General features: G+C 62.9%; 49 protein-coding genes (1 of these 49 running past the window's edge). 31 read left to right on the top strand and 18 right to left on the bottom strand.

Features of this window, described 5'->3' with window-relative positions; all coding sequences use genetic code 11:
- Both RG2_RS30150 and RG2_RS30145 read right to left on the bottom strand, forming a co-directional pair.
- Positions 1 to 2,227, bottom strand: the 5' portion of a protein-coding gene (locus RG2_RS30150) for an ABC transporter permease (protein WP_033236734.1). It extends 308 nt beyond the left edge of the window; the window shows 2,227 of its 2,535 coding nt (coding positions 1-2,227); its start codon is at positions 2,225 to 2,227; its stop codon lies beyond the left edge, outside the window.
- A gap of 4 nt (positions 2,228 to 2,231) precedes the next feature.
- Entirely contained in the window at positions 2,232 to 3,005 is a 774-nt protein-coding gene (locus RG2_RS30145) for an ABC transporter ATP-binding protein (RefSeq protein WP_033236733.1), read from the bottom strand.
- A gap of 257 nt (positions 3,006 to 3,262) precedes the next feature.
- On the opposite strand from RG2_RS30145, the gene RG2_RS30140 reads away from it, so the two are divergent.
- The 4 genes from RG2_RS30140 to RG2_RS30125 all read left to right on the top strand — a co-directional run bounded on the left by RG2_RS30140 (position 3,263) and on the right by RG2_RS30125 (position 7,880).
- Positions 3,263 to 4,825: a long-chain-fatty-acid--CoA ligase gene (locus tag RG2_RS30140; RefSeq protein WP_033236732.1), complete on the top strand. Its 1,563-nt coding sequence runs from the start codon at positions 3,263 to 3,265 to the stop codon at positions 4,823 to 4,825.
- Positions 4,826 to 4,847: 22 nt separating this feature from the next.
- The gene (locus tag RG2_RS30135; protein WP_033236749.1) at positions 4,848 to 5,249 is read left to right on the top strand and encodes a YchJ family protein; all 402 of its coding nucleotides are present in this window, start codon (positions 4,848 to 4,850) and stop codon (positions 5,247 to 5,249) included.
- A gap of 55 nt (positions 5,250 to 5,304) precedes the next feature.
- Positions 5,305 to 5,892 (top strand): AMIN-like domain-containing (lipo)protein, encoded by a 588-nt coding sequence (locus RG2_RS30130; RefSeq protein ID WP_033236731.1) that lies wholly within the window; start codon positions 5,305 to 5,307, stop codon positions 5,890 to 5,892.
- Positions 5,893 to 5,981: 89 nt separating this feature from the next.
- Positions 5,982 to 7,880 (top strand): ABC transporter ATP-binding protein, encoded by a 1,899-nt coding sequence (locus RG2_RS30125; RefSeq protein WP_033236730.1) that lies wholly within the window; start codon positions 5,982 to 5,984, stop codon positions 7,878 to 7,880.
- A 77-nt stretch (positions 7,881 to 7,957) separates the two neighbouring features.
- On the opposite strand, the gene RG2_RS30120 is transcribed toward RG2_RS30125, so the two are convergent.
- Positions 7,958 to 9,721, bottom strand: coding sequence for a DEAD/DEAH box helicase (locus RG2_RS30120; protein WP_033236729.1), 1,764 nt, complete (start codon positions 9,719 to 9,721; stop codon positions 7,958 to 7,960).
- Positions 9,722 to 9,823: 102 nt separating this feature from the next.
- On the opposite strand from RG2_RS30120, the gene RG2_RS30115 reads away from it, so the two are divergent.
- The 4 genes from RG2_RS30115 to RG2_RS30100 all read left to right on the top strand — a co-directional run bounded on the left by RG2_RS30115 (position 9,824) and on the right by RG2_RS30100 (position 14,081).
- A complete protein-coding gene (locus tag RG2_RS30115; RefSeq protein ID WP_033236728.1) occupies positions 9,824 to 10,651 on the top strand; it encodes a carbon-nitrogen hydrolase family protein in 828 nt (275 codons plus the stop codon).
- A gap of 55 nt (positions 10,652 to 10,706) precedes the next feature.
- Positions 10,707 to 11,348, top strand: a complete 642-nt coding sequence (locus RG2_RS30110; protein WP_033236727.1) for a phosphoribosyltransferase — start codon at positions 10,707 to 10,709, stop codon at positions 11,346 to 11,348.
- 108 nt (positions 11,349 to 11,456) lie between these two features.
- Positions 11,457 to 12,155, top strand: coding sequence for a DUF8548 family protein (locus RG2_RS30105; protein WP_033236748.1), 699 nt, complete (start codon positions 11,457 to 11,459; stop codon positions 12,153 to 12,155).
- A 138-nt stretch (positions 12,156 to 12,293) separates the two neighbouring features.
- A complete protein-coding gene (locus RG2_RS30100; protein WP_033236726.1) occupies positions 12,294 to 14,081 on the top strand; it encodes an AMP-dependent synthetase/ligase in 1,788 nt (595 codons plus the stop codon).
- Between the two features lie 75 nt (positions 14,082 to 14,156).
- On the opposite strand, the gene RG2_RS30095 is transcribed toward RG2_RS30100, so the two are convergent.
- Complete coding sequence (locus tag RG2_RS30095; RefSeq protein ID WP_033236725.1) at positions 14,157 to 15,527, bottom strand: FAD-binding oxidoreductase; 1,371 nt, start codon at positions 15,525 to 15,527, stop codon at positions 14,157 to 14,159.
- Complete coding sequence (locus RG2_RS30090; protein ID WP_033236724.1) at positions 15,524 to 16,225, bottom strand: FadR/GntR family transcriptional regulator; 702 nt, start codon at positions 16,223 to 16,225, stop codon at positions 15,524 to 15,526. Before RG2_RS30090 ends, RG2_RS30095 begins: the two co-directional genes overlap by 4 nt.
- Before the next feature lie 82 nt (positions 16,226 to 16,307).
- Here RG2_RS30090 and RG2_RS30085 point away from each other — a divergent pair, with 82 nt between their 5' ends.
- Positions 16,308 to 16,925, top strand: a complete 618-nt coding sequence (locus tag RG2_RS30085) for a cysteine hydrolase family protein (protein ID WP_033236723.1) — start codon at positions 16,308 to 16,310, stop codon at positions 16,923 to 16,925.
- Between the two features lies 1 nt (position 16,926).
- Here RG2_RS30085 and RG2_RS30080 read toward each other — a convergent pair whose 3' ends face one another.
- On the bottom strand, positions 16,927 to 17,568 hold the full coding sequence (locus tag RG2_RS30080) for an alpha/beta hydrolase (RefSeq protein ID WP_033236722.1): 642 nt from the start codon (positions 17,566 to 17,568) through the stop codon (positions 16,927 to 16,929).
- A gap of 82 nt (positions 17,569 to 17,650) precedes the next feature.
- On the opposite strand from RG2_RS30080, the gene RG2_RS30075 reads away from it, so the two are divergent.
- On the top strand, positions 17,651 to 21,094 hold the full coding sequence (locus RG2_RS30075; RefSeq protein WP_033236747.1) for a TM0106 family RecB-like putative nuclease: 3,444 nt from the start codon (positions 17,651 to 17,653) through the stop codon (positions 21,092 to 21,094).
- On the opposite strand, the gene RG2_RS30070 is transcribed toward RG2_RS30075, so the two are convergent.
- Both RG2_RS30070 and RG2_RS30065 read right to left on the bottom strand, forming a co-directional pair.
- The gene (locus RG2_RS30070) at positions 21,091 to 22,266 is read right to left on the bottom strand and encodes an amino acid deaminase/aldolase (RefSeq protein ID WP_033236721.1); all 1,176 of its coding nucleotides are present in this window, start codon (positions 22,264 to 22,266) and stop codon (positions 21,091 to 21,093) included. The two genes, RG2_RS30075 and RG2_RS30070, sit on opposite strands and share 4 nt — an antisense overlap.
- A 67-nt stretch (positions 22,267 to 22,333) precedes the next feature.
- Entirely contained in the window at positions 22,334 to 22,981 is a 648-nt protein-coding gene (locus tag RG2_RS30065) for a TetR/AcrR family transcriptional regulator (protein WP_033236720.1), read from the bottom strand.
- 78 nt (positions 22,982 to 23,059) lie between these two features.
- On the opposite strand from RG2_RS30065, the gene RG2_RS30060 reads away from it, so the two are divergent.
- Positions 23,060 to 24,373 carry a D-arabinono-1,4-lactone oxidase gene (locus RG2_RS30060; RefSeq protein ID WP_033236719.1) on the top strand — a complete coding sequence of 438 codons (1,314 nt, stop codon included), beginning with the start codon at positions 23,060 to 23,062 and terminating at the stop codon, positions 24,371 to 24,373.
- A 10-nt stretch (positions 24,374 to 24,383) separates the two neighbouring features.
- Here RG2_RS30060 and RG2_RS30055 read toward each other — a convergent pair whose 3' ends face one another.
- The 4 genes from RG2_RS30055 to RG2_RS30040 form a co-directional block, all read right to left on the bottom strand.
- Positions 24,384 to 25,346, bottom strand: coding sequence for an adenosine deaminase (locus tag RG2_RS30055; protein ID WP_033236718.1), 963 nt, complete (start codon positions 25,344 to 25,346; stop codon positions 24,384 to 24,386).
- Positions 25,347 to 25,352: 6 nt separating this feature from the next.
- Positions 25,353 to 26,114, bottom strand: coding sequence for a crotonase/enoyl-CoA hydratase family protein (locus tag RG2_RS30050; protein WP_033236717.1), 762 nt, complete (start codon positions 26,112 to 26,114; stop codon positions 25,353 to 25,355).
- Positions 26,115 to 26,151: 37 nt separating this feature from the next.
- Positions 26,152 to 27,345 (bottom strand): class I adenylate-forming enzyme family protein, encoded by a 1,194-nt coding sequence (locus tag RG2_RS30045; protein ID WP_033236716.1) that lies wholly within the window; start codon positions 27,343 to 27,345, stop codon positions 26,152 to 26,154.
- Positions 27,346 to 27,441: 96 nt separating this feature from the next.
- Positions 27,442 to 28,242, bottom strand: a complete 801-nt coding sequence (locus RG2_RS30040; RefSeq protein ID WP_033236715.1) for an enoyl-CoA hydratase/isomerase family protein — start codon at positions 28,240 to 28,242, stop codon at positions 27,442 to 27,444.
- Between the two features lie 42 nt (positions 28,243 to 28,284).
- On the opposite strand from RG2_RS30040, the gene RG2_RS30035 reads away from it, so the two are divergent.
- The gene (locus RG2_RS30035) at positions 28,285 to 29,643 is read left to right on the top strand and encodes an FAD-binding oxidoreductase (RefSeq protein ID WP_033236746.1); all 1,359 of its coding nucleotides are present in this window, start codon (positions 28,285 to 28,287) and stop codon (positions 29,641 to 29,643) included.
- 164 nt (positions 29,644 to 29,807) lie between these two features.
- Here the strand turns inward: RG2_RS30035 and RG2_RS30030 are convergent, their stop codons facing one another.
- The gene (locus RG2_RS30030) at positions 29,808 to 30,611 is read right to left on the bottom strand and encodes a DUF8832 domain-containing protein (protein ID WP_033236714.1); all 804 of its coding nucleotides are present in this window, start codon (positions 30,609 to 30,611) and stop codon (positions 29,808 to 29,810) included.
- A gap of 95 nt (positions 30,612 to 30,706) precedes the next feature.
- Here RG2_RS30030 and RG2_RS31985 point away from each other — a divergent pair, with 95 nt between their 5' ends.
- The 5 genes from RG2_RS31985 to RG2_RS30010 all read left to right on the top strand — a co-directional run bounded on the left by RG2_RS31985 (position 30,707) and on the right by RG2_RS30010 (position 34,056).
- Positions 30,707 to 30,853, top strand: coding sequence for a hypothetical protein (locus RG2_RS31985; protein ID WP_155276698.1), 147 nt, complete (start codon positions 30,707 to 30,709; stop codon positions 30,851 to 30,853).
- Between the two features lie 10 nt (positions 30,854 to 30,863).
- Entirely contained in the window at positions 30,864 to 32,294 is a 1,431-nt protein-coding gene (locus RG2_RS30020; protein WP_033236712.1) for an MFS transporter, read from the top strand.
- A gap of 73 nt (positions 32,295 to 32,367) precedes the next feature.
- On the top strand, positions 32,368 to 32,553 hold the full coding sequence (locus RG2_RS32550; protein WP_230590383.1) for a hypothetical protein: 186 nt from the start codon (positions 32,368 to 32,370) through the stop codon (positions 32,551 to 32,553).
- On the top strand, positions 32,550 to 32,738 hold the full coding sequence (locus RG2_RS32545) for a carboxymuconolactone decarboxylase family protein (RefSeq protein ID WP_230590381.1): 189 nt from the start codon (positions 32,550 to 32,552) through the stop codon (positions 32,736 to 32,738). The genes RG2_RS32550 and RG2_RS32545 overlap by 4 nt, the downstream gene beginning before the upstream one ends.
- Positions 32,722 to 34,056, top strand: a complete 1,335-nt coding sequence (locus tag RG2_RS30010; RefSeq protein WP_174557390.1) for an MFS transporter — start codon at positions 32,722 to 32,724, stop codon at positions 34,054 to 34,056. Before RG2_RS32545 ends, RG2_RS30010 begins: the two co-directional genes overlap by 17 nt.
- Before the next feature lie 15 nt (positions 34,057 to 34,071).
- Here the strand turns inward: RG2_RS30010 and RG2_RS30005 are convergent, their stop codons facing one another.
- Together RG2_RS30005 and RG2_RS30000 are read right to left on the bottom strand one after the other, a co-directional pair.
- Positions 34,072 to 35,556 (bottom strand): DHA2 family efflux MFS transporter permease subunit, encoded by a 1,485-nt coding sequence (locus RG2_RS30005; protein ID WP_033236711.1) that lies wholly within the window; start codon positions 35,554 to 35,556, stop codon positions 34,072 to 34,074.
- A 2-nt stretch (positions 35,557 to 35,558) separates the two neighbouring features.
- Positions 35,559 to 36,182, bottom strand: coding sequence for a PadR family transcriptional regulator (locus RG2_RS30000; protein WP_033236710.1), 624 nt, complete (start codon positions 36,180 to 36,182; stop codon positions 35,559 to 35,561).
- Positions 36,183 to 36,309: 127 nt separating this feature from the next.
- Between RG2_RS30000 and RG2_RS29995 the strand changes: the two genes are divergently transcribed.
- Positions 36,310 to 37,011, top strand: coding sequence for a GNAT family N-acetyltransferase (locus tag RG2_RS29995; RefSeq protein WP_033236709.1), 702 nt, complete (start codon positions 36,310 to 36,312; stop codon positions 37,009 to 37,011).
- A gap of 25 nt (positions 37,012 to 37,036) precedes the next feature.
- The gene (locus RG2_RS29990; RefSeq protein ID WP_033236708.1) at positions 37,037 to 38,062 is read left to right on the top strand and encodes a glutathione S-transferase family protein; all 1,026 of its coding nucleotides are present in this window, start codon (positions 37,037 to 37,039) and stop codon (positions 38,060 to 38,062) included.
- Between the two features lie 19 nt (positions 38,063 to 38,081).
- Here RG2_RS29990 and RG2_RS29985 read toward each other — a convergent pair whose 3' ends face one another.
- On the bottom strand, positions 38,082 to 38,450 hold the full coding sequence (locus RG2_RS29985) for a VOC family protein (protein WP_033236744.1): 369 nt from the start codon (positions 38,448 to 38,450) through the stop codon (positions 38,082 to 38,084).
- A 176-nt stretch (positions 38,451 to 38,626) separates the two neighbouring features.
- On the opposite strand from RG2_RS29985, the gene RG2_RS29980 reads away from it, so the two are divergent.
- From RG2_RS29980 to RG2_RS29960, 5 genes are all read left to right on the top strand, one after another.
- On the top strand, positions 38,627 to 39,385 hold the full coding sequence (locus RG2_RS29980; protein ID WP_033236707.1) for a hypothetical protein: 759 nt from the start codon (positions 38,627 to 38,629) through the stop codon (positions 39,383 to 39,385).
- Between the two features lie 54 nt (positions 39,386 to 39,439).
- On the top strand, positions 39,440 to 40,480 hold the full coding sequence (locus RG2_RS29975; protein WP_033236706.1) for an ABC transporter ATP-binding protein: 1,041 nt from the start codon (positions 39,440 to 39,442) through the stop codon (positions 40,478 to 40,480).
- Positions 40,477 to 41,250, top strand: a complete 774-nt coding sequence (locus RG2_RS29970; RefSeq protein ID WP_033236705.1) for an ABC transporter permease — start codon at positions 40,477 to 40,479, stop codon at positions 41,248 to 41,250. Before RG2_RS29975 ends, RG2_RS29970 begins: the two co-directional genes overlap by 4 nt.
- 41 nt (positions 41,251 to 41,291) lie before the next feature.
- Positions 41,292 to 45,041 carry an ABC transporter ATP-binding protein gene (locus RG2_RS29965; RefSeq protein ID WP_033236704.1) on the top strand — a complete coding sequence of 1,250 codons (3,750 nt, stop codon included), beginning with the start codon at positions 41,292 to 41,294 and terminating at the stop codon, positions 45,039 to 45,041.
- Between the two features lie 169 nt (positions 45,042 to 45,210).
- The gene (locus tag RG2_RS29960; RefSeq protein WP_033236703.1) at positions 45,211 to 48,963 is read left to right on the top strand and encodes a multifunctional oxoglutarate decarboxylase/oxoglutarate dehydrogenase thiamine pyrophosphate-binding subunit/dihydrolipoyllysine-residue succinyltransferase subunit; all 3,753 of its coding nucleotides are present in this window, start codon (positions 45,211 to 45,213) and stop codon (positions 48,961 to 48,963) included.
- A 73-nt stretch (positions 48,964 to 49,036) separates the two neighbouring features.
- Here the strand turns inward: RG2_RS29960 and RG2_RS29955 are convergent, their stop codons facing one another.
- Positions 49,037 to 49,654 (bottom strand): TetR/AcrR family transcriptional regulator, encoded by a 618-nt coding sequence (locus RG2_RS29955; RefSeq protein WP_033236702.1) that lies wholly within the window; start codon positions 49,652 to 49,654, stop codon positions 49,037 to 49,039.
- Between the two features lie 71 nt (positions 49,655 to 49,725).
- On the opposite strand from RG2_RS29955, the gene RG2_RS29950 reads away from it, so the two are divergent.
- Genes RG2_RS29950 through RG2_RS29940 form a run of 3 tightly spaced genes read left to right on the top strand, consistent with a single transcriptional unit; the run spans position 49,726 to position 53,094 of the window.
- Positions 49,726 to 51,300 carry a flavin-containing monooxygenase gene (locus RG2_RS29950; RefSeq protein ID WP_033236701.1) on the top strand — a complete coding sequence of 525 codons (1,575 nt, stop codon included), beginning with the start codon at positions 49,726 to 49,728 and terminating at the stop codon, positions 51,298 to 51,300.
- Positions 51,297 to 52,127 (top strand): SDR family NAD(P)-dependent oxidoreductase, encoded by an 831-nt coding sequence (locus tag RG2_RS29945; protein ID WP_033236700.1) that lies wholly within the window; start codon positions 51,297 to 51,299, stop codon positions 52,125 to 52,127. Before RG2_RS29950 ends, RG2_RS29945 begins: the two co-directional genes overlap by 4 nt.
- Before the next feature lie 34 nt (positions 52,128 to 52,161).
- Positions 52,162 to 53,094 carry an alpha/beta hydrolase gene (locus tag RG2_RS29940; RefSeq protein ID WP_033236699.1) on the top strand — a complete coding sequence of 311 codons (933 nt, stop codon included), beginning with the start codon at positions 52,162 to 52,164 and terminating at the stop codon, positions 53,092 to 53,094.
- Here the strand turns inward: RG2_RS29940 and RG2_RS29935 are convergent.
- On the bottom strand, positions 53,088 to 53,984 hold the full coding sequence (locus RG2_RS29935) for a glycine betaine ABC transporter substrate-binding protein (RefSeq protein WP_033236743.1): 897 nt from the start codon (positions 53,982 to 53,984) through the stop codon (positions 53,088 to 53,090). The two genes, RG2_RS29940 and RG2_RS29935, sit on opposite strands and share 7 nt — an antisense overlap.
- A 153-nt stretch (positions 53,985 to 54,137) precedes the next feature.
- Here RG2_RS29935 and RG2_RS29930 point away from each other — a divergent pair, with 153 nt between their 5' ends.
- Genes RG2_RS29930 through RG2_RS29915 form a run of 4 tightly spaced genes read left to right on the top strand, consistent with a single transcriptional unit; the run spans position 54,138 to position 57,604 of the window.
- The gene (locus RG2_RS29930) at positions 54,138 to 55,079 is read left to right on the top strand and encodes an ABC transporter substrate-binding protein (RefSeq protein WP_033236698.1); all 942 of its coding nucleotides are present in this window, start codon (positions 54,138 to 54,140) and stop codon (positions 55,077 to 55,079) included.
- A 5-nt stretch (positions 55,080 to 55,084) separates the two neighbouring features.
- Positions 55,085 to 56,230, top strand: coding sequence for an ABC transporter ATP-binding protein (locus tag RG2_RS29925; RefSeq protein ID WP_033236697.1), 1,146 nt, complete (start codon positions 55,085 to 55,087; stop codon positions 56,228 to 56,230).
- 4 nt (positions 56,231 to 56,234) lie between these two features.
- Positions 56,235 to 56,918: an ABC transporter permease gene (locus RG2_RS29920; RefSeq protein WP_033236696.1), complete on the top strand. Its 684-nt coding sequence runs from the start codon at positions 56,235 to 56,237 to the stop codon at positions 56,916 to 56,918.
- Positions 56,915 to 57,604, top strand: coding sequence for an ABC transporter permease (locus RG2_RS29915; protein ID WP_033236695.1), 690 nt, complete (start codon positions 56,915 to 56,917; stop codon positions 57,602 to 57,604). Before RG2_RS29920 ends, RG2_RS29915 begins: the two co-directional genes overlap by 4 nt.
- The last annotated feature ends 67 nt before the right edge of the window (positions 57,605 to 57,671 follow it).

Raw genomic sequence — 57,671 nt, 5'->3', positions numbered from 1 at the left:
CCACAACCGAAAGAGCCAAGGTGTTGATGATGCCCAGAATCGCGATCACCACCGCCAGCGCCAGGAGTCCGTACAAAATCGCAAGCAACGTATTGATCTGCTGCCCTTGGGTTCCCTTGAACTCCTCACGATCCTGAACCTGGACAACCACGTACTTTTCCGTGGCCTGCTCGAGTTCGCCGCGCAAGGCCGTCACATCGGCACCCGGCTTCGCTTTCACGAGAACCGCAAAATCAGGCAGGCTGGTTACCGGCATCAAGGCCTGATACGCCTCGTCCGAGACGATCCACGAACCGATCAACTGGTTATCCTCGAACACTCCTGCAACAACAACCGGGTACTGGGTCCCGTCCGCGCCGACCAATGTCTGCGTCGATCCGACTGTCCAGCCGTTGTCGGTCGACGTGGTCTGCGAGACCATCATGTTGTTTCCGGACAGGTCGGCAGTTCCGTCGACGATGTTGTAGTCGAGCACCCCGTCGATCGGACCGTCCAACGACGCACCCTGCTCGTCCTGTCCGTTCACGGTCGCCCGAACCCCGTGCAGCGACGTTGCACTCTGCACATCCGGGAGCGCGCGCACTGCGTCGGCTGCGCCTCGCGGCACGCCCACCGCATTGGGACCCGTCAGGATGTAATCCGCGGTCACGCCAACGTCGATCAGCGCATTGATACTCGCCTTGGCCGAAGAACCGAACACCCCGATGACCGTCACCAGCATCAAGCCCAAGGTCAGGGCAAAGGCCGTGGCCGCGGTACGACGAGGATTGCGGACCGCATTGGTACGCGCCAGACGGCCCACCGAGCCGAACGGTTTCGCGAAGACAACACCGAGCGCACCCACGATGGGCTGCGACAGCGCAGGAGAACCGAGCAGAACTGCGATGATCAGCGCAAAGGCTCCGCCGCCGACGGTCAGCGCCGCACCCTGACCGGTGCCCCTCGAACCGACAACCACCAGGACGACGCCGAGAACACCGAGAATTGCGCCGATCAGCGTCCGGACACGGAGCGAGTCACCGGTAGAAGCGAACTCCTCGCGCATCGCGGCAACCGGCGGAACCTTGGACGCCCGCCGCGCAGGCGCATAGGCACTGAGCGTCGTCACGACAACGCCGACAACCAACGCGACAACAACCGTCCGTGGGCTGACCTGCAGCGAGCCCTCCGGCAATCCGACGTCGAAGGCATTGAGCAACCCGCGCAACCCGTAGGCCAGTCCGATACCGGCCAGCAATCCGATGACGCTGCCGATCAATCCGACGATCAGCGCTTCGGTGACGACGGATCGGCCGACCTGAGCCCGGCTCGCACCCACGGCACGCAACAGTGCCAATTCACGCAGCCGCTGCGCCACGATCATCGAGAAGGTGTTGTAGATGATGAACGTGCCGACCAAGAGAGCAATAGCGCCGAACGCCAGCAGGAAGTAGTTGATGAAGCTGAGCGCGGTATCGACCTCGGCCTTGGTCTCCTCACGGACCTCGTCTCCGGTCTGCACCTGCAAGTCCGGGAAGACCTGCTCCACCCGTTGCTGCATCTCGGTCTGCGACAGACCGGTACCGGCTACGTCGATGTAGTCGACATGCTTACCGTCCGTGAACAGGCTGCGTGCCTGCTCGTCGGTGAACAACGCTCCGATGAAACCTCCGGTGTCACTACCGGACCCCTCGTAGATACCTGTCACCGTGACATCGACGATTCCTCTTGCCGGCACCAGTATCCGAGCCTGGTCGCCGACCGACAAACCCGCCTTCTCCATCGCACTCGCATTCAATGCGATATCCCCGGCAGCCTCAGGTGGGCCACCTTCCGAGTACGGATCGGGCGGTGTGATCGCCCGCTCTGCCGGCAGGTACGACGTACCGATGCTCGGAGCGCCGCCTGTTTGCACGGCACCACCGTCTGCGTTGATCAGAACGATCTGTCCACTCACCGCAGGTGCCACGGCACGAACTCCGTCGATGGCTGCCAGCTTGTCGACATCCTCGATCGGAACGCCACTGGTGTTGCGATCCGGCATCGACACCCGGACGTCGACGCCCTGAGCAGTGTTCTCGAAAATCGAGTCGAACGTCTTCTGCAACGTATCCGTGAACACAAACGACCCGGCGACAAACGCCGTACCAAGCACCACCGACAACACGGTGAGCGCCAACCGCACCTTGTGCGCCGCCAGGTTACGCAACGACACCTTGCGCATCGGCGAATTGGTTATCGAAGCCATATCGTCAAGCTCCGGCTTCTACGTTGACCGGAACCTGCGGAGCATCCAGACGCTTCATCCGATCCAGAACGGAATCGGCCGTCGGCTCACGCAGTTCGTCGACGATCTTGCCGTCCGCCAGAAATACGACGCGATCCGCATACGCAGCAGCGCGCGGATCATGCGTCACGATCACCACGGTCTGACCGAACTCGTCCACCGCGGACCGCAGAATCGACAGAACCTCACCGGAGGAACGCGAATCGAGATTGCCCGTTGGCTCATCACCGAAAATGATCTCGGGCTGACCGGCCAGAGCCCGCGCACACGCAACACGCTGTTGCTGCCCACCCGACAACTCACCCGGCCGGTGATCCAGGCGGTCCTTCAAACCGAGCTTCGTCAGTACATTGTCCAACCACGCCGGATCGGCCTTGCGCCCCGCGATATCGAGCGGCAACGTGATGTTCTCGAGTGCCGTCAGCGTCGGCACCAGATTGAACGCCTGAAAAACGAATCCGATGCGGTCGCGTCGTAGCGCCGTCATCTGTTTGTCCGACAGTCCGGTCAATTCGGTGTCACCGATGAGCACCGAACCGGAACTCGCCGAATCCAGACCCGCCAGGCAATGCATCAGCGTCGACTTGCCCGAACCAGACGGGCCCATGATCGCCGTGAACTCACCCCGAGCAAAATCGGCGGATACAGCGCTGAGTGCATGCACCTGGGTATCCCCGGTGCCGTACGTCTTGGACAGGCCGACAGCGCGGGCCGCGACATCTTGGGCGTGCGAACTCATGATCGCCTTTCGTCTTCACTTCGGTGGGTCTTCGTCGGTGGAACTTCTTCGATGGAACTTCTTCGGTGGATCGAGCACCCCACAGCACGCGGGCGCCAACTGGCACTGCTCCATCCTGTCGTCTACTCGGCGCCACCGCTATCAGGGACCACCCTGATTTCCACAGGGACTCCCCTGAGTTGTCAACGGAAAACACACATGCGGACGCCAACCGCCCACTAGCCTTGTGACACACATCACTCGAGAAAGGTGGTCCGATGTCCGACGCCGCCACTGCAATCATCTTCGATCAACTCGAACACTGGGCGAGCGTCAAACCCGAAGAACCGGCCGTGACGTTCCAGGAAACCACCTATACGTGGGCCCAGTGGCACGGTCGCATCCTGCGCATCGCGGGCGCACTCGCCGAATCCGGGATCGGACCGGGAGACACCGTCGCCTTCCTGGACAAGAACCATCTCTCCTGTCTCGAAATCACTTATGCCGCTTCACTACTCGGGGCCGCAAATGCCATTCCGAACTGGCGGCTCGCCGGCGAGGAACTCGACTACATCCTTGGCGACTGCGGGGCACGCATCCTATTTGTCGGTAACGAACTCCTCCCTCAGGTCGTTGCCATGCGCGATCGCCTCACCGCCGTCGAACTGATCATCGCCGTCGGTAGCGAGAACGACGAATTCGAACCGTGGCTCGACGAAGCCCCGCCGTTGGCAGCTCGTCCCGTAGTCACCGCCGACAGCACAGCCCTGATCCTCTACAGCTCCGGAACGACCGGACGCCCCAAGGGAGTTCAACTCACCCACCGAAACCTGTTCGCGCACAGCAACAATGTCCTCGAACTCCTACCGAAACACGATGACGACATATTCCTGGTCGCCATGCCGATGTTCCACGTCGGAGGAACCTGCTACGCCATCATGGCAATTCACGCAGGCGGACACTGTTATTTCACCCGCGAAGCTGACGGACCGTCGATCTTCGCCGGCCTCGCCGCAGGCGCAAACATCGCATTCCTGGTGCCACCCGTGATCGCCGGTGTCCTGGCAGCAGGCGATCAGGCCGTCGCCGCCTTCCGCGCCTTCAAACGCATCACCTACGGCGCAGCCCCTATGCCTCTGCCTTTGCTGCGAGGAGCGCTGGCGGCCTGGCCGGACACCGAGTTCGTCCAGGTCTACGGCATGACCGAAATGGCCGGTGTTGTCACCGCTCTCATGCCCGACGTCCACCGCGACGAATCGCAAGTCGAACGCATGGCATCGGCGGGCACTGCCATTCCGGGGGTCGAGATGCGCATCGTCGATCCCGTCACTCTCGAGGACACCCCCGCCGGAACCGTCGGAGAACTCTGGTGGCGATCGGAGCAATGCACGCCGGGATATCTCAACAAGCCCGAAGCCACTGCTGAAACAATCACACCGGACGGTTGGCTGCGCAGCGGCGACATGGGCCGCGCCGATTCCGAGGGATTTGTCTTCATCGAAGATCGCCTCAAAGACATGATCATCACCGGCGGAGAGAACGTCTACTCACCCGAAATCGAACGAGTCCTTGTCGAGCACCCCGCCGTCGCCGAAGTCGCCGTAATCGGCGTACCGGACAACCGGTGGGGCGAAACCGTCAAAGCCGTGGTCGTCCTGCATGCCGACACCCAGATCGCCGAAGCCGAACTGATCACCTATACCCAGGGGCGTCTCGCAAAGTTCAAGTGCCCCACCAGTATCGATATTGTCGAGATACTCCCGAGGAATCCGACGGGCAAGATCCTCAAACGAGATCTTCGTAAGCCGTACTGGGACAACCACGAAAGCAAGCTGGTCTGAGCTCGCGTGCTGTAATGGGGTGGTGACCTCACGCCGCCCCATTACCGCCCAACTCTGCCCGTGTGGCACCGGCAATTCCGTCGCCGACTGCTGCGGCAAATATCTCGAGGGTGGTGCGTCCGCACCGACCGCTGAAACTCTCATGCGCTCGAGGTACACGGCATTTGCCCTCATGGACACCGACTATCTGAAACGGACCTGGCATCCCGATCACCGTCCCGCCACATTGGATCTGGACCCGCACCAGCGTTGGACCGGGCTCGAGATTCTTTCCACCGAGCGCGGAAGCCTGTTCGATTCCGACGGCACAGTCGAATTCCGCGCCCACTACTCCTACGGGACCGAACGCGGAAACCTCCACGAGCGCAGCAGATTTGCTCGAATCGACGGCCGCTGGCTCTACGTCGACGGCGATATCGGTTAGGTAACTCCGCGCACGCCGTCGCAGAGCCACGGACTGAGAGTCCTACGATCGAACCATGACAACGAACCGGACTAAATCAGTTGCCGCCATCGCTGCCATCATCGTGGGGGCCGGCCTGACCGCGTGCTCACAGACCGCAGAGACCACACCGACCGCCGTCACCACCTCGGTCTCCGCGACCACGAGCGCCGCAGCCGCAGAACCCGCGCCAACCGACAGCTCGGACAAAACCGCCGCAGCCGTCGCAGAATCGAAGCTGACCGTCACCGACGTCCGGATCGGCTCGCACGAGAACTTCGACCGCGTCGTGTACGAGATGGGTGGAACCGGAACCCCCGGATGGCGCGTCAAGTACGTCGACGCGGCTGTTCAAGAAGGCAGCGGCAAGCCCATGGAGATTGCCGGCGGCGCAATAATCCAGGTGCTGATCGACGGTTCCGCCTACCCGTTCGACAGCGGCGTGGAACAGTACTCCGGCCCGAACCCCGTCCCCGGAATCGCTGGTGGAGTTGTCACCGAAGTCAACGGGTCGTCGGTCTTCGAAGGTGTCACACAGTCGTTCGTCGGCGTAACGGAAAAGCAGCCATTCTCGGTGACGCTGCTGACGAACCCCACGCGTGTGGTGGTAGACGTAGCCAAGTAGTGGGCTTGACCTCAAGCACACTCGAGGTTTTACCTTCGTGTCGTACCGGCCGCGTAATCTTCGTGGCCGGCGACCGAAGGGCCTGACACATGAGTATGGAAGTCACCGCGTGGAACGCTATGTACAACGCGATGCACGCGCAAGACGACAAGCGGCCTTTTTCGAAGGCGACGCTGAAAAGAATCGCGACGTTCGCGATTCCGCAGAAACGCAACCTCAGCTGGTACCTCCTTCTGAGCGTGGTGACGGCGGCACTCGCCGTCGCAACACCGGTCCTGGCAGGCCGGGTGGTCAACGCGATAGTCGGCGGCGACGCCGTCAAGGTTGTGGTCATCCTGGCGGTGTTGATCGCGATTGTGGCGATTCTCGAAGCCGCACTCGGACTGCTGACGCGCTGGCTCTCCGCGAGTATCGGCGAAGACCTGATCTTGCTCCTGCGGACCACGGTGTTCGACCACGTCCAGAAAATGCCTATCGCGTTCTTCACCCGCACGCGCACGGGAGCTTTGGTCAGCCGCCTCAACAACGACGTCATCGGCGCCCAACGCGCGTTCAGTGACACCCTGTCCGGAGTGGTCAGCAATCTGGTCACGCTGGTGATCACGCTGATCGTCATGCTCGGGATCTCCTGGCAGATCACCGTCCTCGCACTACTGCTCCTGCCGATCTTCGTGATTCCGGCCAGGCGCATGGGTGCCCGGCTGGCGGCTCTCAATCGTGAAGCCGCCAACCATAATTCGGTGATGAGCACCCAGATGACCGAGCGTTTCTCGGCGCCGGGCGCAACGCTGGTCAAACTGTTCGGACGCCCGACACAAGAGTCGGTCGAGTTCGCGGTGCGTGCCCGACGCGTGCGCAACATCGGCGTGCGGACGGCCATGCTTCAGTCCGTTTTCGTCACGGCCCTGACGCTCGTCTCAGCCTTGGCTCTAGCCCTCGTCTACGGCCTCGGCGGCTACTACGCCTTGCGCGGGCAGTTGGACGCCGGTGCCGTTGTCTCGATGGCGTTGCTGCTGACTCGGCTGTACTCCCCGCTGACGGCTCTCGCGAGCGCCCGAATGGACGTCATGAGCGCCCTCGTCAGTTTCGAGCGAGTCTTCGAAATACTCGATCTCGCGCCGTTGATCACCGAGAAGCCCAACGCTGTCGCTGTACCGGACGGGCCCGTGTCCGTCGAGTTCAAGAACGTGAAGTTCGCATATCCGTCGGCGGACAAAGTGTCCCTCGCATCGCTCGAAGAAGTGGCGATTCTCGACAGCCGCGGCGGCGAGAACGTACTCCATGAACTGTCCTTCCGCACCGAAGCCGGCCAGATGGTTGCGCTCGTCGGAACATCCGGTGCCGGTAAATCCACCATCGCCCAAATGATTCCGCGCCTCTACGACGTGGATTCAGGTTCCGTCGAACTCGCCGGCGTCGACGTTCGCGACCTCAGCGCCGATTCCATTCGCGAAACTGTCGGTATGGTCACCCAGGACGGGCACCTGTTCCACGAGAGTCTCCGGTCCAACCTGCTACTCGCACGACCTGGTGCATCCGAGACCGAACTCCGCGAGGTCCTCGAGCGAGCGCGCCTCACCGCTCTGGTCGCGTCACTGCCGGAAGGACTCGACACGGTTGTCGGCGAGCGCGGCTACCGTCTCTCCGGCGGTGAGCGTCAACGCCTGACCATCGCGCGGTTGTTGCTCGCCCAACCTCGCGTTGTCATCCTCGACGAAGCCACCGCCCATCTGGATTCGACCTCCGAAGCTGCGGTTCAGGAAGCACTCGGTGAAGCTCTTGCCGGCCGGACAGCAGTCGTGATCGCGCACCGCCTGTCCACCATTCGCGCGGCCGATCTCATCCTGGTCGTCGAAGCGGGCCGCATCATCGAGCGCGGAACGCACACCGAACTGCTCGCTCACAGCGGTCGGTACGCCGAGCTGTACCGAACCCAATTCAACACCGGCAGTAAAGATTCCCACGATCTCGAGCCCAGCACCCTCTGATACAGAAACAGGCTACAAAAAACAGGCGCTGCTCCCCTTGAACGGGGAGCAGCGCCTGTTAGTTTTCGAGACGAAGATCAGCTGTCGTAGCGATCGCGTCCGCCACCCCGACTGTCGCGTCCACCACGGTCGTCACGACCACCGCGGCCGCTCGGGCGTCCCTGCGGCGGGCCGAAGTCAGGCTGCAACTGGATCAGGACGCCGGAGATACGCGTCCGTCGCAGAGCCTCGAGGGTCTCGTTGGACAGATCTGCCGGCAACTCCACGATGGAGTGATCGGGACGAATGCTGATGTGTCCGAAGTCGCTGCGACGCAAGCCGCCCTCGTTGGCGATGGCACCGACGATGGCACCCGGCACTACGCGATGACGCTTACCGACCGCGATGCGGTACGCCGCCAACTCCTGGCCCTCGGGTCCACGCGAACGCGGAGCCGGACCGTCGTCGAATCGGCGCGGCGGACGCGGTTCGCGCGGCTCACGCTCACGACGCGGCGGTGCCGGCGGCTCGGGAGCGAGCAGGAAGGCGTCGCCGTCACGCGACTGCACTGCCAAGGCGGCAGCGATGTCGATGAGCGGAACATCGTGTTCCTGGTCGTAGTCCTCGATCATCTTGCGGAACAGCGCCAGGTTCTCGGATGCCAGGCTCTCGGTGATGGAGTCACCGAACTTGGAAACACGCTGCGCGTTCACGTCGTCGACGCTGGGCAACTGCATCTCGGCCAGGGGCTGGCGGGTTGCCTTTTCGATGGACTTGAGCAGATGACGCTCACGCGGAGCGACGAACAGCAGAGCGTCACCCTGGCGTCCGGCGCGACCCGTACGGCCGATGCGGTGGACGTATGACTCGGTGTCGTGCGGGATGTCGTAGTTCACGACATGCGAGATGCGGTCGACATCCAGGCCACGCGCAGCGACGTCGGTGGCCACGAGGATGTCGAGTGCACCGTTCTTGAGCTGACCGATGGTCCGCTCACGCTGCGTCTGCACGATGTCACCGTTGATGGCGGCAGCGGAGTGCCCGCGAGCGCGCAGCTTTTCTGCCAGCTCTTCGGTGGCCTGCTTGGTGCGGACGAAGATGATCATCGCCTCGAAGGCCTCGACCTCGAGGACACGGGTCAACGCGTCGAGCTTGCGCTGGTGCGCGACCTGGATGTAGCGCTGCGTGATGTTCGACGCCGTCGAGGTCTTGGACTTGACCGTGATCTCGACCGGGTTGTTCAGGTACTGCTTCGAGATGCGGCGGATGGAACCGGGCATCGTCGCGGAGAACAGGGCAACCTGCTTCTCGCTGGGGGTGTCGCGGAGGATGCGCTCGACGTCCTCCTGGAAACCCATCTTCAGCATCTCGTCGGCCTCGTCGAGAACGAGGTACTTGAGGTTGGTCAGGTCCAGAGTGCCCTTTTCGAGGTGGTCGATGACACGACCGGGCGTACCGACCACAACGTGCGCGCCGCGCCGCAGGCCGGACAGCTGGACACCGTAGCTCTGGCCGCCGTAGATCGGCAGGACGTTAAGGCCGGGGATGTGCGCGGAGTACTTGCCGAATGCCTCGGCAACCTGCAACGCGAGCTCACGTGTCGGAGCCAGCACCAGTGCCTGCGTCTGCTTGATCGACGTGTCGATCCGCGACAGGACGGGAACCGCGAAGGCCGCGGTCTTACCGGTACCGGTCTGGGCAAGTCCGACGACGTCCTTGCCTTCGAGCAGCGGCGGAATGGTGGCAGCCTGGATCGGCGAGGGCGACTCGTAGCCCACGTCAGACAGTGCCTTCAGTACCCGATCATCGATGTCGAGGTCGGCAAATGTTGGGGGTTCGGGGTCACGCTCAATATCACTCATTTGACCAGCAGTTTAGCCGAAGGAGTATAGACACGAGAACCGACCTGCTGAACTATTCCGGTGCATCCGCGTTCACCGGGCGTTTCGCCTAGCGTAAGAAGCATGACTGAAGACGCCGCCAACAGCCCCTCTCGGACCGTCGTTGCCGTTGCCCAGTTCGCCCCCGACATGAACAAGGAGGCGAACCTGAAGTCACTGCGCACTCTGGCGTCCGATGCCGCTGGTCAGGGTGCAAAAGTGCTGGTCGCTCCCGAGTACTCGATGTTCACGCCGCCGCGCAGCGACGAGCGCCTGATCGAGTCCGCCGAGGACCTCGGCGGTGACTTCGGAACCGGGCTGTCCGCCATTGCCGCGGAGTTCGGGATCTTCGTCGTCGCCGGAATGAACGAACGTCTGCCCAACGTGAGCAGGATCTCCAACACGCTTGTCGCGATGGACCCGCGCGGCGAATTGGTTGCCACGTATCGCAAGCTTCACCTCTACGACGCGTTCGGCTACCTCGAATCGGCAGTGATCGCGCCTGGCCAGATCGAGGACCCACAGACCTTTCAGTGCGACGGCTTCACATTCGGGCTCCAGACCTGCTACGACCTCCGGTTCCCCGAAGTCACCCGCAGGATCGTCGACGCCGGTGCTGACGTCCTGCTCCTACCGGCGCAGTGGGTACCCGGGCCGTTGAAGGAAGACCACTGGACCACGCTGATCCGAGCGCGCGCGATCGAGAACACCATGTACATCGCCGCAGCGGATCAAAGCGCCCGCGGCGGCGCCGGTGCCAGCATGATCGTCGACCCCATGGGTGTGGTGCTGTGCTCTCTCGGCGAGCAGGTGGGTGTGGCGACCGCGCAGGTCAGCCGCAGGCGAATCGACGAGGTCCGCGAAAAGAATCCCGCCCTCTCACTGCGTCGGTTCACAGTTACCGAACGGTGACGGGAGAACCGAGTAGCGTCGGAAGTATCGAGGTCACACCTCAATCAGGACAGCTATGGCACAGTACCGAGACCGATTTGCCGCAGGCCGGGCCCTCGCTGCGATGTTCGCCCGGTCGCTGGACGCCGCGCGACTCCACGATCCCGTCGTTCTCGGACTGCCGCGCGGCGGCGTTCCTGTCGCGGTCGAGGTCGCGTCGGCGCTGGATGCACCGCTCGACATCCTCGTAGTACGCAAACTCGGCTCCCCCCGAAATCCCGAACTGGCTCTCGGTGCCATCGGCGAAGGTGACACCCGCGTACTCAACCACGACGTGATTGCCGCCGAGCGGGTATCACCGCAAGCGCTGGCGCGGGTCGAAGAGTCCGAGCGAGCAGAACTCGAGCGTCGGGCACACCTCCTCCGGGCCGGCCGCCCGGCAGTTCCGCTCAGCGGGCGAACGGCCGTCATCGTCGACGACGGAATGGCGACGGGAGCGAGTGCCGCTGTGGCGTCGGCATGTGCCAGGGCGCAGGGTGCAACGGGAGTGATCGTTGCCGTCCCCGTCGCATCACCGGAATCGATCCGCCTGCTTGCCGATTCGGCCGACCGCGTCATATGTCCCTTCGTTCCGGCGATACTCGGTGGGGTCGGCGCGGCCTTCGACGACTTCCATCAGCTGACCGACTCCGAGGTCGTTGACCTGCTCGAAGGATGAACTTCTCGACTTTTCAGAAAACTTGTGTGATGTGTGCAACATTTTGCGCCTCGGTGCCGATAGCCCGTGTGGAGCAGAAACGACACAGGCAGTTTTCTGGAGGACATCGTGAGCATCTCGACCGATACCGTCGACGTAGTCGCAGCAGCATGCCGCGACCGATTAGGCGACCCCTCTGCATGGGTGGCTTCCGACGCCTACCGCGCGAGCCTGGCCCTGTGCATCATCGAGTCCGTGCAGTCCAGTTGCGGCCACAGCGAAGTTGCCGTCGTCGACCGGTACCTCGCCTACCGGCAAGCTCGTGAATCCTTACCAGTGACCGACGGCGCACGTGAACTCCTCCGAACCTTCGAGGAAGCGGGCAGTTCCGACCAATGGGCCGGCAAGATCGGCTCGTACAAGCGTCGATACACCGCGACCGGCGTTCCGATCGAGGCACGACACATCCAGCAGGTCGCCGAGCGCTTGCATCACCTGCACATCAACTCTGTCGAAGATCTTCTCGCCGCCGCTGATTCCGATCACTCACTCGACGCCGTCCGGCAAGCGTGGACCGAAGCGTGCGGCGACGACGCGGAAGTCACCTGGGCACATCTGCTGATGCTGGCAGGTATCCCCCACACCGATCTGGGCACCGCCGCCGACACGTTCATCAGCACAACACTCGGCACGACGGAACCTCTGACGGACGCGGCCGAGATACTCGCAGCAACCGCGGAGCAACTGGGAGTGGATTCAGACAGATTGGACTACGCAATCAGGCGCTGGCTGTCGATCCACGGGCGGTCGTTGGAGCGCGCCGCATAAGTAACCCGCAACATCGAGTAACACTAATTCCCTGGTCGGGGCCCAACTGGATCTACCGAATAGTAACGACAGTGCAAAATAACGACTAATGTGATGCAATGCACATCGAAGTTATCGGTAGTCACTGGAGGGGTCAAAGTGCGTGAGTTTTCAGTTCCACAGACGTTCACAATTCCGGAGAACGCGTCAATGGCGGATTCGGTGTTCCGGCACGCCAGCGAAGACCCCACATTCGTGCCGTTCCAGCGACTCGTCAACGGCGCGTGGGTCGATGTCACAGCAGCCGAATTCGCCAAGCAGGTCTCGGCCGTAGCGAAGGGGCTGATCGCGTCCGGAGTCGAGCTCGGCGACCGCGTCGCTATCCTCTCGGCAACACGCTACGAGTGGGTTGTCACCGACTACGCGATCTGGACAGCCGGCGGCTGCACCGTCGCCATTTACGAAACCTCTTCCCCCGATCAGGCGCAGTGGATCCTCGAGGATTCGGCTACGTCTCTGCTGATCGTCGAGACTGCCGATCACGCCACGAACATCAAGGACGTCACCGAAGCCGCCGCGGCGCTTCGTGAGGTCCTCGTCATCGAATCAGGCGCTCTCGAAGACCTGACGAGTCGCGGTGCCGCAATCACCGACGAAGAACTCGAAACCCGTCGTCACCAGGTCACGGCCGCATCGCCGGCAACGTTGATCTACACCTCCGGCACCACTGGCCGCCCCAAGGGCGTCCAGCTGACACACGCCAACTTCTACGCAGAGTCCGCCGCGTGCCGCCTGGCCATGCCGGAATCCATGGTTCCCGGCAAGAAGACCCTGATGTTCCTGCCGCTCGCTCACGTCTTCGCGCGGGCAATCTCCTTCGGCGCCTTCGACTCCAAGGTCACCGTTGGCCACACGTCGGACCTCACGACACTCCTCGAGCAGTTTGCCGTGTTCAAGCCGACCTTCATTCTCTCGGTTCCGCGAGTATTCGAGAAGGTGTTCAACTCGGCACGCCAGAAGGCAGTCGACGGCGGCAAGGGCAGCATCTTCGACAAGGCAGCAGCAACGGCCATCGAGTACAGCGAAGCGCTCGAAAAGGGCGGCCCCGGCATCGCACTCAAGCTCAAGCACGCTGTGTTCGACAAGCTTGTGTACTCGAAGCTGCGTGCGGCCCTCGGCGGCGACTGCGAACGTGCGGTCTCCGGCGGCGCTGCACTCGGAGCCCGCCTGGGTCACTTCTTCCGTGGCGTCGGCATCCCGATCTACGAGGGCTACGGCCTCACCGAGACCAGCGCCGCCATCACGGTCAACACCTCCGCCGCGCAGCGCGTCGGAACCGTGGGCAAGCCGATCAACGGTCATGCCGCTCGCATCGCAGACGACGGTGAACTCCTGGTGCAGGGTCCGGTGGTCTTTGCCGGCTACTGGCACAACGAGAAGGCCACTGCAGAGTCGATCATCGACGGCTGGTTCCACACCGGTGACCTCGGATCGATCGACAACGAAGGCTACGTCTCGATCACCGGGCGCAAGAAAGAAATCATCGTCACCGCAGGCGGAAAGAACGTCGCACCGGCCGGTCTCGAGGATTCACTCCGCGCTCACGCTCTGATCAGCCAGTGCCTCGTGGTCGGTGACGGCCAACCATTCATCGGCGCACTGATCACACTCGACCTGGAAACCCTGCCCGGTTGGGTCGAGCGCAACGGCCTGCCGGCCGGAAGCCCCATCGCCGATCTGATCAAGAATGCCGATCTGATCGCCGAAATCGACTCCGCGGTCGCGGACGCGAACAAGAAGGTCTCGAACCCGGAGCAGATCAAGAAGTACACGATCCTCGAGGTCGACTTCACCCAGGAGGGCGGCGAACTGACCCCGACGCTCAAACTCAAGCGAAACATCATTCACGAAGCACACAAGGGTGCGATCACGGATCTGTACGCCTGATCTCACAGCAAGCATGTGGCCCGGTTCGCCAATGATTCACATCGTTGGCGAACCGGGCCATTTCTGTATGACTGCTCAGATACCGCGACCGGGGTTCAGGATGTTCCTCGGGTCGAAGGCGGCTTTCACCGAGAGCATCAACTCACGTTCGACCGAACCGATCATGTCGGACATGTACGGCGCCTTGAGAACTCCGATGCCGTGCTCACCGCTGATCGTGCCGTCCAGTTCGAGTGCCGCGTGCACGATGTCGTCGAACGCCCCACGCGCGCGATCCTGCGCGCCCACTTCCCCGGCGTCGAACACGATGGTGGGATGGAGATTTCCGTCTGCCGCATGACCGAAGGTTCCGATGGTCACCGAGTGCCGCTCAGCCGCGTCCTGGATACGTTCGAGCATTCGGGGCAACGCCGGTACCGGGACGGCAACGTCGTCGAGTAGCACGGTTCCCATCGCCTCGAGCGCAGGCAACGCCATGCGACGCGCGGCGGTGAACGCGTCACCTTCCTCGGGATCGTCGGTGTGGAACACCTCGGTTGCGCCGACGCGCGTGCAGGCCGCCGCGCAGTCTGCCGCTTCCTGCACGGCAGATCTACCGTCGCATTGAATGAGAAGCATCGCCCCTGCCGATTCGTCGAGACCCATTCTCGTGAAGCGGTTTACAGCGTCGATGGTCACTGCGTCCATCAACTCCAACTGACACGGTTCGGCAACCGCGGCGACGGCCAGGACCGCCTCGATCGCTTTCTCCGCCGAGTCGAAGAACGCAACAACCGTGGTTGCAGCCGTGGGCGCGGTCCGCAGCCGCATCGTGGCTTCGACGATGACGGCAAGCGTCCCCTCGGAACCAACCAGGAGATGGGTCAGGTCCAGACCTGCCACATTCTTGCGAGTCTTTGCTCCGGTGCGGATCACGCGACCGTCGGCGAGAACTGCGGTGAGCGCCGCGACATGGTCGCCGGTGACTCCGTATTTGGCGCAACAGATACCACCGGCATTGGTGGCCAAGTTACCGCCGATGCTCGAGATTGCCCGGCTACCGGGGTCCGGAACATACCAAAGTCCTTGTGCGCGAGCCGCCTCCGCAAGATCGCCGTTGATCACACCAGGCTCCACTGTTGCCGTGCGGGCCGCGGCATCTATGTCGAGAATGCGATTCATACCCGCAACGCTGAGCACAATGCACCCGTCGAGAGCATTGGCAGCACCGGCCAAACCGGTTCCTGCGCCGCGTGTCACGACCGGAATGGAGAGTTCGTGGGCAACCGTCATCGCCGCGGCGACATCATCGACTGACGTTGCCTTGACCAGAGCCGCCGGAACACCGGCGGTGGTCAGCAAGGATTGGTCCCGGGTATAGGCGCCCATCCGATCGGGATCTGTGGTCGCCTTCTCCCCCAGCACTTCCCGCAGTCGGTCTCCCAACATGTCCACCGTTGTCGTCATTTCGAGTGTCCTTCGTAGAAACCTCGCACATGCTTCTCGACAAGCTGTGCCGCATAATCGGATTCACCGGCCGCAATCGCATCGGCGATGGCTTCGTGTTCCGCGAGCAGCACCCCGAGAGTGGCCGCCGAGTCCTCGACCGCCGCGAGTTCACTCATCAGATAACCGGCGATACACTCGCGCAGAACCGTCATCACCAGCGCAAAGGCGCGGTTCCCGCTGGCACCCGCCAAGGCGACGTGAAAGTCGACATCCGCGTCGTGGAACGCGGACGCGTTGTTGTTCTCGGTGGCGCGACGCATCTCCTCGATGGCAACGCGCGCAGCACCAGGAACCTCACGGACACCGCGCAGTGCCGCGGCTTCGAGGAGCACCCGCAATTCGACCAGGTCCGGAAGCGGAACCGCACCCACCTGCACAGCCGTGCTCAACGCCGTGGCTGCAGAATCGGCTGTGTTCTCGTGCGTCACCTTGGGACGCGCCGTCGACACGGTGTCGGCACCGGTCACCAACCCTTGCGCCTGAAGTACGCGCAGCGCTTCGCGGACGGTGGAGCGGCCCACCGAAAAAGCCTGTGCCAGTTCCTGCTCCGTTGGCAAGGACTCGCCGACCGGTAGAGACCCGTCGAGAATCGCGTCTCGGAGCCTGCCGGACACCGCAAGGCTCAGCGGAATACGCGAGAGCGGAGTTATGTCCATGTCGCCGACGCTACCTCTTGCCTGCTTGTCAGACAAACTGTTTAATGAAAGTGGCCCGAAACACACAACCAAAGGTGTCGACATGACCGAAAAGCTCGAGTTGGACCCCGCAACCACCGCAGTCGTGCTCATCGAATACCAGAACGACTTCACCACCGAAGGCGGCGTCCTTCATGACGCTGTCGCTCCCGTGATGGAATCGACCGGACTACTGGCGAACACCACGGCACTGGTCGAGGCCGCTCGCTCCGCCGGTGTCACAGTTATGCACGCGCCGATCACGTTTGCCGAGGGCTACAACGAGATCACCTCGCACCCGTACGGAATCCTCAAGGGCGTCGTGGACGGAAAGGCATTCGTCAAGGGCAGCTGGGGAGCGGCAATCGTCGACGAACTGACTCCACAGGACGGCGACATCCTCGTCGAAGGCAAGCGCGGTCTCGATACTTTCGCGAGCACCAACCTCGATTTCATCCTGCGCAGCAAGGGAATCCGCACGATCATCCTCGGCGGATTCCTGACCAACTGCTGTGTCGAGTCCACCATGCGCACCGGCTACGAAAACGGTTACCGCGTCATCACTCTCACCGACTGCGTCGCTGGAACCTCAGCAGCAGAACACGAGAACGCCATCACCTACGACTACCCGATGTTCTCGCACCCCGTGACGTCCAAGGAAGTGCTCGACGCACTCGCCTGATTCAACGACTGTGCGCGAGAAGGAAATCGCGGCTCACGGCAGTGACGCTGGTGTGCACCTTCTCGTGCAACAGGTCGTGGCCCGCATCCTCGAATTCCCGCATCTCCACATTCGGCAGCGCCGACGCCCAGGTGCGCACCGGCTCGATCGGTGCCATCCGGTCGTCGACGCCGTGCACCACCAGAACCGGGATCCCGGAATCGGCCAAGTCCGCCCACCCGCTCTGGGCAACCGCGTTGCGCGGGATTCCACACAGGACAGCCGACACAAAATGATGATCCTGATGCGTCAGCATCGACAGCGCGGTCACGGCGCCGAGGGAATGCCCCATGACCGCCTGCGGGATACCTGGTAGCGCTTCGCGGGCGATATCCGCCAAGGTCGCGGCATCAGCGGCGAGATCGGACAACGGCGCCGCCACGCCCGGTTCCCCTTCGGACAGTCCGTGCCCGGTGTGGTCGATCGCCCAGACCTCGATGCCGGAAGACGTGAGAGCGTCCGCAAATCGGTGGTACTGACCGCTGTGTTGCCCCAGCCCGTGCAGGAACACCAGTGACATCGCCAGCGACTCGTCGCAGGAAGCGGGCCACCGCCGAAAATGGACCTGACCGCGTCGACCGTCAAAAAAGGGCATGGTGGACATTCTGCCTGGCTCACGGGCATTGCGACGTGCCTGACATGTCCAACCCGCCGTTTTGTCGGTCATCGCTGGCACAATCGCCCCTGTGTTCCTCCTCGATGATCAGATCATCTACAGCGCCAGTGACCTCTCGGCGGCCGCTACATGCGAATTCGGCCTACTGCGGCGACTCGACGCGCGAACCGGGCTGATCAAGGCGGAGGGCGTCGACGCCGATCCGATACTGGAACGAACGTCCGCGCTCGGTCAACACCACGAGCGCGAACAGTTGGAGCGGTTCATCGCCGAACACGGCGACGGTGTGGTTGTCATGGAACGGCCCGAACACACCCGCGCCGGGCTTACCGAAGCAGCACTCGCCACCGTCGAAGCCCTACGCTCCGGTGCCCCCGTCATCTACCAGGGAACGTTCTTCGACGGCCGGTTCCTGGGGTTCTGTGATTTCCTGGTGCGCGAGGGCGATCGGTACGCGGTGTACGACAGCAAGCTGTCGCGGCACGCGAAGGTATCGGCACTCCTACAGTTGGCCGCCTATGCGGACGCGCTGGGCCGCAACGCAATCGCCGCCTCCGACCAGGTGCATCTGATGCTCGGCGACGGCAGCACGTCGTCCCACGACATCGGTGACATCGCGCCGGTGTTCTCGGCAAGCCGAGTCAAGCTCGAGCAGGTTCTCGACGAACATCACGCCGAGGGAACACCCGCCGAGTGGCTCGACGGCCGGTACCTGCGCTGCGGACGGTGCGATACGTGCAGCGTGGAAGTCGAGAACCATCGTGACCTGCTCCTGGTGGCTGGTCTCCGGGGCAATCAGCGGATGCAGCTGATTGCCGCCGGCATCGGGTCGATCGATCAACTGGCCGTCAGCACCGAACCCGTCGACGGTATCCGCCGCGACACTCTGGACAAGTTGCGCGCGCAGGCCGCGTTGCAGTTGCGCCAGGAACAATCCGGCGAGGCCGAGTTCCACATCTACAACGCGTCCGTGCTCGGGGGGCTACCCGTGCCGGACGACGGAGACATCTTCTTCGACTTCGAGGGTGATCCCCTGTGGGCGGAGGACGGTTCCACCGATTGGGGGCTGGAGTACCTGTTCGGCGTCGTCGAAGGTCCGGCGGAGAACTACGTGTTCAAGCCGTTCTGGGCACACGACCGCGCCGGTGAACGCCAAGCGCTCGTCGACTTTCTCGACTACGTGACCGCGCGGCGCGAGGCTCATCCGGGCATGCACGTCTATCACTACGCGGCCTACGAGAAGTCCGCACTTTTGCGACTCGCCGCGCGTCACGGCGTGGGCGAGCAGGTAGTGGACACGCTGCTGCGCGAGAGTGTGCTCGTGGATCTGTATCCGCTCGTCCGCTCGGCCATGCGAATCGGGGCTCGCTCGTACAGCATCAAGAAACTCGAACCGCTGTACATGGGAGAACACGGCCGGGACGGCGACGTCGTCAATGCCGCGGCGTCCGTGGTTGCGTACTCCGACTACTGCGAGCTACGCGAGCGCGGCAAGGACGACGAAGCCAGTGAACTGCTGCAAGGCATCTCCGACTACAACGAGTACGACTGCGAATCGACTCTCCGACTGCGTAATTGGTTGGTCGATCGAGCAGCCGAACACGACATCACCTTGCGTCCGCCGACAGGACAGATCGCCCTGCCCGTCGAAGACCTCACCGAAACCGAAATCGCATTGCGTGAATTCGCCGGGCACAAAGCCGGCCCGACGCGAACCGCCGAGCAACACGCCGCAGCCCTCCTCGCTGCGGCGGTCGGGTACCACAGCCGAGAGAAGAAGCCGCACTGGTGGGCGCACTTCGATCGCTTGTCGGCCCCCATCGAAGATCTTGTCGATGTCCGTGACGTGATGGTGGTCGACGTGCCAGACATTCAAGCAGACTGGCACAAGAACACCGCCAGGCAGAAGCCGCGACGGCACATCCAGTTGACGGGCACCCTGGGCACCGGCACGACGTTGAGCCCCGGCACCGACATGTTCGCGCTGTACGACGTTCCCTCTCCCGACGCCGTTGCCGGCGACAATCCGGCGCAGCGCGGCACCAACGGCGTGAAGATAGTCTCGGTCGAAAAATCCGGCAATCTCGACGTTGTCACCATCGAGGAACTACTCCGAGGTGACGAGTTCTCCGAGACTCCCGTTGCGTTGGCTCCCGGACGCCCTATTCCGACGGTGCCGATGGAAAAGTCCATCGCTGCAGCGGCATCAGAAGCCTGCGACGGATTGCCCGGGTTGCCGCGCCGCGCGGCGGTCGACATTCTGCGTCGACTCACGCCTCGAACCCTGTCCGGCGACGCGCTTCCACCGGTCGGCGAAGGCAACGACTACGCGTCCGCGATCACGGCTGCCGTCCTCGATCTGGACGACTCCTATGTTGCGGTGCAGGGCCCACCCGGTACCGGTAAGACGTACACCGGGGCGCGAGTGGTCAAGGCTCTGGTGGAGCAGCACCAGTGGCGTATCGGTGTTGTTGCGCAATCGCATTCGGTGGTGGAGAACATGCTGGGCGGCATAGTCAAGGCCGGCCTCGATCCGGCTCTGGTCGCCAAGAAGGGCAGCCGGAGCCGAATTGCGGAGTGGACCGACATCACGCCCCAGGAGTTCCCCCGCTTCCTGTCCGAAGCGGAATCCACTGGTTGCGTCATCGGTGGCACCGCGTGGGATTTTGCGAACACCGATCGAGTGCCCCCTGGCAGCCTCGATCTCCTTGTCGTCGACGAAGCCGGACAGTTCGCGCTGGCCAACACCATTGCCGTTGCCGTCTCCGCTCGGAATCTGCTGCTGCTCGGCGATCCGCAACAACTGCCGCAGGTCAGCCAGGGAACTCATCCCGAACCTGTTGACGAATCCGCTCTCGGCTGGCTGGCCGAAGGGCACGGCGCCCTGCCGCCGGAGTTGGGATACTTCCTCGAAAAGACGTGGCGGATGCACCCCGACCTGTGCGCGCCGGTGTCGGCGCTGTCCTACGAGGGCAAGCTGCTGTCCCAGGAAACGGTAAGCGCTGCACGGAAACTCGACGGTCTGGCAGCGGGCGTACACACGGTGTACGTCGACCATTCCGGCAACTCGACGTACTCCCCCGAAGAGTCTGCCGTCATCGTGACGCAGATCCGCGAACTCCTCGGCACGCCATGGACCGATCCCAGCGAGTTCGACGGCACCCGGCCCCTGACCGAGGCGGACATTCTGGTGGTCGCGCCCTACAACGCCCAGGTGGGCACCATCGAGCGCGATCTCACCGAAGCGGGATTCACCGACGTCGAGGTGGGTACCGTCGACAAGTTCCAGGGACGTGAAGCGGCAGTCGCCATTGTGTCGATGGCAGCGTCCGCAATCGAGGACGTTCCACGAGGCATGTCATTCCTACTCTCGCGCAACCGCCTCAATGTTGCTGTCTCACGCGGAAAATGGTGCGCCATCATCGTCCGGTCGTATGCACTGACGCAGTACATGCCGACCACGCCGGCGGGACTGGTGGAACTCGGCGCTTTCATGCGCCTGACAGCCGGCTAGCCGAAGCACTGCCCGTCGCCGCGATACGTCGGTACCGCGGTGGCGGTGCCGTCGGCATCGACCAGATTCACGTGGTCGAAACGCTCACACAATTCGCCGGCCTTTGCGTGGCGGAACCACACTCGGTCACCGATCGCGATGTCGCCGGCAACCCGTCCTGTGACCGGCGTCTGCACCTCGCCTGCGCCTTCGTTGCGGAGCAATTTCAGACCGAGTGGGCGCATCGGTTTCGGAACCCTCGCGGCGCCGGCCGGTCCGGAGGCTATGTACCCGCCGCCGAAGAGGGTGGTGACCTTCGGGGTCGGCTTGCGAACCGCGGAGAGTGCGAAGAACAGGGCGGGGTCCGGCCGGAAGGCCCGGTACCTGTCGAAGAGCGTCGGCACATACAGCCCCGAACCCGCCGTCACCTCGGTGACCACCGGATCGGCAGAACTGACTTCGAGTGATCCGGTACCGCCACTGTTCACGATCTCGAGGGTGCCCACCGCATCCGTGACCGCAGAAACGACAGCACCTCGCCGGTGTGACAGTTCCCGGGCGGAGGCCTTCTTGACCCAGCCGATCGGCGCGCTGGTGTCCGGCAGTCCGGCAATCTGCGCTTCGTAGAACATGACACCGACGACGGAAAATCCACGGGACCGCGCACGCACAGCCAGTGCGGCAACATCATTCGGTTCGCGGAGCGGAGAGCGTCGTACCCCCAGGTGAATCGGCCCGATCCGCAGGGACGCGTCCACGTCGAGGCACACCCGAATCGGCGCGGCGCCTAGCGCAGCTGATCTGATGACATCGAGCTGAGCGTCGTCGTCGATCATCAGCGTGATCGCCGTTATCGCAACCGGATCACCGGCGAGTTCGGCCAACGCTCCACGATCCACGGTGGGATATCCCATCAGGATGTCGCGGGCGCCGAGACCGACCAACCACAATGCCTCCCGCAGTGAGTAGGCCATGATTCCACGAAAGCCACCCTGCTCGGTGAGCCCACCGCCCAGTGTTTCCTCGAGAACGGCGCGGCACCGGACCGACTTACTCGCAACGCGCACCGGTGTTCCCCCGGCCCGGCGAATCAGATCGGCAGCATTGCTGCGCAGAGTTGTCAGGTCGAGAGCGGCCAGGGGCGGGTCGAAATCAGCAGTAGCGGATGTCAGTCGATCCAGTGTTGTGGTCACGTGTGTCCCATCGTCGCGGCGTCGCGGTCAAGTCAACACCTGAATTGGACGCATGTCCATGACGGGGTCAGTGCTGCGCCTCGATCGCCTTGCCTGCGATGACCTGAACCATTTCGCCGAATTCCGCAATGGTGGCGTCGGAATCACGATCAACCAGCCAGCGCAAGACCAATCCGTCGATCATCGCCAGACTCCATCTCGCCAACGACTGCAAAGACTCTGTCCAGACAGTTCCGGAAATCGTGGCGCATTCTTCGAGAAATGCAATGGCATGCTCGTCCATGATCCGGTACTGATCGCTGGCGACGGCACCGGCACGCTCGGCCCCGAGGTTGCGGCTACGCAGAGCTTGCGCGGTGATTTCGTAGGTCAGCAACTGCCGATCAGGCGTCACCTCGATGAGCGGCCACATCCCGGTCAACCCGATGTGCAGCAGTTCCTTCAGCCCTTGGATCCCGGTCAGGTCAGGCGCGTGGCGAACCTGCCCGAAGGCATGCTGGAGCGATTCGCTGAGCTGAACAATCAACGTCTCGCCCATCGCGGCGATGAGCTCCTCTTTGCTCTCGAAACAGTAGTGAACTACGCCGAGCGATACGCCCGCCTCTTCGGCTACAGCACGGACCGTCACTGAACTCACGCCGCGCTGTTCGGCAATGGAAATGGCGGATTCGATCAATTGTGTGCGGCGCTCGTCCGCCGGAAGCCTGTTGAGCATCCCATGATGTTAGAACGGAGATCGGAAAAACTAGGCACAATGCTTGCTTGGACGAACGTCCAAGTACATGATTGTCCAATGGCTTCGGATATCTGGCAGAACTGGGCAGGCACTCAGAGGGCTTCACCACGACAATGGGCAACCCCGCGGAACACCCGTGAACTCGCAGCACTTGTCGTCGAAGCCGCAACACGAGGGTGGCACGTGAAGGCAGTCGGAGCTGGCCATTCCTTTACAGGTGCGGCGGTCACAGACGGAGTTCTTGTCAGCCTCGACAACTTCTCCGGGATCGAATCGATCACCCCCACCGACGACGGGGCGCTGGTGACGGTTCTCGCAGGCACGCGCCTGCGCGCCCTCAACGAGGCGTTATGGCAACGCGGGTACGCCATGACCAACCTCGGCGACATCGACGCCCAATCTCTCGCGGGAGCCCTTGGCACCGGAACCCATGGAACCGGCGCCGCGTTCGGTGGACTTGCGACGCAGATTCACGGCCTCGAAATCGTGACAGCCGACGGAGCAATCGTCACCGCGTCCGCGGATCAAAATCCGGAACTGTTCGAAGCTGCCCGCATCGGCCTTGGCGCAATCGGCATCATCACCAAGGTCACCCTCGCGTGTTCGCCTCGGTTCACATTGCGCGCCATCGAAAAACCCGACACGCTGTCCCACATTTTGGACACCCTGGACGACGAGTGCCGCACCGTCGACCACTTCGAGTTCTACTGGTTCCCCCACACCGATCGGGTCCTCACCAAACGGAACACACGCCTGCCCGGCGACACACCGTTGAAGCCCGTCAGCGCGATCCGAACCTTTGTCGAGGACGAATTCATGTCGAACACGCTCTTCGAGGGCGTCAACCGCATCGCCACCCTGGCGCCGGCCGCGATCCCCACCATCAACCAGATATCGTCACGCCTGCTCGGCGCCCGGGAATTTACCGACCGCAGCTATCGGGTCTTTGCATCGCCGCGTCGCGTGAAGTTCAAGGAAATGGAATACGCCGTCCCGGTCGAACACGTCAAAGGTCTACTCCACGAGATCAATCAGTGGCTGCAAAGGACTGGAACCAACGTCGCGTTCCCCGTCGAGGTTCGTTTTGCCGCCGCCGACGACCTCTGGCTTTCCACCGCCAACGGACGCGATACCGCGTACGTCGCCGTGCACCAGTATCACCGCCGGTCCGAGACCGAGTACTTTGCCGCAGTCGAAGCGATGGCAAAGGCCGTCGACGGCCGGCCGCACTGGGGGAAAATGCACAACCGGACCATCGACGACTTACGCCCGACGTACGACAAACTCGACAACTTCATTGCTGTGCGAGACAAGTACGACGCGGATCGTGTGTTCGACAACGACTACCTACGCCAAGTGCTCGGCGCCTGAGTTCGCTTCGCTAACGCAGCAATTCCGCTTTCCGCGATTCACTGGCAAACGACGCCTTGATGGAATTGCGGGCCAACGTCTCACGTTCGGACTCGGTCAGCCCGATTGCTCGACCGAGTTCGGCGAAGTTGTCGTCGACGTACCCGCCAAAATATGCCGGATCGTCGGAGTTGACCGTCACGATCAGCCCGAGGTCGAGCATCGTTCGCAACGGATGATCCTCGAGCTTGTCGAACACCCGAAGACGAACGTTCGACAACGGGCAGACCGTCAGCGGAATCTCCTCGTCGACCAACCGCTCGACAAGCGCCGGATCCTCGAGTGCGCGGACACCGTGATCGATACGTTCAGCACCGAGGATGTCGAGCGCCTGCCGGATGTACTCCGGCGGGCCTTCCTCACCGGCGTGGGCGACCACGTGAAGCCCCTCGGCGCGAGCCCGCGCAAACACGTCCTCGAAGAGCGACGGCGGGTTACCCACCTCCGCAGAATCGAGGCCCAGACCGACAATCGGAGCCTGCAACCGGATGATCTCCGAGAAGATCTCCTCGGCATCTCTGACGGGTTGATCGCGCAGAATCGCGGCAATCGCGCTGCTGCTGAGTCCGAACTCCCGCTCGCTCGATGCAACGGCGTCCATGATTCCGTCGAGAACCTCGGTCAACGGAACACCCCGGACCACGTGCGCTTGCGGGTTGAAGAAGAACTCGGCGTGCGATACGCCGGCAGCGGCAGCACGGCGGAAGTACGCCCGCGTGAGATCCGCAAAATCCTCGGCTGTACGCAGAACGGCCATGTTGGCAAAGTACAGATCGAGGAACGACTGCAAATCCGAGAACTCGTACCGTGACTTCAGATCTTCGATGTCCTTGTACGGCAAGTCCATTCGATTTCGCTCGGCGAGGCGGTAGATCTGCTCGGGCTCTAGAGAACCCTCGATGTGCATGTGCAATTCGGCAACTGGTGTAGCCATGTCGTGTTACCGACCCTTCCATACCGGCGCGCGCTTCTCGGCAAAAGCCGTCGCGCCTTCACGTGCGTCCTCGGATACGAAAATCGGTGCCAACAACTGCATCTGGTTGGCAAATGCCTCGTCGTCCGACCATCCGGCGGCCTTGACCATGATCTCTTTGGTGACCGTGACGGCGAGCGGACCGTTACGGCTGATGCGGTCGGCGAGATCCAGCGCACCGTCCAACGCCTGACCTGGTTCTGTCAGTGTGTTCACAAAACCGTACGAGTGCGCTTCCTCCGCTGTGAAAGCGTCTCCGGTCAAGGCATATTCCAGGGCCTTCTGATACGGAATGCGCTTGGGTAGACGGAACAATCCGCCGGCGCCTGCGACCAGACCCCGCTTGACCTCGGGGATACCGAACTTGGCTTCGCGAGAGGCAACCACCAGATCGGTGGCCAGCACCAACTCGGTGCCGCCTGCCAAGGCAAAGCCCTCGACCGCCGAAATGATCGGCTTTCGCGGCGGCCCCTCGGTGAAACCGAGACCGCGGCCCGGAACCAGTACGTTCTCGCCGGCCACAAACGCCTTGAGGTCCATACCGGCACAGAAATTTCCGCCCGCACCGGTCAGCACTGCCAACGACAGCTCGTCGTTACCGTCGAGTTCTTCGACAGCTGCTGCCAATCCGTGGCTGACCGCGGCGTTGATCGCGTTTCGTGCCTCGGGCCGGTTGATCGTGATGATCAGCGTCCGCCCACGCCGCTCGGTGAGAACCTCGTCTGCCATGCATCTCCCTCTCGTAGTCTTTCGACACCGCGCATGCTCATGCTGCGTTTCGTTCGACAATACGGACGAAGCCCTCCGCATCGATCTGTGCGGTGTCATGGGTGCAGAACCAGCCCTGCATGAAACGCGACGACGTCACTTCCGGCGAATTCCAGTACCGACGCGCGACACTCGGCCCGCGGCACCACAGTTCGCCGTATCCCCCCGGTGCATCGGGGCCGTACAACGCGACTTCCATTCCGCCAAAAGCGATTCCCACGCTCCCTAAATGTGTCGAAGCCGATTCGATCGGCAAGATCAGACCTCCGCCACACGTCTCGGTCTTTCCCCAACCCATCACATGCTGAGCGGCCGGAAACGCCGCCAGTAGCTTGTCTTCCTGCTCGGCCGTTACCGGAGACCCACTGCAGTCCACCCACTTCACCGATCGCGAGGCTGCTCGCGCCGCCGGACCCACCGCAAGCAATCGTGGTTCGAGGAGATCCTCGGGGCGCCCGGTGAGAATGTCGACGGTATGGGCGGACTCACGCCAAAAATCACCCGCCACAACAACGGTGCCGCCGATCACCAACGTGGCGAGCACATGAACAAGCTCCCGGACGGATCGAAAATCGCTGTCCACCAGAAGATTCCGCACACCCTCGACGCCGTAGTCACGCGAATGCAGAAGCCCTTCGATTGTCGAGAGCACATTCTCGTTGCTCAATTCGACGCCAAGCATCGCGCCGGACGGATCCGCCGTGTACGCCAGAACCGCCAACTCGTCCGGCGCAGCACCGTCGTCGATGAACGGAACCCCGTGCGGCAATTCCCCATCGAGCACCAACACCGATCCACTGTCCGCAATCACCGCGGAAACCTCCGCGTCGCCCCACGCCATGCCGAGAGACACCGGAACCCCACCGGCCAGAATGACTCCGAGGCACGCTTCCAGCCACCGAACGCCGGCCGCAAACCGGATGGCCACCCGATCGCCGATCTCGATTCCCCGCGACTTCAACCCGCCGGCCACCCGAGACGCTTCAGCCCACAGTTCGGCGTAGGTGACCTGTTCTCCGTGCACTTCCTCGACCGCAGTTCGCCCGGCGAACCGGTGCACCGCAACGTCGAGTAACTCCGACAACGACGGATCCAACTGCCGGTAACGCAGCAGACCGTCCGTCGCCCGACTGACCCGCGTATCCGTGAGCAGCCCATTCGAACAGTGATACTCCACAAGCCTCGACCGCATCTGTACCTCCACAGACCGTGACCAACCCACACCCGCGCCATTCGACTATATGACGTGAGTCACAGGTAGTGGAGCACTCTGGCGATACCCGTGTGCTTACTTGCCTGTGTAGACGGCCTTTCCTGGACCTACATCGAGGAAGCTGCGCACAGCGCCGCGAAGGTCCTCGGTCTCGAACAGCGCCCCCGACACTGTCGGTGTCACCGCATCGGCATGAGCGATACCGCCGGAACGCCACGCCGCCACGATCTGCTTGGTCGCATCATGTGCCCGCGTCGGCCCGTCAGCCAACCGCGCTACCAGTGCCCGCGCGGCTGCGTCGACATCGTCGTGAACGGCATTGACCACACCCCATGATGCAAGCGTCGCCGCGTCGTACAGATCGCCCGTCATCACCAGTTCGCGAGCGCGTCCGGAACCCGCACGCTCGGCCAGGCGTTGCGGCCCACCCATCGACGGCGTCAACCCGACCACTGTCTCCACCAAACCGAACTTCGCCTTGGGCGCGGCGAGAATGATGTCGCAGGCCAGCGAAATCTCGAACGCAGCCGTCAGCGTCAACCCATGCGCGGCGTAGACCACCGGACACGGCAGTGCCTCGAGTGGATGGCATATCTGCGCAAAAAGCTCGCGCCACAACTCGGCGCCCTGCTCGGCGGTCAAACCGTCGAAAACATGGACGTCGACGCCGGCCGAGTTGACCTTGCCCTCGGCCCTCAGCAACACCGCGCGCGGCGGCGCAGCCGTCAACGACGCGATATCCGCGATCACTGCGTCGAACATCGCCTGATCGAACAAATTGAGCGGTCCGTGAGCAAACGTCAGCACGGCAACCTCGGCACCGCCATCGGTGATGATTCGCTCGAGACGGGTGGGATGCGTTTCGGAAGCAGTCATGGCCGTCACATTGCCACACCGCGGGCGACATACGATCAGGGAGTGGACGGTCTGAGAAAAGCGCTTGCCGACGTTGTGGGACAACGGTTCGTCACCGACGATCCCGATGTTCTGCGCTCCCGCTCGGTCGATCACACGGGCAGATACAGTGGACGTGCCCAGGCCCTGGTCCGCCCGGCCGACACCTCCGAAGTGGCCGCAGCACTCAACATCTGCCGACAATTCGGCGCACCCGTCACCGTGCAGGGTGGACGCACCGGACTTGTCGCCGGAACCGTGCCCGAACACGACGACGTCCTGCTCTCCACCGAACGTCTCACGACGATCGGCGAGGTCGATGCCGCCGCGGGGAGGATCACCGTCGACGCGGGAGTGACACTCGCACAAGTACATTCCGCTGCTGCCCATGCCGGACTGAAGTTCGGCGTCGACATCGCGTCGCGTGATACCGCGACAATCGGCGGTATGGCTGCCACCAACGCCGGTGGGCTGCACACGGTTCGATACGGCAACATGGCGGAGCAGGTCACCGGACTCGAAGTTGTTCTTCCAGACGGCACCACCGTGCGCCGTGAGGTAGCCGTCCGCGTCGACAACTCCGGCTACAACCTGCCGGCGCTCTGGGTGGGCAGCGAGGGAACTCTCGGGGTGATCACACGCGTCGACCTGGCACTTCACCCCGTGCCGAAACACCGCGTCACAACACTCACCGGGTTCGATTCACTGGGCGCCGTTGTCGACGCGGGACGCATTCTGCGCACCGTCGGCGGCGTCGACGCGCTTGAACTACTCGACGGCCGCGGATTGGAACTTGCTGCGAACCGACTGGGCGCCGGCGTTCCGACGGGACGCCGATGGTATCTGCTGGCCGAGGTATCCGGCGCCCACGACCCTTCGGAAGACGTCAGCGCAATCATGGACCGGATCAATCCACCGGACGCGCCCGCCGTAGCGCTCGACACGGCCGGTTCAGCCCGATTATGGTCTGCACGTGAATGTTTCGCGGAAGTCGTAGGATTGTTCGGACCACCTCTCAAGTTCGACGCGGCACTCCCCCTTGACACACTGGCGGCATTCGCGGAGTCGGCGGTCGGCGTTGTCGCAGAATACGCACCGGAAGCGATCCCGATCCTGTTCGGTCATGTGGCCGAAGGAAACATCCATCTGAACGTCCTGAATTGCCCCGACGCCGACGCCGTCTACCTCCGCATTCTCGAACTGGTGCGTCACTACGGCGGAAATATCAGTTCCGAACACGGAGTCGGCTCGCTCAAACGCAATTACCTCGACATGGCACTCACGCCGGAGGACATCGGCGCGATGTGGGCGATCAAGCGAGCCTTCGACCCCGACGACTTTCTCAATCGTGCAGTGATGTTTCCCGACTCCCTTCGGCGCTGACTACTAGACGCTGTGGACCTTTCGGCTTCGGTTGTCCTGCAGGGCAGTCAACGCGCACCTTGCCGCACAGCGTGCCGCGGCGAGAACCACAGGATGCCTGGCTACCGTCCACGCCCGTCTGGCAATTGACGGGGCAGTCTCATTCTGCATGTCGGCGTTCGAGTTCAGTGCCCGTGGTGAGCGTGTGCGTGCTCTGACACGGGCGCGGTCGCATTGTCGGCAGTCAGAGTGAATTCGGCCGTACGCACCACTCCGTCGTGTTTGAAGTCCAAGAACAATCGGTAATCCTCAGCGCTCGGCATGGTGGCGTAGAAGGTGATTGCCGGTCCGGCCGGGGTAACACCGTCACCGGGATGGCCGTCCGGGTGGACGTGGAGATACGCGAGGTCGGAGGCGCGCAGCGCAACCAGATGCCCATAGGCGGCGAGGTAGGGCTGCAAGTCTGTGACCGGGTGACCGCCTCGGCTGACCGAGAGCGTGAGCTTCGATGTCTGGCCGGCGTGGGCTGCGCCGTCGAGGGAGACGATGTAGCCGTCGACCGTCGTGGTGGCGGCCGCAGCAGGCAACGGCCGGGGGTCATAGGCGCCGGAAACTTGTACATCCGCACTCAGCGTGATTCCGTCGCCCCCGTCAGGAGTGAAGTCAGCGAAGACCCGATACTCCCCTGCATGCGCGAAATCTACTGAAACATGCCAGGTTCCGGACGCGTCCAGTTCGGGATGCACGTGCTGGAATCCGGTCAGGTCGCGGCCGACCACGATCAGATGTAGCTGCTTGTCGTGAGTATCCGTGTACCGGATCAACGGAGATCCGGTCGCATCCACGATCCGGAACTGCAGGGGTACGCGACTGCCGACGGCCGCCTCCGACGTTGCCAATTCCAATGTGTAGCCGTTTTCGCTGAACATCTTGCCCTCCAAAGGTTGGGTCGACGGCACTTCCGTTGCCGTCTGCGTTGGGTTCTTCACTTCTTGAAGTCGAACCTGTTGCAATTTGTACCATACCCCCCTAGGGTATGCAACGAACAAAACAAATCACTCCGAATTCACTCGAAGGAGATCCGATGCGCACCTACGCCGAGCGCCGGCCGATCGAGTTCGAAAAGCGCACTATTTCCGGGCATTTCATCGATCCGCAGCCTCGATGTCGCGACGCCTCGACTATGACACTCCCAGACCTCGCAAACATGATGCATACCCCGTACCCGTAAGGAACTCAGAATGTCCACACAACCTAGATCCACCCGTAAGTGGTGGGCGTTGGCGTTGATCGCCGCCGCTCAGTTCATGGTCATCATGGACACCTCGATCATCGGTGTCGCTCTCCCCCAGATGCAGAGCGATCTCGGCTTCTCCCAGGAAGGCCTGACCTGGGTCTTCAATGCCTACGTCATCGCCTTCGGCGGGCTGCTCCTCCTCGGCGGGCGTCTGTCGGATCTGTTCGGCGCGCGCCGAGTGTTCACCGCCGGTTGGGTGATCCTGCTGATCGGTTCCGTCGTCGCCGGTGCCGCCGGCAACGTCGCCGTCGAACTTGCCGGTCGCGCAGTTCAGGGCGCAGGAGCAGCACTCATCGCGCCGTCCGCCCTGACCCTGCTGATGATGCTGTTCGGCAGCACGCAGAAAGAGATGACCAAGGCGCTGTCCATCTACGGCGCTGCCGCCCCGGCAGGCGGTACGGCCGGCGTGTTCCTCGGCGGCGCCATAACCGAATACGCCAGCTGGCCTTGGGTTTTCTATCTGAACATCCCCATCGCAGTCATCGCGCTGATCGCCACGCCCATCCTGATGCCGAATGCACCGGCACGCACCGGATCGATCGACTTCCTCGGCGCACTGGCGGTCACCGCAGGCCTCGCCGTCGGAGTCTTCGGCATCGTCAGAGCACCTGACGTCGGTTGGGGATCCGGGCAGACATGGCTTGCGCTCGCCGTCTCGGCCGCATTGTTGGGCGCATTCGTGTTGATCCAGTCCAAGCGTCGGGAACCACTGGTGCGGCTGGGAATCTTCAAGGCGCCCAACCTCGGTGCCGCGAACGTCGCTCAGCTCGTCCTCGGCGCGGCCTGGATACCGATGTGGTTCTTCCTGAACCTGTACCTGCAGCAAGTGCTCGGATACAGCGCCTTCCCCGCCGGCGCAGCTCTGCTGCCGATGACGATCTTCGTCATGCTCGGCATGATCGTCGTCGCGCCACGGGCCATGGCGCGCTTCGGTGCGAAAGCAATGATCGTCGCCGGTTTGCTGGTGCTGGGAATCGGATTGGGGTGGATGTCCTTGATCCGGCCCACCGGCAACTTCTGGGTAGACGTGCTGCCGGCATCGTTGATGGCCGCGGCCGGTATGACGCTGGCGTTCATTCCTTCACTCGGTACGGCGATTTCGGCTGCACGCCCGGAAGAGGGCGGATTGGCTTCGGGCATCGTCAATGTCAGTTACCAGGTCGGCTCGGCTGTCGGTCTCGCGGTGATGACTGCGATTGCTGCGGTGTTCGGCGCTGATCAACTCGGCAATCCGACCGAGCTGACGAACGGGTTCTCCGCGGTGTTCTTCGGTGCCGCCGTCATCGCAGTGGTGGGCGCAGCAATCACCGCGGTCGTGATGCGGTCGACCAAGGTCGAAGAGCCTGAAACCGTTCAATCCACCGTCAATTCTTGACCAACCCCGGTGGTGGGTTCGGCCGGCGATCACCCGCCGAACCCACCACCGGCGGAACCACGGAGGACTCGTTATGTCGCGCCTTGCATCTCTCACACCGGCCACCGCTGTCGGTGCATCGAAAGACCTTCTCGCCGAACTCGTCAACCGTCACGGACAGGTCGGTGACATGGTCGCGGCGATGGCTCATTCGCCCGCCGTACTGGGTGGCTATCTGCAACTCAGCCGGGCAATGAAGCGAGCGAAACTCAGCCAATGATCGACCTCGGACTTCGCGTCTATCGAGAGCCTGCCTCGATTTCCGACGAACACATCGCGGGCCTTCGAGCGTACGGCTACGGTGATCGCGAGATCGCCGATGTAGTCGGGATCGTCGCCCTCAATATCCTGACCGGAGCTTTCAATCTTGTCGCGGGAGTGAAACCAGATGAACCGGACCGCTAGGACCGCACCGGAACGGAACAGCCTGCGTCTGTTCGCGATTCGCGACTACCGCCTACTCTTCAGCGCCCAGATCATCGCACTGTTCGGCACAGGGTTGGCGACGGTGGCACTCGGCCTGCTCGCGTATGACTTGGCGGGACCGTCTGCAGGGGCGGTGCTCGCCACCGCGTTGACGATCAAGATGTCCATGTACGTCCTGATCGCCCCACTCGCGGCGGCGTACGTCGACCGATTGCCGAGACGGGCTTTCCTCGTCGCACTCGATGTCATTCGCGCATCGGTGGTGCTCGCGTTGCCCTTCGTCAGCGAGATCTGGCACATCTACGTGCTGGTGGGTGTTCTCCAAGCTGCGTCGGCAGCGTTCACACCCACATTCCAGGCGGTCATCCCGGACATCGTGACCGACGAGGCCGATTTCACCCGCGCCCTGTCGGCATCGCAGGTCGCCTACACGATGGAAAGCCTGCTCAGCCCGGTTCTCGCAGCGGTAGCGCTGTCCTTCATGACGTTCAACCTGCTCTTTGTCGCCACCTCCGTGGGCTTTGCCGTCTCCGCGCTGCTCGTGCTGGCCACCCGAATCCCCAACGCCCGTCCCAGCACTCACCGAAACGCGTGGGACCGGATCGCGTCGGGAGTGCGGATCTTCGTGACCACGCCGCGACTGCGCGGCATCATGGCACTCAATCTCGTGGTGGCAGCAGCGGGCTCGATCGTCGTGGTCAACACCGTCAACTACGTCCGCGACCAACTCGGCGGAACCCAATCCGACGTGGCCTGGATGCTGGCCGCATCGGGTAGCGGTACGTTGCTGACCGCGCTGGCTCTTCCCCGCGTCCTCGACCGAACCGCCGAACGCACCGTGATGACAGCAGGTTCCGTCGTCCTGGTCTTCAGCGCAAGTGCGGCAGCGTCCCTCGCCGTTGCCGGTGTGTTCACGTGGATTCTCACCGCCGCGGTGTGGGCGCTCATCGGCGCCGGGATGGCCATGATCGTCACCCCGACCGGAAAGGTACTTCGACGGTCGGTAGACCCCGCAGGTATTCCGGAAGTGTTCGCAGCCCAATTCTCCCTGTCACACCTTGCCTGGCTGCTCACCTATCCGATTGCCGGATGGGTTGGCACCACCGCGGGATTCGCGCTCACCTGGAGCATCCTCGCAGCCCTTGCCGCGGTGGGAGCCGCCTCGGGATGGGTGCTGTGGCCTCGCGAGGCGAGCACCGAAATGCCCGCCCCGTCGACCGCTGGTGCAACGCACGACGCTACACAAGGAGAATGCACCTTGGCCGCAACCCAGTGCGCCTGCGCTCGCCCCATCTGAGCCGGGACGACTTTCTCAATCCTTCAGTGATGTTTCCCGACTCGCTTCGGCGCTGACAGCCATCGCCGTGTCATGGGCGTCGCCGCGCTGCGGCCGTTCGAAGCACACCGACGCCACGAATCCGACGAGGAGTACCGCGGCCGGGAGCCACACGGACTGCGACATTGCGGTGCTGAACGGTTCGCGGACTACCTCGGGCAGATGTCCGACGCCGGCTTCGGAACTGCCGCCGGTGAGGCCCTGTGCAGCCAACCGCGCGGTGATCAACGCGCCGATCGCGGCGCTACCGAGAACCGCACCCACCTGGCGTGTCGTGTTGTAGACACCGGCTCCGGCACCCGCTTGCAGGGGCGGCAGATTGTGCGTGGCTGTGGCGGCCAGCGGCGACCAGATGCACGCATTCGCAAATCCGATGAGGCCGATCGGCAGCAACAGCTCCCAAATCGCGACATCGGGGGTCATCACCATCGCCAGCCAACCCAGTGCGATGGCAAACAACGCGAAGCCGGTTCCGGCAATGTAGCGCGGGTGCGTCTTGTCGACGAGTTTGCCGACGATCGGCGCAAAAATACCCGTCAGCACGGCCATCGGAACGAGCAGCAATGCCGATTGTGTCGGCGAGAGTCCGCGTACCGCCTGGGTGTAGAACATCAGCGGCAGCACCATCGACGTGATGGCAAAGCCCATTGCCGTGATGGCGACGTTGGCGAGTGAGAAGTTGCGATCCTTGAAGAGTCCGAGCGGCAGCAGTGGTTCGTTCTTGTTGCGTGACTGGTAGAAGACGAACACGACGAGCAGCAGCACGCCCGCGCCGATCAGGCTCCACACAAATCCGTTCCAGTCGTACGAGCTTCCCTCCTGGATTCCGAACACCAGCAGGAACATGCCCGCTGCACTGAGAATCACCCCGGGGATGTCGAATTTGTGTTCGCTCGTGGGCAGCGACGGAACCAGCTTCCACGCCAGCAGGAAGGCAATCACACCAACCGGGACGTTGACGATGAAGATCCATTCCCAGCCGAGATTGTCGACCAGAACGCCACCGGCGAGCGGTCCGACCAGGGTGGCAACACCGGCAACGGCGCCCCACAGACCCATGGCCGCGCCGCGCTTGTTCGGCGCAAAGGTACGGGTGATGACGGCCATCGTCTGCGGCGTCATCATCGCGGCACCAAAGCCCTGGAAAGCCCTTGCAACGATGAGAAGTTCGACGCTGCCGGACAAACCGCACCACAATGAAGCGGCGGTGAACAGGACGAGTCCGATCATGTACAGGTTCTTGGGCCCGAACCGATCACCCAATCGACCCGTAACCAGCAGCGGCACAGCGTAAGCCAGAAGGTAGGCGCTCGTTACCCAGACCACCTTGTTGATGTCGGTTCCGAGGTCCTCCATGATCGCCGGATTGGCCACCGCAACGATCGTGCTGTCCACGAGAATCATGAAGAACCCGATACACAGCGCCCACAGCGCGTGCCAGGGATTGACCTGCTTTTCCATCTTCAGTCCTTAGATAGTGCGGACGAGCCTGCTGAGCCGGCCAGCCGGTCGAGAAGTTCTTGTGAGAGCCAGGGCATTTCGCCGCTCTCGATGTCTGTCACCAACACGCCGATCCACTCTCGTTCGGCGACGGTCAGTGCGTGGGCGTAATCGGCGCCCACCGTGAAGATTCGTGGCTTTTCCGCGGCCTTCAACGCTTCGTAGTCGGCCTCGAATTTCGCAATCGTCTCGTCGAGATGCGCGAGACGTATCCGGAGCATCCGACACGCAGTTGCGGCGGACAGGTTATGCATTTCTGCGAGCGCAAGAGGCAGGCGCGGATACTCCCGGACCGGAACCGCCAACATCTCCCGCAATTGGTGCTCGAGGGCGCTCCGGCCTCGATCGGTGATCTCGTACGTCGTCCGCTCCGGCCGATTGCCTTCACGATCCGTCCCGATCGAAGTGAGCAGTTCCTGCTTTTCCAGCCTGGAAACCGTGTGATAAAGCGAGCCCGGCTTGATTTTCACCAACTGGTCCCCTCGGCGGACCGAGGCGAGTTGATACATCTCGTACGGGTGCATCGAACGCTCGGACAGCAGGCCCAGAACGGTGATTCCCAAGGGCGTCAATGAGACGTCACCCATGAGATCCCCCTTCCTGACAAGCCGCAATTGACTATTTCTTGACTATTCCACCCGAAATAGTCCACATGGAATATACGACGCCGGGCCATCTCGATCAACCCACCCGAACCGGACTAGCGTGTAGCGAGTGGACGACCATCATCTCGACATCATCCGACTCACGTGGGCCCGAGAACTGGGCTTGGGCGACGCCGCATTGCGTCCGGCGCATACCGCGCGCGTCGACGACGATCACAACGATCTGATCCACGTACTGCAACTCGCCGAGGCAGCAGCCGTCGTCGGACCGCAATGGTTCACGCTGCGCACCGCGAACGAGGACGCCGCCTCACTGCTGGAACCAACGCGACTTCTCGAACTCACCAAGGATCACGGCGGCCGACTCATATCGCATACCGAGCTCGCATTCCTTCCCGACTACACGGATCACACACCCGCAGAACAACTTCTGATCAGCCGCGAGCGATCCGACGCAATGAGCGTGGCCAGATCCTGCCCACCCGACGACGTCACAGTTGCCGATCTGAGCGCCAAGGACCAGTGGTTCACAGCGCTCGGGGATGATCACCAACCGCTCGCTTGCGCGGCCTACCGCGAGTTCCAAGGATTCGTCGCGGATCTCACGGTGCTCACCGATCCCGCGCAGCGGCGGCGCGGTTTGGCTTGCGGAACAGTCTTTCTCGCTGCCGAAGACGCTCTCGATGCCGGTCTGATACCGCAACTTCGCATCCCGAGCGGACATCTCGGCGGCGCTGCAATCGCACGCGCACTCGATTTCACTGTCCTGGGAATACACACCACGGCGCAGGTCCAACGACGTATTGTGTAGAGACACGCGATCGAGAGGAATCTCCATGAACGCGGACAACTCTGCAACATTTGTCGAAGAAGGCCGCGAATTCACTCGCGACACCAACTACATTGCCGCACGTATCACCGAGGACGGCCGCGACGGATATCCCGTCGAACCGAATCGCTATCGATTGATTGTCGCGCGCGCCTGCCCATGGGCGAACCGCGCCATCATCGTCCGCCGGCTCCTGGGCCTGGAAGATGTTCTGTCGATGGGAATCTGCGGACCGGTCCACGACAAACGCAGTTGGACTTTTGATCTCGACCCCGGCGGCGTCGATCCGGTTCTGAAAATCCCCCGACTCCAGGACGCATATTTTGCCCGCGACCCCAATTACTCGCGCGGCATCACGGTGCCGGCGATGGTGGAGATCGCGACCGGCAAGGTCGTCACAAACAACTTCCCGCAGATCACACTGGATCTGTCCACCGAGTGGAAGAAGTACCACCGAGAAGGGGCACCGGATCTGTATCCGGAGGCTCTCCGCACCGAAATCGACGATGTTGCAGAACAAGTGTTCCGCGACGTCAACAACGGTGTCTATCGCTGCGGCTTTGCCGGATCCCAGGAAGCCTACGACAAGGCATACGACCAACTGTTCGCGCGACTGGACTGGCTGACGGAACGCCTTGCACGGCAACGTTTCCTGGTCGGCGACACCATTACCGAAGCGGACGTCCGACTGTTCACGACGCTAGCCCGATTCGATCCCGTCTACCACGGCCACTTCAAGTGCAACAGAAGCAAACTCACCGAGATGCCGGTGCTGTGGGACTATGCCCGTGACCTCTTCCAGACCCCCGGGTTCGGCGACACCATCGACTTCACCCAGATCAAGCAGCACTATTACATCGTTCATTCCGACGTCAATCCCAGCCAGATCGTTCCCAAGGGACCCGAACTGACGCACTGGCTCGAACCGCATGGCCGCGAACAACTCGGCGGCCGGCCGTTCGGAGACGGCACACCGCCACATCCCCCGATCCCGAGCGAGGTAGTGCCGCAAGAACATTGGGCGACACGGTAACCCGAGATCGGGCAAAGAACTACTCCCCGCCGTACGTTCCGAAACTCCAGAACACGCCCTCAGGATCACGGCACGTGAAACCCCGCGAACCGTAGTCCTCGTCGCGAAGACCCTGCGTGATCACGGCGCCGGCGGCAACAGCCCGATCATGGAGGCCGTCGGCATCGTCGACAACGATGTACACAGAACCCACTCCCGGCGGTAGACCGGCAATCGACGAATCGGCGCGGGGCGAACCCAACATGACCCCACCGCCACCGGGCCAGTCGAGCTGAGCATGCGCAACGACGTCACCGTCGGCGTACAGCGCTTTCTCCACAAAGCCGAAGGCCTTCACAAGAAAATCGACAGCCGCTCGGGCATCGGCATACACCAGCGTCGGCCACACTACGGTTCCCACAGCATCGGTTCGCACAGCATCGGTTCCCACAGCAGTCCCCTTCCCTCTAGTACTACGCAGCACAAGCCTATGGCGCAGGCCACCTGCTCCGCTGTAAAACTTCACCTATCCTCGACAGCGAAGTTCACCGATTGCAGAGTGGACACCTGTGGAGGGGCAGAGCGATGGCCAAGTCGATCGACAACGCAAGCAGCAACGACGCCGGGCGGGTCGAGAAAATCCTCATCTCGGTACTCGACAACGGCAGCCGCCTCCAGGCGCCCGCCGTCGCCAAGTACGTAGAGCACGTCAGGCACTCGCATCCGGACGAGTCTCCGGCCCAGATCATCGATCGACTTGAGAAGATGTTTCTCCTGGCCGTCACAGGAAGTGGCAGCGCGGTCGGCGCCACAGCCGCAATCCCCGGCGTCGGAACTGTGGCATCGATCGCCGCGGTCGGCGCGGAGTCGGCATTCTTCCTCGAAGCATCGGCACTTCTCACTCTGGCAGTCGCGTCGGTCCACGGAATCTCCATCGAGAACCACCAACAACGACGCGCCCTCGTCCTCGCTGTCGCCCTCGGCGAATCCGGCATGGAAATCGTCCAGAAGGTCACCGGGGTCACCGCCAAGAACTGGGGCACCGCGATCACCAGCAAAATCCCGAGTTCCACGATGCGCGGAATGAACAGCACGCTGGTCCGCAAGTTCGTGATGAAATACGCCGCAAAGCGAAGCGCACTCATACTCGGCAAGCTGGTCCCCGCCGGGATCGGCGCGGTCATCGGTGGCGCAGGCAACCGCGTCATCGGTAAGGGCGTCGTCAAGAATGCGCGCGACGCCTTTGGCCCGGCCCCGGCGCGCTGGACCGATCACCTCGTCATTCTCCCCGAGGACGACTTCACGCCCGATCCCGCCACCACCACTCGGGTACTCCGCGGATAACAGCCGAGAACGTAGGCTCGACACAACACAACGTCCGTCGACGCGGGAGCATCTTTGACCAGTAGTGCACCGGGGCGGGTCTCCGCGCCCATCGAAGTTCGCGGTTTGACCAAGACGTTCAAAGCGGCACGGGCGGTCAACGACCTGAGCTTCGACGTCCACGCCGGCTCGATCACCGGCTTGCTCGGCCCCTCAGGCGCCGGAAAAACCACGACTCTGCGCATGCTGCTCGGTTTAGTGACGCCCAGCGATGGATCCGCGACGATCAACGGTCTCCCCATCTCGAAATTGGCATCGCCCGCCCGGACTGTGGGTGCCGTCCTCGACACACGTGGCCTCCATCCAGCGCGGACGGCGCGCGCTCACCTCGACATCTACGCTGCCGCGATCGGCCTGCCCGCCCAGCGAGCGACACAGGTTCTCGCGGCAGTCGGACTCAGTTCGGCGTCCGACCGGAGAACCGGGCTTTTCTCATTGGGAATGCAGCAACGGCTCGCACTTTCCACCGCGCTGCTCGGGGACCCGGAAATCCTGGTGCTCGACCAACCCACCCACGGACTCGAACCCGAAGGCACGGCCTGGTTACAGCAGTTCTTGACGACGTTTGCCGAGTCCGGGCGAACCGTGCTGATCACGGGCCAGGCGCTACGCGAGGTGGAACCCGTCGTGGACAACCTGGTGCTTCTGAGCGCCGGTTCTCTGGTCTACGACGGCAGTGTCGAGGCCCTCCGCGCATCACATCAGAGTCGACTGATGGTCTCGTGCTCCAACCCCGCGCTGTTCGCGACGGCGCTGGCCGCCCGCGGGATCACGGCGGCCACGATCGCACCGGACGGCCGACTCGCCGTCAGCGGTACCGACAGCGACGCACTTGCTCCGGTTGCGGCAGCCTCCGGCGTCACGATCTTCAGTGTCGTCGCTGATCACGCGGATCTCGAGCAACTGTTCGTGGCCATGACCACACCGCACTATGCCACCGGCCATCCCGGACACGGTCCGCCATCCAGCCATTACGGCCCGCCATCCGGTCACTACAGTCCACCGTCGGGCTACTACGGTCCCACCGCCTACGGACCGTCGGGAGGCCACCGGTGACGACGCTCGCACAAGCAGAAATCAAGAAGGTCCTCTCGCTGCGCTATTGGTGGGCACTCGCTGTGGCACCCGTCGTTGTTGCGCTCGCGGCCGCGTCGTTCACTCGTCCGATTGTCGAGGCCATTGCCGAGCGAGCCGACACCGCGTTCGACGTGAATCTCGTGTCCACTGCCATCGCGGTTGGCGGACCCACCACCATCGCCCTCGTCTTTGCGGCGTTGTTCGGTGCAACCGCCGCGGGCAACGAATTCACCTACGCCACATACACCACGACATTCCTCACCGCCCGCGGACGCGACGCGGTGTTGGCCGCCAAATTGGGTGTTGTTGCCGCATTCGCGGTCGGATACGCACTGGTAGTGCAGGTCGTTGCCGTCGGCGCGATGATCCTGTTCACTCGCGACTTCAGCTTCACCGCGGATCTGTTTGCGATCTGTGGCGTCGGAATAGTCGCCTGCGCGCTGTGGGCATTGATCGGTGCAGGCGTCACACTGCTCGCCGGCTCACAAGTGGTCGGCATGCTGTCCGTGGTCGGCTGGTTCGTCTTCGGTGAATGGATTCTGCGAGCCTTGGCCTTTGCCGTCGGTGCCGACGGTATCGGCAAGGCACTGCCGGTGTCGGCCACCCTCGGAGTGCTGGTCAATGCCGCGCCGTCGATCGACATCGACGTGTTGAGTTCCTGGCCGGGTGCAGCGATGATCCTCGCCGCGTGGGTCGTCGCACTCGTCGGGGGCGGCTGGCTGCGCACCAGGATGCGCGACATCACCTGAGTGATCAAGCGTGTCTGCCCCCGGGTCTACCGTGGATCGAGATGAACACGATCGCTGACAACCCGGGGTGGATACGCCGACTGGTCCATGCCTGCTGGCTGCACCGCCGGCTGGCAATCGGCGCGCTCACCGTGACGGTGGTCGCCGCAACCATCGACATTTCCTTCCCGCTGCTCACCCGCTATGCCCTCGATGCGGCCGGCGAGCAGAACGCCGGCACCGTCATCACACTCACCGCACTCGCTATCGCCGGCTTGGCGATCGTGCGCTTCGCCTGTCAGTACGGCCGACGAATGCTGGCCGGTCGTCTCTCACTCGACGTCCAGCACGACTTGCGACTCGCGTTGCTCGGTTCCTTGCAGCGACTCGACGGCCGCGGGCAGGACGACATCCGCACCGGGCAGGTCGTCTCGCGCTCGATCTCCGATCTGCAACTCGTGCAGGGTCTGCTCGCGATGGTCCCGATGTCCGCCGGCGCCCTGCTGCAATTTGTGCTGGCCATCGGCATCATGACGTGGCTCTCGCCCCTGCTCACCCTCATCGCGCTGGCGATCATCCCCGCTGTCGGGCTTGTGGTCTTCCTGATGCGACCGACCCTCTACGCCGCCACCTGGTCGGCGCAGCAGCGCGCCGCCGACCTCGCCCAGCACGTCGAGGAAACCGTCACCGGGGTTCGGGTGGTGAAGGGATTCGGGCAAGAAGAACGAGCAATCGATCAACTCGAGAAACACGGCCGAACGCTCTATGGCGAACGGATGCGCGTGGCCCGGATCAACTCCCGTTTCACGCCGACGATGGCCGCACTACCCCAACTGGGACAGGTGGCAGTGATCGCTGTCGGTGGTTATCTTGCACTCCACGGCCAGATCACCATCGGTACTTTCCTCGCGTTCGCGACCTACATCGTGACGATGACCGCGGTCACGCGCACGCTGTCCTCCGTCGTGGTGATGGCACAACTCGCCCGCGCCGCCGTCGAACGCGTCTACGACGTAATCGGCGCGGGGCCCGACATCGCCGAACCCGACCATCCGCTCGATCTCCCCGACGGACCGCTCGGGGTCACGTTCGACGACGTCACTTTCGGCTTCGATTCCGACCGCCGTGTCTTGTCCGGTCTCGACCTGCAGATCAAACCAGGCGAGACCGTCGCCGTCGTCGGACCAGCCGGTTCGGGAAAAACAGCACTGTCGCTGCTGCTCCCCCGCTTCTACGCGCCCGAGTCCGGGACCATCAGTCTCGACAGCGCCGACGCGTCGCTGCCGATCAGCGAACTTCGCAGCGAGCAACTCCGCGCTGCAATCGGCCTGGCCTTCGACGAGCCGTTCCTGTTCTCCGACACCGTCGCCGCCAACATCGCCCTAGGCCGCGCGGACGCGTCCGCCGACGACATCCGCGCAGCGGCCGCAATGGCCCACGCCGACGAGTTCATCGAGGCGCTTCCGGACGGTTACGACACCGTTGTCGGTGAACGCGGTCTGACGCTCTCAGGCGGGCAACGTCAGCGCATCGCGCTCGCGCGCGCCCTACTCGTGAACCCTCGAATCCTCATCCTCGACGACGCCACCTCGGCCGTCGATGCTGCCACCGAAGCGGCGATCTTCGACGCGTTCCGGGCCAGGCGCAGGCAGACAACTCTCATCCTTGCGCACCGCCGATCGACCCTGACCCTGGCTGATCGAATTGCCGTCCTCGACCAGGGGCGGATCATCGACTCCGGGACGGTCGACGAGTTGGAAGCGCGGTGCCCACTGTTTCGGGCCCTTTTCGCCACCTCGAGCGATGAGCCGGCAGCCACCGACCCTGCACTTACCGACATCGAACCATTCGATCCAGACCACTCCGAACCCACTGCCGAGCAACTGTGGCCGGCGGTATCCCCTGCCGATTCGGCAGGTGCGGCCGGTGCTCTGGCCATCACACCGTCGTTGGAGGCTGCGCTCGACGCGTTGCCTCCGCTGCGCGAGGCTCCGACCACCGACACTGCGCACCTTCGCGAGTCAGATCCGCAGTTCTCACTGCTTCGGATACTCCGCCCGGTTCGCTGGATTCTGGTGGCAGTCGTCGTGTGCCTGACTCTTGATTCCGCTGCGACGATTGCCTTCCCGTCACTGGTTCGGTACGCGATCGACCACGGGGTTGTCGACAAGAACTCAGGGACTCTCACCGTCGCGGCGATACTGGGCGCGCTGCTGGTGGTGGCGGGCTGGGCGATAGTCGCTGTGATGACGGTCCTCACCGCCCGAGCGGGCGAGCGGGTCCTGTTCGGGCTACGTATCCGCAGCTACGCACACCTGCAGAGGCTTGGTCTCGACTACTACGAGCGCGAACTGTCCGGGCGGATCATGACCCGGATGACCACGGACGTCGACGCACTGTCGTCGTTCATCCAGACCGGAATGTCGACCGCAATCGTGAGTGTCCTGACGATAGGCGGCATCGCGATCGCCCTCCTCGTCACCGATGTGACCCTGGCGTTGGTGGCGCTCGCCGTCATTCCGCCGCTCATCATCTCGACCCTGATCTTCCGAAAGTTCTCCGCAGTGGCGTACAGCCAGTCCCGCGAGCGGATCTCCATGGTCAACGCGGATTTCCAGGAGAACATCACCGGGTTGCGGGCAGCGCAGGCCTACCGCCGGGAAGAGGGCGCCGCACGCCGATTTGCCGAGCGCGCCGAAAGCTACCGCCGGTCACGGATGCGTTCACAGCGGGCAATTTCGCTGTACTTCCCGTTCATCGCGTTTCTCTCCGATCTCGCGCTTGCGGGTGTGGTCTTCGTCGGAGCCCGTCAGGTGTCCGACGGCTCGACGTCCGCGGGTGTTCTGATCGCCTTTGTTCTGTACCTGGGCCTGTTGTTCGGACCGATTCAGCAACTCTCACAGGTGTTCGACGGTTACCAACAGGCAAACGTGGGGCTCAAGCGGATCGGGGATCTTCTCCGGACGCCCAGTTCCATCGAAACAGCCGACTCCGCGGACCTGATCTCCCTCGACGGACACCTGGACGGCGACGTTCATCTGCGGGATGTCGGCTTTCGATATTCCGGCGCCGAGGTCGACGCCCTCACCGATATCGACTTACACATCCCGGCCGGAACAACCGTGGCGCTGGTCGGACGGACGGGCGCCGGGAAGTCGACAGTGGTCAAACTACTGGCCAGATTCTACGATCCGACCAGCGGATCAGTGCAGGTCGACGGCACCGACATCCGTGATTTTCACCTGACGCAGTACCGCCACAGGTTGGGCGTCGTACCGCAGGAAGCGCATCTGTTCACCGGCAGCGTCGCGGAGAACATCGCCTTCGGTAGACCTGACGCGTCGAATGTCGACATCGAGCAGGCCGCACGCGCCGTCGGTGCACTGCGCGCGATCGCCGACATGCGCGGCGGCATGAATCATCCGGTCGGGGAACGCGGGCAAGGACTGTCGGCCGGACAGCGACAGCTCATCGCACTCGCGCGCGCCGAGTTGGTCGACCCGGACCTCCTGCTGCTCGACGAAGCGACCGCGACGCTTGATCCCGCGACCGAGAAAATGGTCCTCGAAGCAAGTCGGTCGGTCACCCGGAAAAGGACCTCGATCGTTGTTGCACACCGCCTCGCGACGGCCGCACGTGCCGACCTGATTGTCGTAGTTGACCGGGGACGTATCGTTGAATACGGCCCGCACGCGCTCCTGCGGTATGCCAATGGTCACTACTCGAGACTCTGGGATGCATCTCGGGCGCGCGAAGGGAATAATCTGTCAGCGAGAACTGTCGTCGAAGGTAACCCCGTCGCACGGCAGTAGTGACAGATTTGTACCGCCGAGTGGCGTCGCGAAGTCGAAAGATTACGCGCCGCCGTGAGACAGATCACAAATTGTGTGCCGCACAATTGCTGGTCACACGCTCGGGCTAATCTCATGTATATAGGCGCTCTGATCGGGTACCGAAATAGAAACGAGGCGAACACCTGCCGTGAGCAGCAGTTCTACATCCCAATTCGGACAGAACCAGTGGCTGGTTGACGAGATGTACCAACGCTTCCAGGACGATCCGTCGTCCGTGGATCCGAGTTGGCACGAATTCTTGACCGATTACTCGCCGGAGTCGGCGAACACGGGGGGTGGAAACGGAACTGCCACGAACGGCAACGCAGCCGCCCCCGCCGCTGTGCGCACTCCGCCTGCTGCTCCTAAGGCCGCTCCGCCCGCACCCCCGGCTCCACCGAAGGCCGCTGCGCCCGCGGCCAAGCCCGCCGCAGCGCCCGCGGCCAAGCCCGCCGCAGCGCCTGCGGCCAAGCCCGCCCCGGCCGCCAAGGCCGCTCCCGCGAAGCCGGCTCCGGCCGGCGGCGCGGAAGAGACGAAGGTTCTTCGCGGCGCGGCAGCCGCAGTAGTCAAGAACATGTCGGCCTCGCTCGAGATCCCGACCGCTACCAGCGTTCGCGCGATCCCCGCGAAGCTGATGTTCGACAACCGCATCGTCATCAACAACCACCTCGCGCGCACTCGCGGCGGCAAGATCTCGTTCACCCACCTGCTGGGCTACGCGATCATCCAGGCCGTCAACGCGTTCCCCAACATGAACCGCCACTTCGCCGAGATCAACGGCAAGCCGCATGCGGTCACCCCCGAGCACACCAATCTCGGACTGGCGATCGATCTTCCCGGTAAGGACGGCAACCGCTCACTGGTCGTCGCCGCTATCCGGAACACCGAGGCGATGAACTTCGTCCAGTTCCACGCCGCGTACGAGGACATCGTCCGCCGCGCCCGTGAAGGCAAGCTCACCGGCGAAGACTTCACCGGCGTCACCATCTCGCTGACCAACCCGGGCGGCATCGGCACGGTTCACTCCGTCCCCCGCCTGATGAAGGGCCAGGGTGCCATCATCGGTGCCGGCGCGATGGAGTACCCCGCCGAGTTCCAGGGCGCAAGCGACGAGAAGCTGGCCGAGATGGGCGTCGGCAAGCTGATGACGCTCACGTCGACGTACGACCACCGCATCATCCAGGGTGCCGAATCGGGCGATTTCCTTCGCACGATCCACAACCTGCTGATCAGCGACGAGTTCTACGACGAGATCTTCCACGCACTCGGCAACCCGTACGAGCCGGTTCGCTGGCGCAAGGACGTGCCGGAAGGCGCGGTCGACAAGAACACCCGCGTTCTCGAACTGATCGCGGCCTACCGTGACCGCGGCCACCTCATGGCCGATACGGACCCCTTGCAGTTCGTCAAGGACAAGTTCCACAGCCACCCCGACCTCGACGTCATCAGCCACGGCTTGACGCTGTGGGATCTGGACCGCGAGTTCAAGGTCGGCGGCTTCCACGGCAAAGAGAAGATGAAGCTGCGCGACGTGCTCAGCGTGCTTCGCGACGCGTACTGCCGCCACGTCGGTGTCGAGTACACGCACATCCTCGAGACGGATCAGCGTCAGTGGATCCAGGATCGCGTCGAAGGGCATCACGCCAAGCCGACGGTTGCTCAGCAGAAGTACATCCTGAGCAAGCTCAACGCTGCCGAGGCTTTCGAGACCTTCCTGCAGACCAAGTACGTCGGTCAGAAGCGCTTCTCGCTCGAGGGTGCCGAGACCGTCATTCCGATGATGGACGCCGTCATCGACCAGGCTGCCGAGCATCAGCTCGACGAGGTTGTCATCGGCATGCCGCACCGCGGTCGCCTCAACGTGCTGGCCAACATCGTCGGCAAGCCGTACTCGAAGATCTTCACCGAGTTCGAGGGCAACATGAACCCGGCCGCCGCTCACGGCTCCGGCGACGTGAAGTACCACCTCGGCGCTTCGGGCACCTACATCCAGATGTTCGGTGACAACGACATCGCCGTGTCCCTGACGGCCAACCCGTCGCACCTCGAGGCCGTCGACCCGGTTCTCGAAGGCCTGGTTCGCGCCAAGCAGGACATCCTCGACAAGGGCGAAGAGGGCTTCACCGTTCTCCCGCTCATGCTTCACGGTGACGCGGCATTTGCCGGTCAGGGTGTTGTCGCGGAAACGTTGAACCTCTCGCTGCTGCGCGGATACCGCACCGGCGGCACCGTGCACATCGTCGTGAACAACCAGGTCGGTTTCACCACCGCACCGGAGCACTCACGCTCGTCCGAGTACTGCACGGACGTCGCGAAGATGATCGCCGCACCGGTATTCCACGTCAACGGCGACGACCCCGAGGCATGTGTCTGGGTTGCTCAGCTGGCTGTCGACTTCCGTGAGAAGTTCGGCAAGGACGTTGTCATCGACCTCATCTGCTACCGCCGCCGCGGTCACAACGAGGGCGACGACCCGTCGATGACCCAGCCGGCGATGTACGACGTCATCGACACCAAGCGCAGCGTTCGTAAGAGCTACACCGAGTCCCTCATCGGTCGCGGTGACATCTCGCTCAAGGAAGCCGAAGACGCACTTCGCGACTACCAGGGCCAGCTCGAACGGGTCTTCAACGAGGTCCGTGAGCTCGAGAAGTTCCAGCCCGAACCGTCGGAGTCCGTCGAACTCGACCAGACTCCCCCGGCTCGCCTCACGACGGCTGTTGCTCCCGACGTTCTCGAGCGCATCGGCGACGCGTTTGTCAACGTTCCGGAGGGCTTCACCACCCACCCGCGTGTCAAGCCTGTCGCGGAGAAGCGACGCGAAATGGCCCGCGAGGGTCACGTCGACTGGGCGTTCGCCGAGTTGCTCGCGTTCGGTTCACTGGCCGAGCAGGGTGCACTGATTCGCCTTGCGGGTCAGGACTCCAAGCGTGGAACGTTCACGCAGCGTCACTCTGTGCTGATCGACCGGAAGACCGGCAACGAGTACAGCCCGATCGCCGAGATCGCTGCCAACGCCGGCAACGGTGGCAAGTTCATGGTCTACGACTCCGCACTCACCGAGTACGCGGGTCTGGGCTTCGAATACGGCTACTCCGTGGGCAACCCGGACGCTCTTGTGCTGTGGGAAGCGCAGTTCGGTGACTTCGTCAACGGCGCGCAGACCATCATCGACGAGTTCATCAGCTCGGGCGAAGCCAAGTGGGGTCAGCTCTCCGACGTCGTGCTGCTTCTGCCGCACGGCCACGAAGGCCAGGGCCCGGACCACACGTCCGGCCGCATCGAGCGTTTCCTCCAGCTGTGCGCCGAGGGTTCGATGACGGTTGCCGTTCCGTCCACCCCGGCAAGCTACTTCCACTTGCTGCGTCGCCATCACCTCGACGGCATCCGCCGCCCGCTGGTGGTCTTCACGCCCAAGTCGATGCTGCGTAACAAGGCTGCGGTCAGCAACGTCGAAGACTTCACCACCGGCAAGTTCCGGTCTGTCTTCGAAGAGCCGAACATCGAGAGCGGCGAAGAGTCGCGCGATCAGGTCAAGCGCGTTCTGCTGGTCAGCGGCAAGCTGTACTGGGAGCTCCTGGCGAAGAAGCACAAGGACAACCGCAACGACGTCGCCATCGTGCGCGTCGAGCAGCTGTACCCGGTGCCGAAGCGTCGCCTGCAGGAAACCTTGGACCGGTACCCGAATGCAACCGAGTACCGCTGGGTTCAGGAAGAGCCGGCCAACCAGGGCGCATGGCCGTTCCTCGGCCTGGCTCTGCCGGAACTCCTGCCCGGCACGTTGAGCGGTATCCGTCGCATCTCGCGTCGTTCGATGTCTGCACCTTCCTCGGGTTCGAGCAAGGTTCACGCCGTCGAGCAGCAGGAGATCCTCGACGAGGCATTCCTGCCGACCAACTGATTTCTTGAAGTAGGGGCCGGGCCTCACATTCCGTACGGAGTGTGAGGCCCGGCCTTTTCTCTGTTCGCCGGTGCTATCGCAGCAGTTCCGGCGTGACGGTCAGCCCTGCGGCAGCGGACGCAAGAGCAGGCAGAGCGTTCACCGTGAGCTCGATGAGTTCTTCGCGGCTGATTGCCGGGGATCGGAGCCAGCTGATGGTTGCTTCCTCGACAAACGCGATCCAGCCTCGTACTGCCAGCTCGACCTGCGGGGTCCTCGGCAACCCGATGGTGGGTAGCTGATCGAGAGTTCGCGCCGCCATGACGTCGCGGGTCTGTTCGAACACTTCTCGCATGTGCGGATCTCCGCTGGCGGTTCCCCGCAACAACGAGACATACGTAGTGCGATTTTCAGTGACGTAATCGACGTACGATGCCAGAACCGACCGTAATGTCGCGATCGGATCATCGGTTTCGATGGGCTCGGTTCGGGCGAGCATCTGTTGGCTGGTGTGCCGGACTATCGCCAGGTGGAACTCGCTTTTGGACGCGAAGTAGTGGAACAGCAAGCCTCGGGAGACACCTGCTTGATCGGCAATGTCTTCGACCGATATCTGTTCAAGTGGCCGTTCGGCGAGCATGCGAGCGCCGAGGTCGATCAGTTGCGCTCGGCGTTCGTCCGGACTCAGTCGCGTGCGCTTGGCTCCGTCCATAATCGACAGACTACTGAATAAACGTCAATAAGCTATTGACCGTTCGTCAACAACGGCATATCGTTCCATACATGAGTCTCCCAGTTACAGATACTTCAGCATCTGCCGCGGATACGCGCTACGTGAACACGCTGATCATCGGCAGCGGTTTTGCCGGTCTCGGCGCTGCCATCAAACTGGCGCAGGCCGGGATCACCGACTACGTAGTTGTCGAGCGAGGCAACGACGTCGGCGGAACCTGGCGTGACAACAGCTACCCGGGCGCTGCGTGCGACGTGCCGTCGCATTTGTACTCGTACTCGTTTGCACTCAACCCCGAGTGGACGCGTTCCTTCTCCACTCAGCCCGAGATCTACAAGTACATCCAGTCCGTCGCAAACCGTCACAAGGTACTGGACAAGCACATCTTCGGCTGCGACGTTCTCTCCGCGCACTGGGACAACGATCGCGCACACTGGAAGGTCTCCACCACCAAGGGCGAGTTTGTCGCCAAGATCGTCGTGTCGGCTGTAGGCGCTCTGTGCGAGCCCGCCCTCCCCGACATCAAGGGCATCGACGGCTTCAAGGGCGAGATCTTCCACTCCTCACGCTGGAACCACGACGCCGACCTGACCGGCAAGCGCGTCGCCGTTATCGGCACCGGAGCGTCGGCCATCCAGATCGTCCCGGCCATCGGCAAGAAGGTGTCACAGCTCGACGTGTACCAGCGCACCGCGCCGTGGATTCTGCCCCGCGCAGATCGCGAGTACACCAAGATCGAGCACCTCGCGTTCCAGTACCTCCCCGGTTTCCAGAAGCTGTGCCGCACCGGCATCTACTGGATGCGCGAGACCCAGGTTGTCGGCCTGGCAAAGGCGCCGATCTTCATGAAGCCCCTGCAGTTTGCCGCCGAGCGTCATCTCAAGGCCCAGATCAAGGACAAGGCCCTTCGCAAGAAGGTCACCCCCAACTTCCAGATCGGCTGCAAGCGCATGCTGATCTCCAACAACTACTTCCCCACCCTTGCCCAGGACAACGTCGACCTGGTGACAGAAGGAATCGAGGAAGTTACCGCCACCGGCATCGTGTCGAAGACGGGAACCACGCGTGAGATCGACGCCATCGTCGTGGCCACCGGTTTCCACGTCACCGACTCCCCCACCTTTGCGGGAATCTTCGGCAAGGACGGACGCTCGCTCGCCGAGGTCTTCGAGGACACCGGCATGCAGGGATACAAGGGCGCAGCCGTTGCCAACTTCCCCAACATGTTCTTCCTCGTCGGCCCCAACACCGGTCTCGGCCACTCGTCCATGGTGTTCATGATCGAATCGCAGCTCAACTACCTCGTCGACGCGATCGCCACCATCGACAAGTACGACATCGGCACCATCGAGGTTCGCAGCGACAAGCAGGAAAAGTACAACAAGGACCTGCAGGCAGCGATGTCCAAGAGCGTCTGGAACAACGGCGGTTGCGCCAGCTGGTACATGGACAAGCACGGAAACAACACCACCCTGTGGCCCGGTTTCACCTTCCAGTTCCGCAATGCCACCAAGCATTTCGACCTCGCGGCGTACCGTAGCGTCGCCACGTCCGATCTCGGCGCCGTCGGCACCGGAACCACATCACAGATCGACCTCGACGACGAGAAAGCAGTAGCACAATGAGTGATTTTGTTGGCAAGGTTGTTGTCATCACCGGAGCGGGATCGGGTATCGGCCGCGCACTCGCACTGAACCTGGCCGGGCAGGGTGTGAAGTTGGCGATCTCCGACGTCGACACCGTCGGCCTCACCGAGACCACCCGCCTCGTGGAAGCTCTTGGTGCCCAGGTGAAGTCGGACCACCTCGACGTCACCCAGCGCGAAGCGGTTCTCGAGTACGCCGACGCAGTTGCCACCCACTTCGGCAAGATCAACCAGATCTACAACAATGCGGGTATCGCGTACCACGGCACTTTCGAGAAGTCCGAATTCAAGGACTTCGAACGCGTCATGGATGTCGATTTCTGGGGAGTTGTCAACGGCACCAAAGCATTCCTGCCACATGTCATCGCATCCGGCGACGGCCACATCATCAACATCTCGAGCCTGTTCGGCTTGCTGTCGATGCCCGGTCAGAGTGCATACAACTCGGCAAAGTTCGCAGTTCGCGGCTTCACCGAGTCACTGCGCCAGGAGATGCTGATCGCCAAGAGCCCGGTGAAGGTGACCTGCGTGCACCCCGGCGGAATCAAGACGGCCATCGCGCGCAATGCTACTGCCGGACCGGGCGAGGACCTCGCGTCGTTCTCCGAGTTCTTCGATCGCAAGTTGGCGCGCACCACTCCTGAGGATGCAGCCAAGACCATCGTGAACGGGGTTCGCAAGGGCAAGCCACGCGTCCTCATCGGCATGGACGCCATCGCACTCGACGCCTGGGTCCGCCTGGTCGGTTCGGGATACCAACGCGTCGTGGCCACCATCGCCGGCCGCGTGATGCCCAAGTCCCACTGAGCTTTCCACTTTCACACAGTCAGGAGCCCTGCCGGTGAGCACGTTCACCCTTCCGCTATCCGTTGTCGCCTTCTTGTTGAAGCCGTACTTCCGTCTGGCCTTCAACTCGCGACTGCCGTATCGGGTTCAGCGTTTACTGCTCGAGGCCGGAGCTCCCCTGCAGCAGATTCCAGCGGGCGCCGTTGTGCGTCCGCTGGAACTCGCCTGCCGACCCGCCGAGCGGATCACAGTCGGAGCAACCGAACGCCCGTTGGCAGTGCTCTACTTGCACGGCGGCGCCTACACGCTGGGCTCGCTGAGCACACACCGCAGCCTGGCAGCACATCTGGCACGCGAATCTTCCCGCGCTGTCTTCACGTTGGACTACCGGCTGGCTCCGGAGAATCCTTACCCCGCAGCGCTCGACGACGCCGCAGCGGCGTACATGCAACTGATCACCGAATTCGACTACCGACCCGAGCAGGTTGCCATTGCCGGCGACAGCGCCGGCGGCGGTTTGGCGGTCGCAACGGCACTTCGCCTCATCGAGCGTCACGGCGTACAGCCCGGGGCGTTGGCACTGATCTCACCCTGGGTGGATCCCGGGGATCGCAGCGCCGGGAAGAAAGCCGATCTGGTCGTCAACACCGGCTGGTCGTTCGATGCCGCCGACGCCTACCTCGGACACGGCAACCGCACGGATCCCGGCTACGCACCCATACATGGAAACCTCGAAACACTGCCGCCCACAAGGATTCACATCGGATCGGGTGAAGTCCTCTACCCTCAGGTCGTGGAGTTCGCAGACAAACTCACCGCGGCCGGCGTCGACGTGTCGCTGGTCGAATACGCACGGTTGTGGCATGTCGCGCACGCCCAGGCGTCGCTGGTCTCGGAAGCCGCCGACGCGGTAGCCGATCTGGGGCAATTCCTGGAATCACACGGAGCCAGGGCAGCGGACAATTCAGCCGATGCGGCCAGTCATTGACGGGTGTCCCACCAGGATCGCGCCACCGCTGACGGCGTCGCCTGCCCGCGTCGGACCTGGTCGATCATCGCGGCAAGGTCTGTCGTGGACAGTTCACCCGCAACAACACTGAGCGCCTTCACTGCTGAATCACTCAGCGCTCCGGTCCGAAACAGTGGAACAACGTTCTGCGCAGCCAGGATGTGATCCGGATCGGCCAGCACTGTGACAGCGGTTGACTGAGCCAGGGGCGAGAGCGTCGTAGTTCCGAAGGCGGTGGGTTCGGTCGCAACAGTGTCCGATATGTCGGCTGCCGATTGCTCGACGCGCGCAAAAGTACAGTCAGCGCCTTCCGCTAATTGTTCCAGTGCACCATCTTCGATAAACCGTGGTGATACAACGGCAACGGTCTCGGCGCACGAGGGTGCAAATGCCCCGAGGGTGCGCGACTGAGTCCCCGATGCGGAATCGCGTCCCAACGCCAGGACGGCCCGGTCTTCCGCGATTGCATAGTCTGCAACCGAAAGACCCTCGGGCAGAGAACGACTCAACGCTTCGAAGACGTCGTCAGCGGTGCGGGCCGGATTCTGCGGTTCGTAGTAAGTCAGTAGCGAACCGGTGAACTCTGGTACCAACGTCACACGCGCGGCATCGAGCGCAGCAAGTGCGTCCGACCGTCCCCCGGTGAGTTCCTCGACTCGACTTGGAACCCCGGACGACGCCAACACGGTTGCGTACACTTCGGCCAGGACCGAACCCTCCACCGACTCCCCCGACGCCACAACTACCTGCTCGGTCGGGGCACCGGCGTCGTTCCCTATCACCGAATCGCCGGTGCTGCATCCGGTCAGAACGGGCAGGACCAGCACTGCTGCAACAACTGTCGAATACCTCGCGCGTGCAGATAGCACCGAACCCTCACATTCCGTTCCCACTGATCGAATACCGTGCCTTGTCGGTACCTATCGTTACACTTGCCTGGCGATGCGCGGTAACCAGTCCTACTCGAGTGACACTCGGGTGACGGGAATGGTTGTCGACGCCCGAAACACGGAAGGACGCACATGCGCACCTCACGATTTCGTTCCAGCCGTCTGCTCGTAGCAGCGGCAACTGTCCTCTCACTCGCTGCGCTCACTGCGTGTGGCAGCAGTGACAACAGCGACAGCAGTTCGGACCCCAACACCGTCGTCGTGGGTTCGGCAAACTTCACCGAGTCCGAGATCATTGCCAACATCTATGCGGAAGCACTTCGCGTCAACGGTTTCGACGTGTCCACTTCGTTCAACATCGGTAGCCGCGAGGCCTACATTCCGGCGTTGAAGGACGGCTCGATCACCCTCATTCCCGACTACACGGGCAATCTTCTGCAGTATCTCGATCCCGCTGCCACCGCGACCAGTTCCGCGGACGTCCTGGCGGCTCTGCCGGCCGCGTTGGGTAGCGAACTGGCCATCACCACGCCCGCGTCGGCGGAGGACAAAGATGCCGTAGTCGTCACCAAGGAAACGGCCGACAAGTGGAACCTGAAGACCATCGCCGACCTGGCGCCGCATTCCGCCGAGGTCAAGTTCGGCGCGCCGGCCGAATTCCAGGAGCGTCCCGTCGGCCTGCCCGGGTTGAAGGCAAACTACGGACTCGACATCTCGGCCTCCAATTTTGTCCCGATCGCGGACGGCGGTGGCCCGGCAACGGTCAAGGCACTCGCATCCGGTGACATCACCGCCGCAAACATTTTCACGACGTCGGCGTCGATTCCGGCCAACAACTTTGTTGTCCTCGAAGACCCGAAGAACAATTTCCCCGCCCAGAACGTCGTGCCGGTGCTGCGCGCATCGGCATCGTCCGACAAGCTCGCAGCCGTCCTCGACGCGGTCTCGGCAAAGCTGACCACCGAGGAACTGCTCGATCTCAACGTGGCGGTGTCCGGCGACGCCAAGACGGAACCGGCCGCAGCAGCCAAGGCGTGGATCTCGGCGCAGGGCCTCGACAAGCCGGTCTCGTAACCCACGTGATCACCTTCGAGGGAGTCACCAAGCAGTTCCCGGACGGCACCACCGCAGTTGATCGACTCGATCTCACCATCGAGGCCGAGTCGTTCACGGTGTTCGTCGGTCCGTCCGGGTGTGGCAAAACAACGTCGATGCGGATGATCAACCGGATGATCACGCCCACGTCGGGCACAATCCGCGTCGACGGCCGCGACATCTCGCAGACCGACGCGGTGACCTTGCGACTCGGTATCGGCTACGTCATCCAGAATGCCGGGCTGTTGCCGCACCGGACCGTCGTCGACAACGTCGCAACGGTTCCGGTGCTGCGGGGTGAATCTCGCCGCGCCGCACGTAAAGCCGCACTGGGTGTTCTCGAACGCGTGGGTCTCGATCCGTCACTGGCGACGCGCTACCCGGCGCAGTTGTCCGGCGGGCAGCAGCAGCGAGTGGGTGTCGCCCGCGCGTTGGCTGCCGATCCGCCGATTCTGTTGATGGACGAACCCTTCAGCGCCGTCGATCCGGTGGTTCGTGAGGACCTGCAAGCCGAAATGCTGCGCCTGCAAAGCGAACTGAAGAAGACCATCGTCTTTGTCACGCACGATATCGACGAAGCAGTCAAACTGGGCGACCACATCGCGGTCTTCGGTCCGGGCGGTCGCCTCCAGCAGGTAGCCGCGCCGCGCGACGTATTGGCCGCGCCGGCTACGGATTTCGTGGCCGGTTTTGTCGGACGTGATCGCGGATATCGAGGACTGTCCTTCCGCAGCGCGGACGAGGTGCCGCTGCACTCCATCCGGACGGCCACCGAGTTGGAACTGACATCCCTGAGACTCGAATTGGGTGAATGGGTGCTCGTTGTCAGCGAGTCCGGTTCACCCCTAGGCTGGATCGATGTCACCGGTGTCGAGGGCACACGCGCCGGACACACTCTGGCACAGTCGACGTCAGCCGGCGGCTCTCTCTTCGGCCCGGGCGGCGATCTTCGGCAGGCGCTCGACGCGGCCATCTCGTCACCGTCCGGAATCGGTGTTGCCGTGGATGCCGAAGGTGCGGTGATCGGCGGCATTCTGGGCTCCGAGGTTGTGGCCAAATTGGCCGAGCAACGTCGGCGCGAGGACCAGGAACGCAATCGACTCGCCTTCACCGAAGGATTCGGGGTGTAGCGGCGTGCGCTGGCTCATCGACAATTTCTCGACGGTTCTGGATTACACACGAACACATCTGTATCTCGCACTGGTGCCGTTGGCGGTGGGCTTGGTCATTGCCCTTCCCGTCGGCACGGCAATTCGGAATATCCGATGGCTGCGCCGAATCACGTTGACCTTGGCCAGCATTGCGTTCACCATTCCGTCATTGGCACTGTTTGTCACCATCCCGCAGATTTTCGGACTCAAGACACTCGATCCGCTCAATGTCATCATCGCGCTCAGTGTGTACTCCACCGCACTGCTCGTCCGCGCGGTCCCGGAAGCATTGGATTCGGTACCCGCCAACGTCATCGATGCCTCGACGGCCATCGGCTTCACCGCACTGCGCCGGGCGTTAACCGTCGAACTGCCCCTTGCGCTGCCGGTTCTGATCGCAAATGTCAGAGTGATTGCGGTGACCAACATTTCGCTGGTGTCGGTGGGTTCGCTGATCGGTATCGGCGGTCTGGGAGTTCTGTTCAAACAGGGCTACGACCGGGACTACCCCGACCAGATCGTGGCCGGCATCATCGCCATCGTGGTCCTTGCACTGGCCCTCGATTTGATCCTGTATCTGCTCGGCAGGTTCCTGACCCCGTGGACCAGAACTCCGTCCGCATCGAAGGTCCCTGCGATCGTCACGGCCGAAGGTGAGCCGGTATGAGTATCTTCACCGGCGCCTGGGAGTACCTGACCAATCCCGACAACTGGAGCGGCGACACCGGAATCGGCACCCGAATCCTGCAGCACCTCTGGTACAGCCTGCTGGCCGTCGCCCTCGCCGCAGTGATCGCGGTCCCGATCGGCCTGATCATCGGGCATCTACGACGCGGTCAGATCGTGGTGGTCAGTCTTGTCAACGCACTGCGCTCACTACCCACGCTCGGCTTGCTGACGTTCCTCGTCCTGCTCATGGGACTGGGAGTGATGCCCCCGATCCTCGCACTGGTCATCCTCGGCATTCCGCCATTGCTAGCCGGAACGTATGCCGGCATCGCCAGTGTCGACCGTGACGTCGTCGACGCGGCGCGCGCAATGGGGATGACCGAGACGCAAGTACTGCTACGCGTCGAGGTTCCCAATGCGCTTCCGCTCATTCTGGGTGGGCTCCGAAACGCCACACTGCAAGTCATCGCGACCGCGACTGTTGCCGCCTACGTCAATCTGGGCGGCATCGGACGGTACATCTTCGACGGAATCGCGCTGTACAAGTACGACCGCGTTGTTGTCGGCGCAATCTTGGTCGCGGTGGTTGCGCTTGTCGTGGACGGCGTACTTGCACTGGTCGTGTGGGCTTCCGTCCCGGGAACCGGCAGACTGCGACGCACCCCGAACCTCGCACGCGTGTAGCTGCCCACGCAAAAACCCCGACCGAAACCTTGTGTGCGGGTTTCGATCGGGGCTTTCGAGGAGTCCC

Origin of the sequence: Rhodococcus globerulus NBRC 14531 (assembly GCF_001894805.1) — a bacterium.
Classification (GTDB): domain Bacteria; phylum Actinomycetota; class Actinomycetes; order Mycobacteriales; family Mycobacteriaceae; genus Rhodococcus_F; species Rhodococcus_F globerula.
Note: the sequence above shows the minus strand (reverse complement) of the source record. Positions and strands in the feature narration are given on the sequence as shown.

What these genes read in the sequence shown, in the direction of transcription:
- RG2_RS30145 (WP_033236733.1), bottom strand. Translation starts at nt 3,005, where the DNA reads ATGAGTTCGCACGCCCAAGATGTCGCGGCCCGCGCTGTCGGCCTGTCC.
- RG2_RS30140 (WP_033236732.1), top strand. Translation starts at nt 3,263, where the DNA reads ATGTCCGACGCCGCCACTGCAATCATCTTCGATCAACTCGAACACTGG.
- RG2_RS30130 (WP_033236731.1), top strand. Translation starts at nt 5,305, where the DNA reads ATGACAACGAACCGGACTAAATCAGTTGCCGCCATCGCTGCCATCATC.
- RG2_RS30125 (WP_033236730.1), top strand. Translation starts at nt 5,982, where the DNA reads ATGAGTATGGAAGTCACCGCGTGGAACGCTATGTACAACGCGATGCAC.
- RG2_RS30120 (WP_033236729.1), bottom strand. Translation starts at nt 9,721, where the DNA reads ATGAGTGATATTGAGCGTGACCCCGAACCCCCAACATTTGCCGACCTC.
- RG2_RS30115 (WP_033236728.1), top strand. Translation starts at nt 9,824, where the DNA reads ATGACTGAAGACGCCGCCAACAGCCCCTCTCGGACCGTCGTTGCCGTT.
- RG2_RS30110 (WP_033236727.1), top strand. Translation starts at nt 10,707, where the DNA reads ATGGCACAGTACCGAGACCGATTTGCCGCAGGCCGGGCCCTCGCTGCG.
- RG2_RS30095 (WP_033236725.1), bottom strand. Translation starts at nt 15,527, where the DNA reads ATGACGACAACGGTGGACATGTTGGGAGACCGACTGCGGGAAGTGCTG.
- RG2_RS30090 (WP_033236724.1), bottom strand. Translation starts at nt 16,225, where the DNA reads ATGGACATAACTCCGCTCTCGCGTATTCCGCTGAGCCTTGCGGTGTCC.
- RG2_RS30085 (WP_033236723.1), top strand. Translation starts at nt 16,308, where the DNA reads ATGACCGAAAAGCTCGAGTTGGACCCCGCAACCACCGCAGTCGTGCTC.
- RG2_RS30080 (WP_033236722.1), bottom strand. Translation starts at nt 17,568, where the DNA reads ATGTCCACCATGCCCTTTTTTGACGGTCGACGCGGTCAGGTCCATTTT.
- RG2_RS30065 (WP_033236720.1), bottom strand. Translation starts at nt 22,981, where the DNA reads ATGCTCAACAGGCTTCCGGCGGACGAGCGCCGCACACAATTGATCGAA.
- RG2_RS30060 (WP_033236719.1), top strand. Translation starts at nt 23,060, where the DNA reads ATGGCTTCGGATATCTGGCAGAACTGGGCAGGCACTCAGAGGGCTTCA.
- RG2_RS30055 (WP_033236718.1), bottom strand. Translation starts at nt 25,346, where the DNA reads ATGGCTACACCAGTTGCCGAATTGCACATGCACATCGAGGGTTCTCTA.
- RG2_RS30050 (WP_033236717.1), bottom strand. Translation starts at nt 26,114, where the DNA reads ATGGCAGACGAGGTTCTCACCGAGCGGCGTGGGCGGACGCTGATCATC.
- RG2_RS30045 (WP_033236716.1), bottom strand. Translation starts at nt 27,345, where the DNA reads ATGCGGTCGAGGCTTGTGGAGTATCACTGTTCGAATGGGCTGCTCACG.
- RG2_RS30040 (WP_033236715.1), bottom strand. Translation starts at nt 28,242, where the DNA reads ATGACTGCTTCCGAAACGCATCCCACCCGTCTCGAGCGAATCATCACC.
- RG2_RS31985 (WP_155276698.1), top strand. Translation starts at nt 30,707, where the DNA reads ATGCGCACCTACGCCGAGCGCCGGCCGATCGAGTTCGAAAAGCGCACT.
- RG2_RS30020 (WP_033236712.1), top strand. Translation starts at nt 30,864, where the DNA reads ATGTCCACACAACCTAGATCCACCCGTAAGTGGTGGGCGTTGGCGTTG.
- RG2_RS32550 (WP_230590383.1), top strand. Translation starts at nt 32,368, where the DNA reads ATGTCGCGCCTTGCATCTCTCACACCGGCCACCGCTGTCGGTGCATCG.
- RG2_RS32545 (WP_230590381.1), top strand. Translation starts at nt 32,550, where the DNA reads ATGATCGACCTCGGACTTCGCGTCTATCGAGAGCCTGCCTCGATTTCC.
- RG2_RS30010 (WP_174557390.1), top strand. Translation starts at nt 32,722, where the DNA reads ATGAACCGGACCGCTAGGACCGCACCGGAACGGAACAGCCTGCGTCTG.
- RG2_RS30005 (WP_033236711.1), bottom strand. Translation starts at nt 35,556, where the DNA reads ATGGAAAAGCAGGTCAATCCCTGGCACGCGCTGTGGGCGCTGTGTATC.
- RG2_RS30000 (WP_033236710.1), bottom strand. Translation starts at nt 36,182, where the DNA reads ATGGGTGACGTCTCATTGACGCCCTTGGGAATCACCGTTCTGGGCCTG.
- RG2_RS29990 (WP_033236708.1), top strand. Translation starts at nt 37,037, where the DNA reads ATGAACGCGGACAACTCTGCAACATTTGTCGAAGAAGGCCGCGAATTC.
- RG2_RS29980 (WP_033236707.1), top strand. Translation starts at nt 38,627, where the DNA reads ATGGCCAAGTCGATCGACAACGCAAGCAGCAACGACGCCGGGCGGGTC.
- RG2_RS29965 (WP_033236704.1), top strand. Translation starts at nt 41,292, where the DNA reads ATGAACACGATCGCTGACAACCCGGGGTGGATACGCCGACTGGTCCAT.
- RG2_RS29955 (WP_033236702.1), bottom strand. Translation starts at nt 49,654, where the DNA reads ATGGACGGAGCCAAGCGCACGCGACTGAGTCCGGACGAACGCCGAGCG.
- RG2_RS29950 (WP_033236701.1), top strand. Translation starts at nt 49,726, where the DNA reads ATGAGTCTCCCAGTTACAGATACTTCAGCATCTGCCGCGGATACGCGC.
- RG2_RS29945 (WP_033236700.1), top strand. Translation starts at nt 51,297, where the DNA reads ATGAGTGATTTTGTTGGCAAGGTTGTTGTCATCACCGGAGCGGGATCG.
- RG2_RS29930 (WP_033236698.1), top strand. Translation starts at nt 54,138, where the DNA reads ATGCGCACCTCACGATTTCGTTCCAGCCGTCTGCTCGTAGCAGCGGCA.
- RG2_RS29915 (WP_033236695.1), top strand. Translation starts at nt 56,915, where the DNA reads ATGAGTATCTTCACCGGCGCCTGGGAGTACCTGACCAATCCCGACAAC.